The sequence below is a fragment of the Flagellimonas onchidii genome, assembly GCF_004804315.1.
GTDB classification, from domain to species: Bacteria; Bacteroidota; Bacteroidia; order Flavobacteriales; family Flavobacteriaceae; genus Flagellimonas; species Flagellimonas onchidii.
The window spans coordinates 1-56,076 of sequence record NZ_SRXX01000002.1 but is presented as its reverse complement, the minus strand read 5'-3'; the positions used below and the strand labels follow the sequence as shown (position 1 = coordinate 56,076).

61 protein-coding genes and 1 pseudogene (1 of these 62 only partly in view) are annotated in these 56,076 nt (G+C 39.0%); 28 read left to right on the top strand and 34 right to left on the bottom strand.

Going from position 1 to position 56,076, the window contains the following annotated elements; all coding sequences use genetic code 11:
• The 8 genes from E4661_RS02280 to E4661_RS02245 form a co-directional block, all read left to right on the top strand.
• On the top strand, nt 1-205 hold the 3' portion of the coding sequence (locus E4661_RS02280) for a hypothetical protein (RefSeq protein WP_136465198.1). Its footprint begins 5 nt before the window's first position; only the last 205 of its 210 coding nucleotides appear in the window; the start codon falls outside the window, past its left edge; it ends in the stop codon at nt 203-205.
• Nucleotides 192-671 carry a YcbK family protein gene (locus E4661_RS02275; RefSeq protein ID WP_136465197.1) on the top strand — a complete coding sequence of 160 codons (480 nt, stop codon included), beginning with the start codon at nt 192-194 and terminating at the stop codon, nt 669-671. The genes E4661_RS02280 and E4661_RS02275 overlap by 14 nt, the downstream gene beginning before the upstream one ends.
• Before the next feature lie 179 nt (nt 672-850).
• Entirely contained in the window at nt 851-1,051 is a 201-nt protein-coding gene (locus E4661_RS02270; protein ID WP_136465196.1) for a hypothetical protein, read from the top strand.
• A 243-nt stretch (nt 1,052-1,294) separates the two neighbouring features.
• Complete coding sequence (locus E4661_RS02265; RefSeq protein ID WP_136465195.1) at nt 1,295-1,714, top strand: 3TM-type holin; 420 nt, start codon at nt 1,295-1,297, stop codon at nt 1,712-1,714.
• Nucleotides 1,714-2,466, top strand: coding sequence for a hypothetical protein (locus E4661_RS02260; RefSeq protein WP_136465194.1), 753 nt, complete (start codon nt 1,714-1,716; stop codon nt 2,464-2,466). Before E4661_RS02265 ends, E4661_RS02260 begins: the two co-directional genes overlap by 1 nt.
• Before the next feature lies 1 nt (nt 2,467).
• On the top strand, nt 2,468-3,700 hold the full coding sequence (locus E4661_RS02255; protein ID WP_136465193.1) for a hypothetical protein: 1,233 nt from the start codon (nt 2,468-2,470) through the stop codon (nt 3,698-3,700).
• On the top strand, nt 3,700-5,169 hold the full coding sequence (locus E4661_RS02250) for a hypothetical protein (protein ID WP_136465192.1): 1,470 nt from the start codon (nt 3,700-3,702) through the stop codon (nt 5,167-5,169). The genes E4661_RS02255 and E4661_RS02250 overlap by 1 nt, the downstream gene beginning before the upstream one ends.
• Before the next feature lie 213 nt (nt 5,170-5,382).
• Nucleotides 5,383-5,715: a hypothetical protein gene (locus E4661_RS02245; protein WP_136465191.1), complete on the top strand. Its 333-nt coding sequence runs from the start codon at nt 5,383-5,385 to the stop codon at nt 5,713-5,715.
• A gap of 60 nt (nt 5,716-5,775) precedes the next feature.
• Here the strand turns inward: E4661_RS02245 and E4661_RS02240 are convergent, their stop codons facing one another.
• Nucleotides 5,776-6,006 (bottom strand): hypothetical protein, encoded by a 231-nt coding sequence (locus tag E4661_RS02240; RefSeq protein WP_136465190.1) that lies wholly within the window; start codon nt 6,004-6,006, stop codon nt 5,776-5,778.
• A 208-nt stretch (nt 6,007-6,214) separates the two neighbouring features.
• On the opposite strand from E4661_RS02240, the gene E4661_RS02235 reads away from it, so the two are divergent.
• A complete protein-coding gene (locus E4661_RS02235; RefSeq protein ID WP_136465189.1) occupies nt 6,215-6,493 on the top strand; it encodes a DUF3127 domain-containing protein in 279 nt (92 codons plus the stop codon).
• Between the two features lie 315 nt (nt 6,494-6,808).
• Nucleotides 6,809-7,282 (top strand): DUF559 domain-containing protein, encoded by a 474-nt coding sequence (locus E4661_RS02230; protein ID WP_136465188.1) that lies wholly within the window; start codon nt 6,809-6,811, stop codon nt 7,280-7,282.
• 64 nt (nt 7,283-7,346) lie between these two features.
• On the opposite strand, the gene E4661_RS02225 is transcribed toward E4661_RS02230, so the two are convergent.
• On the bottom strand, nt 7,347-7,559 hold the full coding sequence (locus E4661_RS02225) for a hypothetical protein (protein ID WP_136465187.1): 213 nt from the start codon (nt 7,557-7,559) through the stop codon (nt 7,347-7,349).
• A gap of 787 nt (nt 7,560-8,346) precedes the next feature.
• On the opposite strand from E4661_RS02225, the gene E4661_RS02220 reads away from it, so the two are divergent.
• Nucleotides 8,347-8,763 carry a hypothetical protein gene (locus tag E4661_RS02220; RefSeq protein ID WP_136465186.1) on the top strand — a complete coding sequence of 139 codons (417 nt, stop codon included), beginning with the start codon at nt 8,347-8,349 and terminating at the stop codon, nt 8,761-8,763.
• A 511-nt stretch (nt 8,764-9,274) separates the two neighbouring features.
• Here the strand turns inward: E4661_RS02220 and E4661_RS02215 are convergent.
• Nucleotides 9,275-9,946: pseudogene (locus E4661_RS02215) on the bottom strand (PIG-L deacetylase family protein); the annotation flags it as partial.
• Nucleotides 9,947-10,147: 201 nt separating this feature from the next.
• Complete coding sequence (locus E4661_RS02210) at nt 10,148-10,939, bottom strand: hypothetical protein (protein ID WP_136465184.1); 792 nt, start codon at nt 10,937-10,939, stop codon at nt 10,148-10,150.
• 203 nt (nt 10,940-11,142) lie between these two features.
• Between E4661_RS02210 and E4661_RS02205 the strand changes: the two genes are divergently transcribed.
• Both E4661_RS02205 and E4661_RS02200 read left to right on the top strand, forming a co-directional pair.
• Nucleotides 11,143-11,613, top strand: coding sequence for a hypothetical protein (locus E4661_RS02205; protein ID WP_136465183.1), 471 nt, complete (start codon nt 11,143-11,145; stop codon nt 11,611-11,613).
• A 15-nt stretch (nt 11,614-11,628) separates the two neighbouring features.
• Entirely contained in the window at nt 11,629-12,255 is a 627-nt protein-coding gene (locus E4661_RS02200; RefSeq protein ID WP_136465182.1) for a hypothetical protein, read from the top strand.
• A gap of 5 nt (nt 12,256-12,260) precedes the next feature.
• On the opposite strand, the gene E4661_RS02195 is transcribed toward E4661_RS02200, so the two are convergent.
• Nucleotides 12,261-12,950 (bottom strand): class I SAM-dependent methyltransferase, encoded by a 690-nt coding sequence (locus tag E4661_RS02195; protein ID WP_240751392.1) that lies wholly within the window; start codon nt 12,948-12,950, stop codon nt 12,261-12,263.
• Nucleotides 12,917-16,165, bottom strand: a complete 3,249-nt coding sequence (locus E4661_RS02190; RefSeq protein WP_136465180.1) for a WD40/YVTN/BNR-like repeat-containing protein — start codon at nt 16,163-16,165, stop codon at nt 12,917-12,919. Before E4661_RS02190 ends, E4661_RS02195 begins: the two co-directional genes overlap by 34 nt.
• 407 nt (nt 16,166-16,572) lie before the next feature.
• On the opposite strand from E4661_RS02190, the gene E4661_RS02185 reads away from it, so the two are divergent.
• Together E4661_RS02185 and E4661_RS02180 are read left to right on the top strand one after the other, a co-directional pair.
• The gene (locus E4661_RS02185) at nt 16,573-17,001 is read left to right on the top strand and encodes an SRPBCC family protein (RefSeq protein WP_136465179.1); all 429 of its coding nucleotides are present in this window, start codon (nt 16,573-16,575) and stop codon (nt 16,999-17,001) included.
• The gene (locus E4661_RS02180) at nt 16,991-17,317 is read left to right on the top strand and encodes an ArsR/SmtB family transcription factor (protein ID WP_136465178.1); all 327 of its coding nucleotides are present in this window, start codon (nt 16,991-16,993) and stop codon (nt 17,315-17,317) included. Before E4661_RS02185 ends, E4661_RS02180 begins: the two co-directional genes overlap by 11 nt.
• On the opposite strand, the gene E4661_RS02175 is transcribed toward E4661_RS02180, so the two are convergent.
• On the bottom strand, nt 17,314-18,393 hold the full coding sequence (locus tag E4661_RS02175; RefSeq protein WP_136465177.1) for a DUF2652 domain-containing protein: 1,080 nt from the start codon (nt 18,391-18,393) through the stop codon (nt 17,314-17,316). The genes E4661_RS02180 and E4661_RS02175 overlap by 4 nt on opposite strands.
• 140 nt (nt 18,394-18,533) lie before the next feature.
• On the opposite strand from E4661_RS02175, the gene E4661_RS02170 reads away from it, so the two are divergent.
• Complete coding sequence (locus E4661_RS02170) at nt 18,534-19,202, top strand: GntR family transcriptional regulator (protein ID WP_240751391.1); 669 nt, start codon at nt 18,534-18,536, stop codon at nt 19,200-19,202.
• Nucleotides 19,203-19,402: 200 nt separating this feature from the next.
• On the opposite strand, the gene E4661_RS02165 is transcribed toward E4661_RS02170, so the two are convergent.
• From E4661_RS02165 to E4661_RS02120, 10 genes are all read right to left on the bottom strand, one after another.
• Complete coding sequence (locus E4661_RS02165; RefSeq protein ID WP_240751390.1) at nt 19,403-20,422, bottom strand: amidohydrolase family protein; 1,020 nt, start codon at nt 20,420-20,422, stop codon at nt 19,403-19,405.
• Between the two features lie 61 nt (nt 20,423-20,483).
• Nucleotides 20,484-21,089: a nucleotidyltransferase family protein gene (locus E4661_RS02160; protein WP_136465175.1), complete on the bottom strand. Its 606-nt coding sequence runs from the start codon at nt 21,087-21,089 to the stop codon at nt 20,484-20,486.
• Between the two features lie 3 nt (nt 21,090-21,092).
• Nucleotides 21,093-22,103, bottom strand: a complete 1,011-nt coding sequence (locus tag E4661_RS02155) for an XdhC family protein (protein ID WP_136465174.1) — start codon at nt 22,101-22,103, stop codon at nt 21,093-21,095.
• A 1-nt stretch (nt 22,104) separates the two neighbouring features.
• Nucleotides 22,105-23,301, bottom strand: coding sequence for a molybdopterin molybdotransferase MoeA (locus tag E4661_RS02150; RefSeq protein ID WP_136465173.1), 1,197 nt, complete (start codon nt 23,299-23,301; stop codon nt 22,105-22,107).
• On the bottom strand, nt 23,298-24,080 hold the full coding sequence (locus E4661_RS02145; protein ID WP_136465172.1) for a sulfite exporter TauE/SafE family protein: 783 nt from the start codon (nt 24,078-24,080) through the stop codon (nt 23,298-23,300). The genes E4661_RS02150 and E4661_RS02145 overlap by 4 nt, the downstream gene beginning before the upstream one ends.
• 72 nt (nt 24,081-24,152) lie before the next feature.
• Complete coding sequence (locus E4661_RS02140) at nt 24,153-24,755, bottom strand: NTP transferase domain-containing protein (protein ID WP_136465171.1); 603 nt, start codon at nt 24,753-24,755, stop codon at nt 24,153-24,155.
• Between the two features lie 15 nt (nt 24,756-24,770).
• Entirely contained in the window at nt 24,771-25,757 is a 987-nt protein-coding gene (moaA, locus tag E4661_RS02135; protein ID WP_136465170.1) for a GTP 3',8-cyclase MoaA, read from the bottom strand.
• Between the two features lie 45 nt (nt 25,758-25,802).
• The gene (locus E4661_RS02130; RefSeq protein WP_136465169.1) at nt 25,803-26,057 is read right to left on the bottom strand and encodes a MoaD/ThiS family protein; all 255 of its coding nucleotides are present in this window, start codon (nt 26,055-26,057) and stop codon (nt 25,803-25,805) included.
• A gap of 5 nt (nt 26,058-26,062) precedes the next feature.
• The gene (locus tag E4661_RS02125) at nt 26,063-28,297 is read right to left on the bottom strand and encodes a xanthine dehydrogenase family protein molybdopterin-binding subunit (protein ID WP_136465168.1); all 2,235 of its coding nucleotides are present in this window, start codon (nt 28,295-28,297) and stop codon (nt 26,063-26,065) included.
• A gap of 30 nt (nt 28,298-28,327) precedes the next feature.
• Complete coding sequence (locus E4661_RS02120) at nt 28,328-28,789, bottom strand: (2Fe-2S)-binding protein (protein ID WP_136465167.1); 462 nt, start codon at nt 28,787-28,789, stop codon at nt 28,328-28,330.
• Nucleotides 28,790-28,959: 170 nt separating this feature from the next.
• Between E4661_RS02120 and E4661_RS02115 the strand changes: the two genes are divergently transcribed.
• The gene (locus E4661_RS02115; RefSeq protein WP_136465166.1) at nt 28,960-30,048 is read left to right on the top strand and encodes a vWA domain-containing protein; all 1,089 of its coding nucleotides are present in this window, start codon (nt 28,960-28,962) and stop codon (nt 30,046-30,048) included.
• An 85-nt stretch (nt 30,049-30,133) separates the two neighbouring features.
• On the top strand, nt 30,134-31,075 hold the full coding sequence (locus tag E4661_RS02110) for a 3-keto-disaccharide hydrolase (protein WP_136465165.1): 942 nt from the start codon (nt 30,134-30,136) through the stop codon (nt 31,073-31,075).
• A gap of 49 nt (nt 31,076-31,124) precedes the next feature.
• Here the strand turns inward: E4661_RS02110 and E4661_RS02105 are convergent, their stop codons facing one another.
• On the bottom strand, nt 31,125-31,733 hold the full coding sequence (locus tag E4661_RS02105) for a 3-keto-disaccharide hydrolase (protein WP_136465164.1): 609 nt from the start codon (nt 31,731-31,733) through the stop codon (nt 31,125-31,127).
• Between the two features lie 171 nt (nt 31,734-31,904).
• Here E4661_RS02105 and E4661_RS18995 point away from each other — a divergent pair, with 171 nt between their 5' ends.
• Nucleotides 31,905-32,072, top strand: coding sequence for a hypothetical protein (locus tag E4661_RS18995; RefSeq protein WP_168796311.1), 168 nt, complete (start codon nt 31,905-31,907; stop codon nt 32,070-32,072).
• Here the strand turns inward: E4661_RS18995 and E4661_RS02100 are convergent.
• The 3 genes from E4661_RS02100 to E4661_RS02090 are packed head-to-tail and all read right to left on the bottom strand — an operon-like array spanning nt 32,069 to nt 35,115.
• Nucleotides 32,069-33,535 carry a M14 family zinc carboxypeptidase gene (locus tag E4661_RS02100; RefSeq protein WP_136465163.1) on the bottom strand — a complete coding sequence of 489 codons (1,467 nt, stop codon included), beginning with the start codon at nt 33,533-33,535 and terminating at the stop codon, nt 32,069-32,071. The genes E4661_RS18995 and E4661_RS02100 overlap by 4 nt on opposite strands.
• Before the next feature lie 4 nt (nt 33,536-33,539).
• Nucleotides 33,540-34,199: a peptidoglycan recognition protein family protein gene (locus tag E4661_RS02095; protein ID WP_136465162.1), complete on the bottom strand. Its 660-nt coding sequence runs from the start codon at nt 34,197-34,199 to the stop codon at nt 33,540-33,542.
• Nucleotides 34,200-34,224: 25 nt separating this feature from the next.
• A complete protein-coding gene (locus tag E4661_RS02090) occupies nt 34,225-35,115 on the bottom strand; it encodes a pirin family protein (RefSeq protein ID WP_136465161.1) in 891 nt (296 codons plus the stop codon).
• A 47-nt stretch (nt 35,116-35,162) separates the two neighbouring features.
• Between E4661_RS02090 and E4661_RS02085 the strand changes: the two genes are divergently transcribed.
• Complete coding sequence (locus E4661_RS02085) at nt 35,163-36,497, top strand: serine hydrolase domain-containing protein (RefSeq protein ID WP_136465160.1); 1,335 nt, start codon at nt 35,163-35,165, stop codon at nt 36,495-36,497.
• A 238-nt stretch (nt 36,498-36,735) separates the two neighbouring features.
• Here the strand turns inward: E4661_RS02085 and E4661_RS02080 are convergent, their stop codons facing one another.
• Both E4661_RS02080 and E4661_RS02075 read right to left on the bottom strand, forming a co-directional pair.
• Nucleotides 36,736-37,107: a hypothetical protein gene (locus tag E4661_RS02080; protein WP_136465159.1), complete on the bottom strand. Its 372-nt coding sequence runs from the start codon at nt 37,105-37,107 to the stop codon at nt 36,736-36,738.
• A gap of 42 nt (nt 37,108-37,149) precedes the next feature.
• The gene (locus E4661_RS02075; RefSeq protein WP_136465494.1) at nt 37,150-37,992 is read right to left on the bottom strand and encodes a 1,4-dihydroxy-2-naphthoyl-CoA synthase; all 843 of its coding nucleotides are present in this window, start codon (nt 37,990-37,992) and stop codon (nt 37,150-37,152) included.
• Between the two features lie 159 nt (nt 37,993-38,151).
• Between E4661_RS02075 and E4661_RS02070 the strand changes: the two genes are divergently transcribed.
• Nucleotides 38,152-39,285 carry a hypothetical protein gene (locus tag E4661_RS02070; protein WP_136465158.1) on the top strand — a complete coding sequence of 378 codons (1,134 nt, stop codon included), beginning with the start codon at nt 38,152-38,154 and terminating at the stop codon, nt 39,283-39,285.
• A gap of 35 nt (nt 39,286-39,320) precedes the next feature.
• On the opposite strand, the gene E4661_RS02065 is transcribed toward E4661_RS02070, so the two are convergent.
• The 3 genes from E4661_RS02065 to E4661_RS02055 all read right to left on the bottom strand — a co-directional run bounded on the left by E4661_RS02065 (nt 39,321) and on the right by E4661_RS02055 (nt 42,051).
• Entirely contained in the window at nt 39,321-39,626 is a 306-nt protein-coding gene (locus tag E4661_RS02065) for a hypothetical protein (RefSeq protein WP_136465157.1), read from the bottom strand.
• Nucleotides 39,586-41,577 (bottom strand): tetratricopeptide repeat protein, encoded by a 1,992-nt coding sequence (locus tag E4661_RS02060; protein WP_136465156.1) that lies wholly within the window; start codon nt 41,575-41,577, stop codon nt 39,586-39,588. Before E4661_RS02060 ends, E4661_RS02065 begins: the two co-directional genes overlap by 41 nt.
• Before the next feature lie 249 nt (nt 41,578-41,826).
• Complete coding sequence (locus E4661_RS02055; RefSeq protein WP_136465155.1) at nt 41,827-42,051, bottom strand: hypothetical protein; 225 nt, start codon at nt 42,049-42,051, stop codon at nt 41,827-41,829.
• Nucleotides 42,052-42,127: 76 nt separating this feature from the next.
• On the opposite strand from E4661_RS02055, the gene E4661_RS02050 reads away from it, so the two are divergent.
• A complete protein-coding gene (locus tag E4661_RS02050) occupies nt 42,128-42,349 on the top strand; it encodes a helix-turn-helix domain-containing protein (RefSeq protein WP_136465154.1) in 222 nt (73 codons plus the stop codon).
• Nucleotides 42,350-42,468: 119 nt separating this feature from the next.
• Here the strand turns inward: E4661_RS02050 and E4661_RS02045 are convergent, their stop codons facing one another.
• Both E4661_RS02045 and E4661_RS02040 read right to left on the bottom strand, forming a co-directional pair.
• Nucleotides 42,469-43,701, bottom strand: coding sequence for a glycosyltransferase (locus tag E4661_RS02045; protein WP_136465153.1), 1,233 nt, complete (start codon nt 43,699-43,701; stop codon nt 42,469-42,471).
• Nucleotides 43,702-43,705: 4 nt separating this feature from the next.
• Nucleotides 43,706-45,217, bottom strand: coding sequence for a DEAD/DEAH box helicase (locus E4661_RS02040; RefSeq protein WP_136465152.1), 1,512 nt, complete (start codon nt 45,215-45,217; stop codon nt 43,706-43,708).
• A gap of 240 nt (nt 45,218-45,457) precedes the next feature.
• Between E4661_RS02040 and E4661_RS02035 the strand changes: the two genes are divergently transcribed.
• Entirely contained in the window at nt 45,458-46,324 is an 867-nt protein-coding gene (locus tag E4661_RS02035; protein WP_136465151.1) for a sigma-70 family RNA polymerase sigma factor, read from the top strand.
• 457 nt (nt 46,325-46,781) lie between these two features.
• Here E4661_RS02035 and E4661_RS02030 read toward each other — a convergent pair whose 3' ends face one another.
• Both E4661_RS02030 and E4661_RS02025 read right to left on the bottom strand, forming a co-directional pair.
• Nucleotides 46,782-47,144, bottom strand: a complete 363-nt coding sequence (locus tag E4661_RS02030) for a hypothetical protein (RefSeq protein ID WP_136465150.1) — start codon at nt 47,142-47,144, stop codon at nt 46,782-46,784.
• An 18-nt stretch (nt 47,145-47,162) separates the two neighbouring features.
• On the bottom strand, nt 47,163-48,005 hold the full coding sequence (locus E4661_RS02025) for a hypothetical protein (protein WP_136465149.1): 843 nt from the start codon (nt 48,003-48,005) through the stop codon (nt 47,163-47,165).
• Between the two features lie 85 nt (nt 48,006-48,090).
• On the opposite strand from E4661_RS02025, the gene E4661_RS02020 reads away from it, so the two are divergent.
• Nucleotides 48,091-49,239 (top strand): dipeptidase, encoded by a 1,149-nt coding sequence (locus E4661_RS02020; RefSeq protein ID WP_136465148.1) that lies wholly within the window; start codon nt 48,091-48,093, stop codon nt 49,237-49,239.
• Nucleotides 49,240-49,493: 254 nt separating this feature from the next.
• The gene (locus tag E4661_RS02015; protein ID WP_136465147.1) at nt 49,494-50,345 is read left to right on the top strand and encodes a phosphatidylserine decarboxylase; all 852 of its coding nucleotides are present in this window, start codon (nt 49,494-49,496) and stop codon (nt 50,343-50,345) included.
• Here E4661_RS02015 and E4661_RS02010 read toward each other — a convergent pair.
• The gene (locus tag E4661_RS02010; RefSeq protein ID WP_136465146.1) at nt 50,342-51,241 is read right to left on the bottom strand and encodes a DUF72 domain-containing protein; all 900 of its coding nucleotides are present in this window, start codon (nt 51,239-51,241) and stop codon (nt 50,342-50,344) included. The two genes, E4661_RS02015 and E4661_RS02010, sit on opposite strands and share 4 nt — an antisense overlap.
• Nucleotides 51,242-51,367: 126 nt before the next feature.
• Between E4661_RS02010 and E4661_RS02005 the strand changes: the two genes are divergently transcribed.
• Nucleotides 51,368-51,775, top strand: coding sequence for a glyoxalase (locus E4661_RS02005; RefSeq protein ID WP_136465145.1), 408 nt, complete (start codon nt 51,368-51,370; stop codon nt 51,773-51,775).
• Here the strand turns inward: E4661_RS02005 and E4661_RS02000 are convergent.
• Complete coding sequence (locus E4661_RS02000) at nt 51,767-52,447, bottom strand: DUF2461 domain-containing protein (RefSeq protein ID WP_136465144.1); 681 nt, start codon at nt 52,445-52,447, stop codon at nt 51,767-51,769. The genes E4661_RS02005 and E4661_RS02000 overlap by 9 nt on opposite strands.
• Before the next feature lie 93 nt (nt 52,448-52,540).
• Between E4661_RS02000 and epsC the strand changes: the two genes are divergently transcribed.
• Together epsC and cysM are read left to right on the top strand one after the other, a co-directional pair.
• A complete protein-coding gene (gene epsC, locus E4661_RS01995; protein ID WP_136465493.1) occupies nt 52,541-53,332 on the top strand; it encodes a serine O-acetyltransferase EpsC in 792 nt (263 codons plus the stop codon).
• Nucleotides 53,325-54,209, top strand: a complete 885-nt coding sequence (gene cysM / locus E4661_RS01990) for a cysteine synthase CysM (protein WP_136465143.1) — start codon at nt 53,325-53,327, stop codon at nt 54,207-54,209. Before epsC ends, cysM begins: the two co-directional genes overlap by 8 nt.
• A gap of 5 nt (nt 54,210-54,214) precedes the next feature.
• Here cysM and E4661_RS01985 read toward each other — a convergent pair whose 3' ends face one another.
• On the bottom strand, nt 54,215-55,015 hold the full coding sequence (locus E4661_RS01985; protein ID WP_136465142.1) for an alpha/beta hydrolase: 801 nt from the start codon (nt 55,013-55,015) through the stop codon (nt 54,215-54,217).
• Nucleotides 55,002-55,880: an alpha/beta hydrolase gene (locus E4661_RS01980; RefSeq protein ID WP_136465141.1), complete on the bottom strand. Its 879-nt coding sequence runs from the start codon at nt 55,878-55,880 to the stop codon at nt 55,002-55,004. The genes E4661_RS01985 and E4661_RS01980 overlap by 14 nt, the downstream gene beginning before the upstream one ends.
• Nucleotides 55,881-56,076 lie beyond the last annotated feature (196 nt).

Below are 56,076 nucleotides of genomic sequence, written 5' to 3'. Positions count from 1 at the left end.
ACCAACAAAAATGATTTTGGCTACGTGGTGCATACCTTTTGTAGCTGCCTTGATTGCTGTCTTTCTGTTTTGTTCGGTAGCTGCAAGCCCGATAATCGGGCTTGTGGTCATCGTTCGCAACTGGCAGGACAACAGGATGAGAAGGGATAGGATTGTTAGGAAGTATCGTTCACTTAAAAAAAGGTTGGGCAATGGTGTTGACTGAAAACTTTGATTTATCTGAATTCCAGAGCAGGGACGGTGCAAAGATGCCTATCCATGTGATGAACAATATCATCAAGTTGGCGAAGGTATTACAGGTCATGCGCAACGAGTTTGGCAGGCCTATAACGATTACGAGCGGTTATAGGAGTCCAGAACATAATGCGACGGTTTCGGGCGCTGTTCCCAATAGCACCCATACAAAGGGAAAGGCTGCCGATTTCAAGGTGGCGGGGCTTACCGCAAAACAGATGTACGATGGAATTGAAACGATGATTTCACAGGGAAAGGTTCCCGAAGGTGGTCTGGGTCTTTATTCCAATCGTGTACATTATGACATGAGAGGGTACAAGAGCCGATGGGATGCAACAAAAAAAAAAGATGAACCTGATATAGTTGACAAGACCGCAGGTGCTATAGAAGGTACTATTATAATGGCGGTTCTCACTTGGATTGTAAACAGGTTGTAAATGGTTCGTTTAGGTTCATCTATGGAATATATAAAGGTTTACGGCGGTTATTTTTCCGCTTCTATTTGGAATCTGTCAAACTGGAACATTGTAGGGCAGATTTTGCAATGTATCCTAACTGTGGTCATGGTTATTTATATCATAGTAAAGATTAAGAATTACCCTAAAAAATAGGTTTTATGGCTTCTAGACGATACCAAAAAAGGCGTTACGGCGCAAAGGTCAAAGTAATGTGGAACAAGTACGGATATTATGTGCTTGGAAGGAATTCAAAGCGTAAGGTGTCCAAGGCTGCTGCGCAACGTTATTTCAAACGTTGGAAGGTCTTGAGAAAGTATTGGTCAAAGAGATATAACGCAAAAGTTTATCATTTAGGATAATGGCAAAGAAAAGAGCTTGGCGTAATGGAGATGTTCTCTTAAAAAGGGATTCAAAAGGTCGTAATATAGATATTGCGCTTTTTAAAAATAAAAAATGGGTGTATTCCAATTTTTATTTTTGGCGAATTGGTAGAAACCATCATAGGAAAGTACATACGTTTAAGAGCAAAGGCTTTTCTTATTCAGTGTACGTTAGAAAGTAATTAAGTTGTTGTACATAGGGAATATTTTAAATTTCTAATTATGAAAAAGCTCTTGGAATGGTTGAGGGGTGGCATTATCAAGGATGTGGGTAGCATTATTGATGATGTTGTGACGACAAAAGAGGAAAGGGACGTATTAAGGAATCGTCTTGTAAACATGATTTTGCAGCATTCCTTGGAGTCCGATAAGTTAAAGGCTGCCATAATAGAGGAGGAGGCAAAGGGCAATGGTCTACAACGTTCGTGGAGGCCTATTGTCATGTTGGCCTTTGCCTTGGTCGTTGTTTTTCAATACTTCCTTTATCCTGTTATAAAGTCCTTCAATCCAGAACTTCCAGAACTTCCCCAATTGGATAGGCCGTTCTGGGATTTGTTGATGATAGGTATAGGCGGTTATGTTGTTGGCCGTTCTGCGGAAAAGATTGTACCCCAGATTAATTTTAACAAAAATAGGAAGTAATGCAGGTATATGGCGCAAAGGGTGTTACTGGCAATTTTGTCAGGATAGGCAATGGAAGTCCCCAAGACCCATCGGTATGGTTGGGAACGGAGGCGCAACTTGCCTTGGTCAATCCCCGTGACCAACATACGTTGTACATAACCACCGATGGGGGTGTAAGCGCTGAAGGTCAGGTCTATGATTTTCTTAGCGGTGTGGTTGCCCCTGTTGTTGGTGGTGGTGGCAACGGGGATGTATGGTTGAATACCTTGACGGGCGACCTTTACAAGAAAGAAAATGATGCTTGGGGCTTGCTCATGAACATAAAGGGCGCACAGGGTGACCAAGGTGTGCAGGGTGTTCAGGGTGTTGCAGGTGTTAACGGAATAGCTGCTATTGTCACATCGGTCGAAACATTGAACATTGCTGGTGGTGTTGATTCTATAACCGCACTCCCTGCTGATGTGGATGTGAACATTACAAAATTGGATTCTTTGGTTCTTTTTGACGGCTTCATAGATGGTCTTACATGGAACGATAGCCAAGTACAGTCAAGGGCTGGAACTCTGACATTATCGGGTCTTGCGAACGCTGCGGGAAGAAATACACCTTTTCGTTGCCATGCGTACTTGAATTTTGGGAGCAGTGTAAGGTTCTTTCCAATGGTAATAGGTAATGATTTGAGTATACAGGTTCATCATGATGATGTCAATCCAGCAGGGTTGACCAATGCAGCGAAGACAATTTATTTTTCTGGACATTATATGATTTGATATGGGAATAGATTTAAAAAAACATGTTACGATTTTATTGTTCGCACTAATGTTTTTGGTGCATGGTCTTTTGAGCAGCCAAACATTGAGTGTCGGCAATAATCCGATAAGCGGGGGCGTTTCCCCTGATGGTGCTTTCGATTTGCCGAATAATGAGCTTAGTATAGGCACACAAACGACCAATGGGGATTTTGAGAACGTTCTAAATACGCTTAAATTGGTCGGTTCACATGTGGTCAATATTGCATCCGATACCAGTTATGACCATGAAATAGGTACAGTCCTATGGTTCACCAATAACGGGGATGGAGGTCTTACCATCCAACCCGATTCGGGTGTTACGGGTTTCAATGCTTTTTCCGTTGTTTCCCCTTCGACCGTTCTTTTGAGAAAGAACGGCGCTGATAGTTGGGAGGTATTGGGAACCTTTGGGGCTACATCGCAGTTGTACAAAGGCCTGTCCTATTCTTCGGTGAATTCTGATTATACCATTACTTCAAGGGATTTTGATGTTTCGGAAAAAAGGGAGATTGTTGTTAGTTCCGCATCGGATGTTACCATCACCGTTAATGATGTTGCAACGGAAGGGGAGAGTGTTATAATTTCCAACAAGGGCACTGGTACTGTTTTTGTTGTTGAAGGTACTGCGGACATCAACGCCGAGGGTGGTGATGCCTTTCAGATTGCACGATATGGTTATGTAAAGTTGGTCAGATATGTTGCTGATTATCAACCTCGTGGTACTTGGTCGGCCTATACGCCTGTACCGCCTGCCACTTATACGATAGCCAATGCGGTAAATCCAAATGATGAAGCGGATAGTACGACGGGCTTTACCGTTGGCGCAAATGCGACATTGGCAACTTCTACTGGAACCGTTGACAACGGAACATATTCGTTGCATGTTCAGATAACCAATACAAGTGCCGTCAATACTGAAATAAAGGCCTCTACTACAGGGGTGGTCAATGGTGATAATGTGACCATTACGTATAGGGTCTATCGTGGTCAGAGTGGCAATGCGGGAAACTATTTTGCTAGGCTCCAAACTGGCGATGGTTGGGTTTCATCCGACCAAGATGCAATCAGTAACGGCGATACGGGTGTTTGGAGCGATATAAGTTTGACCGCCACGGCATCACAGGACAATCCCGACATACAGATTATGCAGTCCAGTACGGTTAGTGGTGTCAACGATATGTATTTTGATAATCTGGTTATAACAAAGAATTGATGAAAAGGATTTTATATATATTTCTGTTCGTGGGTTTCCTTTCATGTGGTCAGGAAACCATTGTTCTGAATGAATTGAAGGCTTTCCCTACTGCTATTGGCGGTGGAAAGGATGCTACGGGAGGCCGTGGCGGTGATGTTTATTTTGTCACGAACCTCAATAATAGCGGTTCGGGTTCATTAAGGGAAGGTCTTGCATCTGGAAACCGTACGATAATATTTAGGGTAGGGGGTACGATTGAACTTACCAGTAATATAACGGTCAATTCCAGTAACATAACCGTTGCTGGCGAAACGGCACCGGGCGACGGGATTGCGTTGCATGGTGGAGGTTTCTACCTAATGGGGGAAAACTACATAATCCGCCATATGAGGTTCAGGGGCGGTGATGGCCTTGCATCTGATAACGATACGTTCAGGGTTCAGAGCCAGTCAAACGTTGGTACATGGGAAAATTACATTATAGACCATTGTTCCATAAGTTGGTCAAAGGATGAAAATTTAGCAATCGAGACTGGTCGTGATGGTGATGTTTCCGTTAGTGGTTTTACGGTGCAGAACAGTATCATTAGTGAGGGCTTCAACGGTAAGAACATGATTCTCTGGGGGCGTAACATTACCAATGTCTCTGTTATGCAGAACTATTTTGCGAATACTGCGGAACGGAGCATAGAATCCACGGTTGCACAGAATGTCATCTTTGAGATGGAGAACAACGTTGTCTATGGTTATTCGGCAGCTATGCGGATGGTCGTACAGAATAGGGGGGATGTCGTCGGAAATCTCTTTTACGATGGATGGGCAAACCAGTTTTTGGAGTCCATAAGGATGGAGGACTGTAATTCGGGAAACTGTCCACCTAGTGGGATAACAAGTGCTACGGGTACTTTGCTTTATAATGACGACAATATTTACAATGGTGGTGCTGCAACGGTACATACAAGGTTCAATAGTTATCTTTCAGGCTCCCACATATTGGACAACGGCTATACGCTTTTGTCATCGGCACAGGTCGAATCGGTTGTAATGTCCAATGTCGGCGCTCGTGTCGGGATAAGCGGGGTTGATGCCCTTGACCAACATATGCTAGATGATTATGATAATGGCAATACTGGCGGTTTTGTTTCGAACGAGTCCCAGACAACGGGACTCCCAACGCTTTCAAGTGGAACGCCCGATACCGATACGGACAATGACGGGTTATATGATTGGTTTGAATCGGCTCATGCAACGGATAGGAACGCTATATCTACGCAGTTTACTTTTACAAAAAAGGTTGGTGGTACAGCGTATTACGTAAGCAACGTTGGGGGTTATACCAACCTTGAGGTACAGAACCAACTAATAGCAAGTGATTTTGATTATTTGCTTGTCAAAGGAAATGATCCTGGGGACAGTTCCTATACAATAACAAATGAAGGTGTGTTGCCCGTTACAAAGAAGCGGGAGGAAATTTTGACGATTGATTGATATGAGGGATTTGGTTTTTAGTTGGTTGGTCGCCATTGTTTCTATTGAAACTGCGTTTATAGTCCTTTTCGGGTTTTTCCATGAATGGACTGAGTACGTGACCAATACAATGGTTGATGTGATGTTCGTTGTATTGCTTCTGTTGGGTACGTTCTGGCACAGGAAAATCCTTTTTTTTAAATATAGGAGGAAACCAAAAAAAAGTGTATAGATATGAATTGTAATTGCAATAAGAACATAGAGGGACTTCATCAGGTCGTGTGCTCCCTTAAAAAAAGATTTGATACTGAGGTTGCCCCTAACGAGGTTATAATGACGGGTTCTGAATTGGCTTCCTATATGGCCGATGCCAATAACAGGAAGTTCCTTTATGGTATTTTGAATTGTGGTGTCGGGACCACTATAGATTTAAAGCTGCTAGGGGGCTGTGATTTCCAGATAGTGGAGAATACGCAAATAATAGTCTTGATTGATGAAATAGAGAATATAAGTGCTCCGCAAAATGCATTTTTTAGGGGCTATGAGCTTAGCCTTGTGACAAGTTGATTACTCTTTCTTTTTACTCATTGTGTTTGATTGAAAAAGCCCCTTTATGGGGCTTTTGTTTTATGGTAGTTCCGGAATATATTTTGTGGTTATGTGGTTTATTATCGCTTGTGCGAGGTTCTTTTTGTCCGTATTGTAGAATGCTGCCAGCATCCTTAGTTTTTTAATGGTCTTGGTGTCCAAATCAATGTTTATCCTGTTCGGTTCCTCTGGTTTTTGGATAAATTTTTCAATGTCGATTTCTTTGTTGAACTCCTGCATTTTGGAAAAGAAGTTATCTTCTGTTTTCATTTGAGTCATTTAAATTTTTTGTTCGTACTAAGATATTACTTTATAATTAATGTAGCCAATATACTAGGGTTCCCACGTATTACACAAAAACCCTCGTTCAACTGTGGTTTTAATTGTTAAAGCATTGAACAAACACCGTACCATAATTTATTTTTGTATATATCATATATATAGTGTATATTGCATTAACATTAAAAAACTTTATAAAATGGTAGTAAATGTAGTAGGTGCGATTAGAACCGTATCGGATGTACAAAAATTTGATAGCGGTTTTGAAAAGCGCTTTTTGACAATTGAAACAGTTGAGCAATATCCCCAGAGATTTCAAATTGATTTTTTGGGTGACCGTATGGAAATGCTAAATAAGATTAAGGAAGGTCAATTAAAAAAGGTGACGGCCAATCTACGTGGAAACGAGGTTGTTGATGAAAATGGACAAACTCGATATTTCTTGAATTTGGTAGGTTTTAAACTAGAGGATTTTTAAAATGAGTGCTCATTTTCAAATAGACCAAGAAATTTGGTTTCTTTTAAGTGATGTCCCTGTTAAAAGGGAGGTTGTATCTATAACTAAAACAGAAGAGGGTGTTAGATATGGTTTAAAACCCTTATTTAGTACTGCATCCCCGCATATTAGGATGCATAACTTTGTTTCGGATACTAAAGAAGGGTTGAGGGAAAAGATTTTTTCTTAACTTTACCCTGTCTACATCATTCAGGGAATTTAAGCCTCGCATTATTGCGGGGCTTTTCTTGTTTATATTGTAATCTTTCTTTTAGCTTTGTTTTAAAATCATGATTTATGCATTGCGTTGAATGTGGTTGTAAAATTTCAAAAAGGGTGTATGATTTTTCAATTCTCAATTATGGATATCCATTATGTAGATTCCATCAGGATTGGATTGAAGAAAAGAAGGATTCTTCTACCAATCATGCTTTGAAATTGTATTTGGCTCTTAGAAAACGTGGTGTTAATGCGGAACTTGAAAAGTTCGATGGTCACAAGCATATAGATATTGCTGTTGTTGAAAGTAAGATAAATATTGAAGTGGATGGTAAACAGCATCGAAATAGTAAAAAGCAAGCTCTTTCGGACTTAAAGAGAACTTATCATTCATTTTTGAAGGGCTATTATACCTTAAGGGTTCCAAATGTTTTGGTAGCATCTGACTTGGAGGAAACAGCTGATTATATTTTTGAGATTGTTGAGGAGTCAAAAAAACAACAATTGAACTCCAAGCCCAAGCACCCGAAAAAAGGTTTACATCTCAAATAGTTTATCGTCCCGAAGGGCGATAAAACAAATATTTGGCCTCGCACTTGTGCGGGGCTTTTCTTGTTTATATTGTTGCTACCAATAATGTGGTTATAATTGATTTTTCCCAACTAAAATTTTCTCTAAAGTAAAATCTAGGGCAATTCTTTTCACCCCAAGATGATTTTACTATAGTCTTTGAGTATATTATTCCTTTTTCTTTTAGAATTTGTTCTATAATTTTTCCCTCATCTTTTGAAGCTGTAAAAGATTTTATGTCCATTTGAATGTATTCCATCGTAGTAGTTATTTAAATATAAGTTACTAATTTTCAGTGACTTAATCTATTTTTTTAACATTTTTTTTTGCCCGAAGCGGAGCGAAGTGGCAAAGTAATTCTTTCCTTTTGGAGCGAAGCGGAAGTCCCAAATTTTACCGTCTCGATTGGCCGTTTACGGCCATCGGGACATACTGAAAAACTTCCCGCCATTACTCGCACACTTTTTTAGCTCGAAGGAACGCCGAGCGTTAAGAAAAAGTGGAGAGGGCGGGTACACCTATCTTATGCCCAAAAAAGTCGCTGAAAGCGGCTTATTTTGGCTATATGGTGTATATCTTGTATATCTTTCTTAAAATCCATGATTGTACTTCGAATATTTCAAAAAGCCAAAAATTGCTTCTTTTGCTGCTCTTTTTTAGAACCTTGGAAATCACATTCCAGAAAATTCAAAACACGCCCTAAGTAACACGTGTTGTCGAATTGCATTTGTGCAACCTTTTTTTGATTAACCCGTTGATTTTCAGGGGAAAAGCTTTAAATGTTAAAATTGGTTTTTTTAGGGTGTGTCAAATCTCTGGGAACGCCTAAATAACAAGGTTCTTCCAGAGGATTTACACTTAACTAATTGATAGTCAATTAAATAACCTTAAACTATTGATATTCAGTATATTACATAATATACTGATTTACAGATATATACATTATACTTAATGTATTTCTTGTATATATCAGATATATGATATAATATTGTTTCAGCAAACGTTCTTTGAAACCCTGTATTTGTCCATTGGTTTAATGTTTCAAAATGATTGATACGATAACACTAAAAATTAAACCAATGTTAGTTGAAAAAATAGAAAATTTCTGTTTAACGAACAGAAAAACCGAAAAAGGAAATTTTAAAAAATCCTTTAGGGAAGGCTTTGGCGCATGCTGTAATGTCATTATTTCCATCATTGAAAATGATAAACAAAAAAAGGAAAATTCCGAAATTGGCTATGATTCCTTAACTGGACTTGGCTATGTTGAGGCTTCTAAAGAAAAATCGTTAGATAGTAACCACATTAAATCTATTCAAATTGAAGCCTTGCATTATTTGGTTAAGGAAGCTATTACCATAAAATACACTCTTAATCAACATCAGTTTGAAAAACCAGATGTTGATTTGGATAAGAAAGAGTTTGAAATTTTAATTATGAACTTTCTAAAATCTTATCGGTAATGGTCGAATTCTGCGCAGGTTTTATTGCTGGAGTTCTTTTAATGAAGGATGAAATTAACAAACTTTTGGATTCATTTGATTTTGAGTCCGAACAAAACTCTAACGATGACTAGCATTCAAAGAAAACTTTATTTGCTGAATAAAATTCAACAAATAGAAAAAGCTTTGAAATCCTGTACCAACGACAAGAAATATTTTTCTTTGTAATTTCAGTTGGATTTTTGTCAAAAAGAACTGCAAAGACTTGGCGGTTAAAAATTGGGATTATAGGCCTGACCTCTTAAGGATGCGTCTTTCCTTGGTAGGTAAACGACATTTGACAAAGGAAGAAATTGATTTTAAGTATTCCTTGACCGATGAAATACCACCAAGGATTGAGAACGACGAACCAATATTTTGACTTACCTAAAAAGTCGAAATGTTAAAATTCTTTGTCAGCAAGGAATTTAAGTTAATATTTGTACTATAATCCATATTATGTAAAATAGATTATTTTCTTCCATTTTTTCATCTATGGTTTTTTGTCAATGGCATGTTCATCAATATATTCCTTTAGTACAGAAGCTTCAGGTCCAATGTAATGAAACCGTTCTGCCCAATCCAGTCCGTATGGCTCACCAATTTCTCTGTCCGAAGGTACACCCCGTAGTCGTTGCGAATCTTTATCCAAAACAAAATGTTTGATATAGTTTCGATTGGCGGTTTCATCATCGTTTCCAAGAATGGGCAGATATTTTCCCTTATCCGCGAGACTTTTCTTTAACCTTGCACCAGCCTCTCCACCCGGCCCTTGGGTTACAATCGCAGCATTTGCTTCTATTTTACGGTCTATGGTTTGGCTAGTTTCCACTATTCTATTGACGAGTTGTGGTCCTCGGGCAAAATAATAGCGTTCTATGACCGAATGTGGCGTGAGTCCCGCTTCAAAATGTTCTGGATAATCTAAGCGCCCCCCGGACATCCATCTGGCCGATTCCACCGCCATAGCGGTAATGTAATGGTCCGGGTTTTCTTCATAATGCCCCCATGGATCATACGTAACAATGGTATCCACCTTTAGCAATCTGAACAAAAAAATGAGTCGCGCCCTTAATTCCTGAATACTGATATTGTCCATTCTATGATTTCTATACCCCAGATCATACACTTTGGACATTCCAAGAACCTTGGCCACACGTTCATTATCTTTTTCGTTGAACTCCTGAGGTGTCTTTCAGAAGGAAAAAAAACAATCCATCCATTTGAAAAACAGCATTTTCTTGATCCATAGAAGAACTTTTCGGTAATCTTTGGCAAGGCCGTTCCCGAAACTGCACTTCCCTAATGTCCAAACAAAAAAAGCACCGAATAAATCGGTGCTCAACATCTTCTTTTTCGAAAACAATTATAGCTCTATCTCCTCTGTTGTACCGTCAGGATACGTAAGGGTTGCAATATTATCACATTCACCATCACCAAAATCAACATTTACTTTTAATCCATTTTTAGCAACATCCATGCTTCCTGTGGTTACATATTCACAGCCCAATCCACTTTCAAGATCCTGTGTAGTTTCAATACTATATGTATGTCCTTCGGCCGTTATGGTCCAATTACCTGATATGCTAAAGCTGAAGTTCTCCAGATTTTCTCCAAAAGAGAAACCAAAAGTTTTTGTTCCAACTTCGGTAATCTCGCTTTCATCTTCCATCACTACGGTCATTTCGCTGGTAACTGTAAAGGACAATGTGCCTTGTTCAGCATCACTACTGATTGTAAAGGTTTTGGTTCCATTTATCTTAATACTTCCCACGTAAAAATCGGAATATGCTGCTGTAAACGCAACAGTTTCTCCTTCATTTATATATGTTACCGTTAGGCTTCCATTAATATTTTCTGTCCCATTCAGCACACAATTGTTAAATGTGGCAACAAAGCCACTTTGTGAATACTCAACGGCGTAACAATCGTTGGTTTTTTGGGTTGATTTCCCAGCAGCGGCATTCGAATAAAGTTCTGCCAAAACGGTATCAGCCGCTCCGGTAACATCATCGGTTTCCAATATGGTCTTAAGCTCGGCCTGCGTCAACTTCTGGTCAACATCCAAAGAATTGGCATCTTCACTACATCCTTCTATAAACAATAAGGCAAATCCTAAAAAGGCAAGTATCGAGGTTGTTCTAACAAGTTTATACATTCAACTTTAGTTTTGGGGTTATGCAACGCTAACGGAAACTGATTGTATTTAGTGTCCAAAAAACCGATTTATCGATGAATTACTCTTTTTGAGAAAGCCTCCAGTTTTGGCCAACCCTCATATTTTTATTAACATTTCTGATTATTTGCTTTCGTGAAAATTGTTTTATTTTACCTAAAAAATAGTTGGAAAAAGATTGCATTATGAAAATTTTAAAGTATCCTACCCTCCTTCTCCTTGTATTATGTTTGTTTTCCTGTAGTTCTGATGATGACGGAGAAACGTCACAATTGAATTCAGAAGTTATCGGAATATGGGATTTGATCGAAGTCAATGTAAGTTCGCCCCAAGATATAGACAATGATGGCAACTCTTCTACTAATTTAATGGACGAACTGGACTGTGTTATGGGAGCTTTGCTTATTGATGGTGACCTTGTGTGGACTCTGGAACAATCCATTGTTAGAATCACAACAATTACTGGTGGTCAGTTTGTAGCGGAATGTGGAGGATCCAATAATTTTACGGGAACTTGGAATGCAAATGAAACTTCGGTTTCCTTCAGGGGCGACAATGCTCCAAGTCCATTTCAAATTGTGAACGGAAGATTGGTTGACCAGATTGGGGAAGATTTACCGGGTATACAAAGCTTTGTCTATGAACTAAGGCAGTAATTTTTCATAAACAATATGATCTATCGAATTCTATATATTTTTGTTTGCCTTGGTCTTACCCAAGTATTCGCCCAAGTCCACCCCATAAAGATTGAGGAAAAAAAGGGTAAAAACCGCATTACCTTTTATGCCGTAAACGAATCGTACACACCGTATGATGTTCTTTTTGAGGTAAAGGGAAAAAATTTCAGACAGAGCGCTGCCAAACCTAGATGGGTTCATGTACCAGCTACAGCTAAGGTCAACCTAAAAACCATCATTCTTTTTAGGGACAAGCAACCCGTTTATACTAAAAGTATAAAGGTCAATGACAGTCTTTCGCGAAGGGCCCTGAAAAAAGAATACGAGAAACTTGATATTCCTCCTCCTAAAATTAAACCGAAGAAACAGATTACCATTTATACCAGTTCCAAATGCCCATCCTGCGACAGTATCGTTTCCAAGCTTGTACGCGATAATTATCTGTTCAGAAACGTTTCACTTCATGAGCAACCCGAAGTAAAAGAGCAACTGGGTAAATTTTTGGCCAAGTCTCCAATACAAATGGACTCCGTTTCCAATCCTATTATCAGTTTGGGTGGGAAACTGTATAGCTGGATTACTTCTTATGATCAGTTGCAAGAAGAATTAAACAAGGAATAGAAATTCTACTGCTTTTTTTCAGCAATGATAATCCACATTTGTTTATCATCTTCACGTTCCCATTTTCCATAATTTGGTGTCTCTGAGATTATGGTGAACCCTGCTTGTTTCAGTTCCTTTCGAACGTATTCAGGGCTCAATGAATGCGCTCTGACGTGTTCTTCTCTAGATTTGCCCCTAACCCGTTCTTTTAGTTTTTCCAAAACCATCACCCTTCCATTAGGTTTAAGTGATTTTTTAATATGTCGAAGTATTTTTTCATGAGAATCCATTTCATGATAAGTGTCTATCAAGAACACCATATCCAGCTCTCGTTCAGGCAACTTGGGATCATCATAATCTCCTAAAATGGTAATGATATTTTTGATATCACGTTTATTGGCATTTTCTCTTAAGGTCATTAAACGGTCCTCCCTAACATCTACAGCGTAAACTCTTCCGCTTTTTACTTTTTTAGCCAAGTGAATACTCAAATATCCTTCATGGCAACCAATATCAGCTACCTTGTCCCTTTCCTCCAAACCTGCCATTTGCAACAGATTTTCCGTTTGCATCCAAGCATCGCGATCCTTCCAATCTTCCTCACTGTACTGGGCGTTTAGGCCGAACAATGATATCAAACTGGAAAAAAGGAAGGAACGAAATGTTTTCTTGTACATTATCAATCTAGGATAAGCCCTTGTCCCTCTATCCATGGAGCACCAGCTGCTTTAAGTTCTGTCTCAAGAGCTGGCAAAGTTGTTTTGACCATGGCGTTCAGCTCTTTTTTAATAGTATTCAACTGGTCTTGCGCCCGTTTCATTGCAGCTTTATGGTTTCCTGTTGGCCCATATGTGTTCCCAAGAGCTACCTGACCGATAAAACTTCCATCTTGTGGTGAAGGTGGGGTCTTCTCCCCTACTTCATTCCTTGCTGGACTGCCGTTCATTTGCTTATTAAGCTGTTGTAATTGTGTTTTGGCAGCATGGATTTTGGAAGAAAGCGAAGCACTTGGTCTTTCCGCTTGATCCATGGCACGTTTCATAGCATCTACTTTTTCCAAGCCTCTGCTCAAAACGGTGTTCGTTGATAGTAAATCTTGCTGGAAATCCTGGTACATTTCTCTGAAACCATCTATTTCAGAGGTAGGTTTGGCCGGTAGGGCACCTTTTGCCAACGGTTTGACTTCGAAAGTCTGGCTTTGCGAAAGTTGCTTTAATTCACCATTGACACGTTGGTACAGTTCAACCGAATATGTACCCGGAGTAGCACGATAAGGGGAGCCAAAAAAGTCATCATCGTCATCACTTTTCGGATTTTTTAGCTTAATTCCTGTTCTATCTGCATAGGTAAGGTTCCAAGAGGCTCTATTGAATCCTTTTTTATTGATTCCTTTTACGGTATTGACCACATTGCCCTTACTGTCTTTCACCAAAAGGATAATTGCAGGTTTCTCCTGATTTTTCTCATCCTCCAATGCTTCCCATCCCGGGAAACCTACGTTGCTTTTTTGCTTATTTAAGTTTTTCTCTTTCTCCTTTCTAATATCCTTCTTCGATTTTATTTTTTCAGGTAAATAATACGTGAACGTTGCACCATAATCTGGGTTTTTGGCCGCATATTCTGAATTTCCTTGTCCATAAACTTCATCTTTTTCAATATACCAATATGCTGGTCTTACCTTAAAAAGTTTGGCTTGACTCATGGTTGAAGCATCAAAGTCTCTCAAGGCGGAAATATCATCCAACACATAAAATCCACGTCCGAAAGAGGCTGCTACCAGATCATTCTCCCTACGCTGAATGGTAATATCCCTAAAAGATATTGTTGGAACACCACCTTCCAATTGCATCCAAGAAGTTCCTCCGTTATTGGAGAAATAAATCCCATATTCGGTCGCCACAAACAGTAGCTCTGGTTTCACATGGTCTTGAACAATTCTCCAGGTAATCAGTTTTCTGGGAAGATTTCCATTGATAAAGGTCCAGGTTCTTCCCTTATCGGTACTTTTTAATAGATATGGTTTAAAATCTCCTTCTTTATGATTGTCCAATACTAAATAAACAGTGTTTGCATCGTAGAGATCAGCCCTAACATCGTTTACAAAAGCCCGGTTTGGAACTCCTTTAATGTTGCCCAGCATTACCTTTCTCCAGTTGTTACCTCCATCTTCGGTAACCTGTAGAATACCATCATCTGTTCCGGCATAAATCAATCCTTCTTGAATCGGTGATTCCGCTAGGGATGTTATAGTGTTATAATTGGACATGGCCAAAACATCCCAAGGATTGTCCCAGCTTTGTTGACGACCCATGATTGGCAAGGCCAATCGTTCTTCATTTCTAGTCAAATCTCCAGAGATGGCGGTCCAATCGTCTCCCCTATTGTCAGATTTCCAAACTCTGTACGATGCAAAATACAGTCTTTTGGGATTGTGCGGACTAACGAGTATTGGAGCATCCCAATTAAAGCGCTCATGAGGCTCACCTGCAGATGGCTGTGGCTGGATAAATACTGTTTCACCGGTGGTCTGGTCTATTCTCCAAAGCCAACCTTGCTGAAACTCACCATAGGTGATATCTGGATTGCCTGGCTCGGTTGCAGATTGATGCCCATCCGCCCCAAGGGTTACCCACCAGTCTGAATTGAGAATTCCTGCCTTGCTTCGGGTCCTGGAAGGTCCTCCATGTGAGCCGTTATCCTGCGTTCCTCCATAGATATTGTAAAACGGCGCTGAATCATCAACCGCTACTTTGTAATATTGAGTGATGGGCAAATTTCTAAAATAACGCCATGTTTTGGTCAAATCGTAAGATTCATAAAGACCACCATCGGTTCCAAACAAAACGTAGTTTGGGTCAGATTCTTTAAAGGCCATTGCATGACTGTCCACATGCTTTTTATCCTCATTCATTTGAACAAAATGCTTTCCGTGATCATCTGAAACTTGGACGTAATTGCTCATTAAATAAAGCTTCCCTTCTTGATGGGGCGACGCATAAAGTTCTTGATAGTAATGTGGACCTGTTCCACCGCCAACTGCATCGGATTGTTTTGTCCAAGACGCCCCTTGGTTTTTGGAGATATAAACTCCACCTTTTCGACGATCCAATTCTATAGCCGCATAAATAACTTCATTATTGAAAGGTGAAATGGCCAACCCTATTTTTCCAAGGTTAGATTTTGGGATTCCAGTAGTCAATTTTGACCATGTATCTCCGCCATCAGTGCTTTTATAAATTCCTGTACCTGGTCCTCCTCCAACGTAGGCCGCCACAGTTCTGTGTCTATCCCATGTTGCGGCATAAAGTACATTAGGGTCGGTATGGTCCAAAACAATATCAGTAACCCCAGTCCATTCATTGTCACCCAATGTTTTCTTCCAGGTTTTACCTCCATCCGTGGATTTATAAAACCCTCTTTGGCCGCCTTTGCTCCAAAGCGGACCTTGTACCGCCACCCAAATGATATTTGAATCCCCAGGGTGAACAATAATCTTGGAAATATGCTCGGATGCCTTGAGGCCCATATTTTTCCATGTTTTTCCTTCATCATGGCTTACATAGATTCCATCTCCGAAACCAACATGGCGTCCACCAACATTCTCACCGGTACCTACCCAAATAGTACTTGGATTATTTGGATCGATGGTAACACAACCAATGGAGTAACTTGATTGCTTATCAAATATTGGTTTCCATATAGTTCCCGCATTTATGGTTTTCCAAACTCCACCCGAGCCAACGGCCACGTACCAAACGCTTTCATTCTTGGGATGAATGGCAATATCTGCTATTCGACCCGAAGTCAACGCCGGACCAAGATTTCTAAATTCCAGCCCTTTAAATGTGGTTGAATCTGGCTTTTGAGAGAATAACTGTAGGGAAAAAACAAAGATTAGGACAAAGCTACATTTAGTGTAGAATTTCATAGGTTTTAGCTTTAGTTGAATTAGCATTGAAAGATAACCAAAACCCTAAGCCCCAACTCTAAAAAAAATGTGAAAATAATGCTGAAAAGCTACTTTCCATCCTTTAGCCTGTACACAAATTCCAGACCACTCCAGTCCTCATCCACCGCGGCCACTTTAACATCTACCAGACCTATGGAGAGCAAATGTTCGCGTATAGAATCGCGCTTTTAATCGGTTTCTATTTTTGAGGAGCCTTTAGGCCAGCTTACCCAGAGCATTCCATTTTTTCTTCATGGTTTGGATTGGTACGTTCAAATATAACAAACGGTTTTTCGATAAAAAGCAACCAAAAAGTTGCATTTTAAAATTCCTTTTGTATATTAGCAACAAATTAGTTGCATATAATAATTCAAAAAACGAACATTATGAAAGATGTAATCATCAAAGAGCATGTATTTGCCCATCCTATCCAAAAAGTTTGGAACGCCATTTCAATTGCGGAAGAAATCTCTACATGGTTTATAAAGGCAGACTTTAAAGCTGAAAAAGGTTATAAGTATACCTTTACCTCAAGTGAAGAACATGGTTGCACAAACATCACGGGAAAAGTAAAAAGTGCTCAACCTTACACATTAATCTACACATGGGTGGTGGAAAACACCACCACCGAAACTGTTGTAAAGTGGGATTTGCAAGAAACCAAGGAAGGAACCAAATTGTTTTTGGAGCATTCAGGTATCTCGAATTATCCTGGTGATTCTGCCATTACTTATTTCAATAATTATGGTGGCGGTTGGGACAATTGTATTAAAGAATTAACTGCATTTTTAACTCAAGAAGTCCATGCAAGATAGTATTACAAGAACATTGAAAGCTATTGCAGATCCTAAAAGGCGTGAAATTTTTCACGCCTTGATTGTTGCCTCCTCTGCCCTATCGATCACACAAATTTCAGGGCAATTCGATATAAGCCGTCAAGGCGTTACCAAACACATAAAGACTCTGGAACAAGCAGGATTGGTAGAAATCACATCCAAAGGCCGGGAACGTTTCTGTATGGCCGATGCCAAACCACTAAAACAAATTACAGAATGGGTTAGCTTTTATGAGAAATTCTGGGATACCGCATTGGGCAATTTGGGCAATTTTTTGGATTCAAAGGAAGCTTAAACATTTTTTTCTGTAAAATGTAAAAGCCCAGTCATCGCTTTTTCTATGTTCTTACGGAACAAGTTTTTTCCCACTAACAGAACAAATAATTTCTGGATTAAAGAGGTTGCTTTCCAATATGCCTCTATTTCCATTTCACAACTGTTTTCTCCCGTTGGTTTAAAATGGTAAAACTGATAATAGCCATTCAATACGGGTGCATCCTCTGTAAATTCACCATATATTAGACTCTCGGTGCGACCTTCTTTGGTAACAGTGATAAAGTTTAGGTGTTTTCCATTAACGACACAAGCGTGTTCCGTCCCTAATCTTGTGACCTCATTTTTATTGTAATCCAAATGGTCCAGGCCTTCCGTCCAATAATGTCTTAAAGTATAATTGGTAACATATTCCAAAAGTTCCGTTGCTGATACGGGGTATTCTTTTTTTACTACAATATTTGCCGGCCTATTAAAAGAAACTTTTTTTGGTTGGGAGAAACTTCTCAGTTTCAATTCTTTAGGATCTATTACGGAATAAATATATTCTACTTCCTTGTCATCATAAGAGTCGGAACCTTGCCTAAATCTATAGATTTTGCTTGAATAATAAGGTGATAGCATGATATCCAATGCCAACGTTCTGCTTATTAAAACATAATTATCGCTTTCCACCGAATTTTTAAGCAATCTATGTGCTTCTATAACCTGTTGCCCAAAAGGCTTACGAGTACCCTTTACTTCAATATGCTGTAAATGACCACTATGAGCAATTATCTTCAACTCGAGATTTGGTGCTGTCGCGCAGGCATTACATGGACAAATTCTGTTTTTCTCCAGCATTTTTAAATGGCTATAAAATGCGGTGAACATCGCCTCTATCTGGGCTAAAAGGTTTTCTTGTGAAGGTATTTCATTCTCCTTATAAAAGAAAAGCGCATCTCCTTCTATTTCCGCCAACTCTAACTCTTGCGTATTTGCGTTGAGCAACACCTCCAACAGCTCTGAAATCACATGTTGGCTGTGTTCAACTTCAGTTGTTTGAATAAATTTTGTATAGCCAGAAATATCTGGAATGAACAAAAGAGATTTAGACATTTATAGATCGATGATTATATCATTATTGGTCTTGAAACACACTTTAAACTTACCAACTTATCTTGAATGTTAGCGTTAGGTGGCCATATTTTATAGAAACCATACAATCGACATCATTTTTTGGGCGTTTATCTTATTAATTGACAAAAATCGTATACGATTTGTATTTTAAAGCCATGCATCAACAGATTTTACGAAATCAGGTCAAATCCCACTTGCTACATCAAATTCAGATAGGAGCATTGGAAATTGGAAAAACCATCAACCTGGCAGCTCTTTCAAGAAATATAGGTATCAGCGTAACCCCAATTCGTGAGGCATTAAGTCAGCTTGAACACGCGAGAATTATAAAAGCTATACCAAATAAGGGGTTTGTAGTAACCAGATTAACTCAACGCGAAGCCAAAAATCTATACGAAACCGTAGCCCAACTAGAAACTATGGCACTTGAATCCTCTTCGTTTTCAGAAGAGGACATTGAACCCCTCAAAACACAGCAGACCGAAGTACATCTGGCCCATTCTGCCTTGGATCGATTAAAAGCTCGATTTCGGTTTCATGACCTTCTAGTGAATAACTGTTCGAATACCATTCTTCTTCAGGTTTTAGAAGACCTAAAGGCAAGACTACTGTTTTACGAATATGGTTTTGCCAATGATACTGAATTTTATGCCAATCTTGATCGTCAAAATGAGTCGATAATCCATGCTATAATTGAAGACAACTTACCAACTGCTGCTTTAATTCTTAAAATGCATTGGATGTCAGTTTTAGAGTATATTGAGAAAAGAATAGAAAGCACCGTTTAAGCAATAAAATATGAAAGAGAAATTTTCGTTTAGTTAATCAAAATCAGTTCCTATGCAATTTTTAAATCGGGAAATCGAAGCTCTGGTAAAAAACAAAAAATCCAAATCTTTGGTCAAAAGGCAAATTTCTTGTGGGATTTTCCAAGAGTTGGACAACAGAGAGCCTTTGAAAAGGAAATCATCTAAAACTCTCAAATAAGCTATTTTTTGAACAAGGATTTATCCAATCCTGGAATCAAGTTCAGTGCATTTTTATAATATACCTTTTCTAAAACTTCATCTGGTAAATCCAAGCCGTACATGGCCCAAAATGCATGATATTTTTTATAATATGGAAAGTATTCATCTGCGGTTTCCAAAACCCTAAAATATGTAGGGAATTCTTTAGGCTTCCAACTGTCTTTGCCAAATAAAATGCGGTCTTGATATTTGATGAAAAATTGTCTGGCCCGTCGAGGCTGTCGACCTAATTCAGCAATGATTGCTCCAATTCCAACAGACATATTGGGAATTTCTTCCATCAACTCCCCTAGCCTATCCAAATTGTTGGCATACCACCCCATATGGGCATTGATAAATTTGGTTTTTGGGTGTTTTTTGAACATCCTGTGCTGCTCATCGATAATTTGTTGCCACGGTGCTGGATTTGTGTCAGAACGTTTTCTTCTTGGTCTTGTTTTAAGTTCCAACCATCTTTCATTGTCCTCGTCCATGGAGTCCCAAAATGACTTGGGGTCAGCAGCATGAATCAGAACGGGAATTCCGAGTTCTCCACATTTCTTCCAAACAGGGTCTAATCTTGGGTCGTCAATAGCGATTCGATTGCCATTAATATCCTTATTTCGAAGTCCAAGGCTTTTGTATATTTTCAAGCCTTTTGCGCCACTTTTCACATCCAATTCCAACTGTGCCGCGGCCAACTCCCCCCAATTTGGATTACCTACATTGCTAAAATCCACGTTGGCGAAAACCACAAATCGATTTGGATAGTGTTCGTTTACGTTTTTCAGCATAGCACGAAGTCCTTGCCCTGATCCTCCGCTTAAATTTACCATGACTCCCATATTGAGTTTGTCCATATCTGCCACTAATTGGGATAAATCTTGGGTGGCCATCCTAAATTGATGACTATGGACATCTATAAAAGTAAATTTTGCTTTGTCAACCGGATTCTGTGGTACAACTAGGGTCGATTTTGGGTTGTATTCCTCAAAACTCATTTCTTGAGCATTAAGATTTGAAGCTATAGCGCAGCAACAAAATATTAAAGTAAAAATATATTTAATCATATTTAAAATTATGTATATCAGATAGTTGAATATATTTTTTCTTTGTATCTATATCGATTTCCTTTCCATTGGAAGCAACCAAATTTGTAAAGTCTTTATACTTTTCAATGATTTTTCTAGCTCCAAAATCTTCATGTAACTCTAACAGTTCAGAAAACAAGGAATTATCAAAGATTGCGGGTACCCCCGCCCTATTTTGATATTCTGTCGCTGTGATTTTTAGACCACCCTTATCAAATTTTTGAATTAATTCCAGTAAAAAATCTGAATCCACAAGTGGCTGGTCTACTACCATGATTAAAAGCGCTTGGGGGCTTTCCTTTTTCAGGATATAAGACAAACCACATGAAATTGAACTTCCCATTCCAGATTTCCAGCCATTATTTTGAACCAACTCGGCATCAATTGTTACGGAATCCAAAATTTTTTCAGCATTTGCACCTAATACCATGTACACATTTTTGGTAATGGCCTTTGCCTGTGTAATGGCATTTTCCAAAAGCGTTTTATTGCCCCATGGTAATAATTGCTTGATTTCCCCATCCATTCTGGTAGAGGCTCCAGCTGCCAAAATTAAAATAGAAATGGATTTGGACATAACTCAGCTATGGATATTTCCCACTTTATGCTTTAGTAGCATTGGTTCTTTTTTGTTTACTACCGAAAGGATTTCACTTAAAATTGAAATAGCAATTTCCTGAGGTGTTTCTGCACCTATATCAATGCCTGCGGGTCCATGGAGTTGCTCAATGAACTCCTCTGAAACATTGGGATGCCTTTCCATGAGTTCATCAAACAATTTCTCTCTACGCCTAAAAGGTCCCAAAAGTCCCATATATGCTCCTTTTTCTTCTTTTAGTGCAATCAAAAACTGTAAATCTTTCACAAAACTGTGTGTCATTACAATTACTGCGGTTTGATCGTCCAAAGTCATGTCAAAAGCTTCTGGCTCTACGTTTATCAGTTTTTGCGCACCAGGAAAATCGTTCATTGTTTTTTCTTCCCTAGGATTGGCAACCACAGTAACTTCCCAACCGGTCAGAGTGGCAAATTTGCAAAGTTGTACCGCATCATGTTCAGCACCAATAATCACTAATTGAAAGCATGGATTCATTTCTTGCTTAAACTGTAATAAACCCGTATTTGGAGATTTTGCTTTTTTATTGACTGGAATCATTTCGTCTTCGAGTCGAAAGCAGGTAAAATAATCCTTGGAATCTCCTTGCTTTTTTTCAAATGAAGATGTTATGGTGAAGGTTTTTCTGTCCTGAACTACTTTCCAAAAACGAGTTAATAAAATCTCACTCGGGTTAAAGGTTTCCAACAAGATATACAAGACACCTTCGCAGCCAAGACGATATCTACCATCATACACCATGACCCTTGATATACCATTCCCAAATACGGTTTGAGCTTGCCGAAGCACCTCTTTCTCTACACATCCCCCACTTACAGCTCCAATCATATCCCCGTTTTCGAAAATCAGCATGCGAACCCCAGGACGTCTATAAGACGAGCCATCCAAAGCCACAACGGTTGCCAATACGGTTTTCTCACCCGTTGGCTGCCTTTTTTCATAGTTTTGGATAATGGCTTTTAATTCATGCGTCATGCTATACTATCCTTCTTACTGGAATAAATGAAACGGAACCGCCTTCCGACAAAGACTCTTTAGGCTTTAGTTTAATAAAACCACTAGCTTTTGATAGAGCCACCAAATCTCCAGAACCCGTTGTGGCCACCCTTTTTGCCAGCAGCTTTCCATCCATCCAGCTAATATCTACACCTATAAATAATGTCAAATCCGTTGTATTGGATATAGGTTCACTTAAAAATACAGTAAAATCAGGTGTGGTGACTCCCAAAGTTTTGTTAAGCCAAGGAAGGAAATACACATGATAATTAGCAAAGGTGGAAACAGGATTTCCTGGAAACGAAAAGATAATCGTTTTATGAGATTCATGCTTTCCAAACCAAAAGGGTTTGCCCGGACGCTGAAGTACTTTATGAAAGATTTTTTGCACACCCAATTCATCAAAAACTTCGGGTAAAAAATCGAATTTCCCTTTGGAAACTCCGCCACTAAGCATCAATATGTCATATTCTTGCAGAAGCGATTCAATTTTATTCTTAATGCTGACAGGTTCATCTGGTAAATGATAAAGGTCTGCATCGATTTGCTCATTCTTCAGAAGAGCACCCAATGTGTGTGAATTCGATTTTCGTATTTGATGAAGAAGAGGGTTCTGGTCTACTTCCACCAATTCGTTTCCCGTGGAAATCACAGCAATTTTGGGTAGTTTTTTAACTAAAACCTTCGATTTCCCAACAGACGCAAGCACGCCTATTTCCGAAGGGGCAACCAATGTTTCAGAATCCAGTAGGATATCGTTTTTTAATCTGTCACTACCTTTATAATTAATATTTTGTCCCTTCAAAACCGGTTTGGTGATAATAAAACCATCTTTTTCTTTTTGAAGGTGCTCGTACATCACTACAGTATTGGCATCTTTTGGCACTATCGCCCCTGTCATCACTTCAATGCACGTAGACCCATCCTCCAAGGTCAATTGTGGGTTGCCAGCTTGTGCGATACCGGCTATATTGAACCGTTTGTTTGTATCGACACCTTCACCATATTCAATAGCAATACCATCTTTTGTTGATCTATCAAAAGGTGGAAAATCCCTGTCCGCAACAATGGTTTCACTTAAAATACGACCTAAGGCCGATTGTAATTTAACTGATTCATTGCCATAATTTTGGGATTCTTCCAAAACCTTTTGCAATGCATTTTCAAAAGAAATCATGAAAATAAATTTAGTTCAAATCCATTTTTAACAAGTACTCTAACACCCACAAAAAGTACCAATATGGCAGTAAGCAGCCTAATTCTTTTGGCCGAAAGTTTGCTCATACTCATTCTTACCCCGAGTTGACCTCCGAGCAAAACAGCGAACATCAACCCTAGGGTTTCTGGCCAAAATATTTGAAAAGAATTGCTCCAAACCAATCCTCCCAATCCGGAAATGGAGTTGACCAGAATAAAAAAACTTGCCAAAGCAGCAATGGTCATGGGTTTTTCCCATTTCATATGGTTAAGTACTGGTGCTAGGAAAATGCCTCCTCCGATACCGACCAATCCTGATATAAAACCGATTGCACCACCCAATAAATATGACAAATATGCTGGGTAGCTTTTTGGTTCAAAATTGGATTTGAGCAATAGAGTTTGATAAATTAAAGCAATAGCCGAAATTATTAGGGCCAAAGCGAGAATAATAAAAAAAATATGCTCTTCAAGTCGAAATGATGCTCCCAAAAAAGCCAATGGAATGCTCGTGACAATAAACGGCAAGAACTTTTTGATTTGCAGATACCCATTTCTATAGAACAGGACGCAACTTCCCCCGACAACAATAAGATTGCATAATAAAGCCGTGGTCCTTATGGCAAAAAAACTTGTGATGACCAACGCTAGTATGGCCAAGTAACTTGACCCTCCCCCAAAACCTACTGCAGAATATAGTGTAGCCACTACAAAGAAAGACAAGAGCAGTAAAATAAAATTGTCCGGAGCTATGGACATAAAATCAAGTTTTGGTTTTCTATTCCTAAAATATGTGAAGCTTGGATGGTAATATTCTGTTAGATTCTATGCCTACCGAACAGTTTCTATTTTGGATTTGGCAAATTCGTACTCTGTAAGTGAATTAGCATTGTAAAGTACTTCATCCTGTTCAGGGTTAATCAGTTTTACATCTGAGTTGATTAAGAATTTTCTAGGACAGCTGCTTTCCACTGACTTCAAATGAGAAATTGCCGCTTCCAGTCCTTTCGGTTCCCATATGGTGACCAATGGTTCTGGCAATCCAGATTCATTCGTGGCATATGAAGTCGCCAACTTTTCGGTATTTCTGTTTTCAACCAATTTCGTTAAGGAGGATAAATCCATCAAAGGAAGGTCACAGGCCAATACCAACCAAGCAGCTGTTGGATGTTCTTTATGGGCACTCAACATTCCATTGAAAGGGCCGCGATATTCATCTTGATCTACAATACTATTGAACCCTTTTGGTAAATCACTTACTTGATCCTTGCGGATGCTCAGATAAACTGAATCACAAACCTCTCCCATCAAATTGTAAAGATGTTCTTGCTGGGGAATGGAATGGTATTTCAGCAAACCTTTATCAGACCCCATACGGGTACTTTTTCCCCCGGCCAAGACCAGTCCATATAGTTTTGGGACATCTTTCTTCATTTTGTTCTGGATTTATCAACCTCCTATCGAGGTCATTGAATTTTCGAATATCGTTTGAGCATGTTCTTCTTGAGCTTCAAACCCCGTTTTAGCACGATTTCCAACTGCTTTTAGAATTGCACTTTGCACTTCTTCTGTTATGTTTTTTCCTCTCACAATATCTCTAAGATTGGCTTTGGGTTTTCCATATAAACACGTGATTACATCGCCTGTTGCGGTTATCCGAAGCCTATTGCAACTTCCACAAAACGTTCTGCTAAAAGAAGGTATTATGCCAAAAGTCCCTTTATGTCCTTCAATTTTATAGTTGATGGATGTGGAGGTAGAAGGTGATTCAAGCTTTTGGAAATTGGGGTATGCCATTGAAATATGTTCTAGAATTTCCTTGTAATTCCATTTAATGGTCGCGAAATTCTTCCCTCCTCCATTAAAGGGCATTTCCTCCAAAAATCTAACGGAAACATTGTAATGTTTCATCAGTTCCAGAATAGGGACAATATCCTGTTGGTTCTGACCTTCCAATACTATAAAATTGATTCTAACATTGAATCCTTCTGTAATCAATCGGATAAGGTTATTGTGCACGGTATCAAACTGATCACGACGGGTGATCCGTTCAAAAGTTTTCCGGTTGATGGCGTCCAAACTAACATTGATATTCTTGATACCCAATGTTTTCAGCTCATCAATATATGGGCCTATTAAAGTAGCATTGGTAGTTACAGAAATATCATTGAGGTTTTTCATTAGCCTCAACTTTCGCAATAAGACCATCAAGTCCTTTCGCACGAATGGTTCTCCCCCGGTAATGCGAATCTTATCTATTCCCTGTTTTACCAAAATTTCGCTAAGAAGCAAGAGCTCATCAATGGTGAGGAGCTTGTCTTTTTTTACAAAATCAATACCCTCGGAAGGCATGCAATAATTGCAGCGAAGGTTGCATCTATCTGTAACAGCGAGCCTTAGATAGTTTATTTTTCTATTGTGATTATCAACCAACATACGTTATCTCCAAACTACCATTAAAGATACCACTTCTGCCCTTAATTACCCACCACTGACCGGTGGAATAAGGGCAATTTCGTCATAGGAATCAATACTTTCTTCATCGGTAGCGTAATTGTTGTTCACGGCTACAGCCAATGAAGTTAACTTATTAAGTTCTGGATACGTTTCACCCAAAAACTCCTTTAATTCCCTTACCGTTCTTGGAATTTTCCGACCTGTGGCACTCGAGGTTGGGACAGATAGTGTAGAACTCCCCACAATATCCTTAGTGACCCCAAACAATAATATCGTCATAAAAATCAACCTATAATTTCCTTTTCAGGAACTTTCAATAATTCTGGTGTTTTGGTGAATGGTTGTTTGTAAAGCCTGTTTCCAGTAGCAGCTTTGAACGCATTGGCAATCGCTCCTCCTGCCGGTGGAAGCGTAGGCTCCCCTAAACCAGTTGGCGACAAATCATTCTGTATGAAATATGTTTCCACAACTGGAGCTTCCTTCATTCGAATCAATCGATACCTATCAAAATTGTTAGCTGTTGGCTTGCCATCTTTAAATTGGAGTTCGCCGTACATGGAATGCCCAACACCATCGATTACTCCACCTTCAATTTGGTTTAATGCACCCATTGGGTTTACCACTATTCCACAATCCACGACGCAGGTGATTTTCTTTACAACAGGCTCTCCATTTTCAATTTCCACATCAGCTACTTGGGCAACATGGGAGTTGTGGCAATAATAGTTCACAAAACCTTGATATACATTTTTAGGCTTGGTCCCCCAGCCTGATTTCTCTACGGCAGTTTTGATAACTTCTTTCATTCTGTCAGGAGAATATTGAATGCGTTCATCCTCCTCTGGTTTTACTTTGTCCAGTAAATCGAGGCGTAACTGAATTTTATCCACATCCATCAATTCTGCCAATTCATCAAAGAAACTTTGCTCGGCATATGCCAAGAAATTGGTATAAGGGGCTCTCCAAGCTCCTGTAGTGATATTGCTGTCATAGCTGGCCGCATCCACTTGATAGTTTTCAATAGCGCCAGCAGGAAAGAAGTTTGGAATAAGCCCGTACATATTATCATTTACAGCAGCTTCTTTTAAATGATAGGCCGTGACCTTACCATCTTTAACACCTGCTTTAATACGATATTTGATAGCCATACGGTAAATACCATCTTCCATGTCATCTTCACGGGAGTAAACCACCTTAACCGGTTTCCTGATTTTATCAGAAATCTCTGCGGCTTCAATCACGAAGTCTCCGTACAACCTTCTTCCGAAACCTCCGCCCATTCGGGTCATTTCAAGAAGAATATCTTTTTCCTCCCTTCCCAACATCTTTGAAACCAGTCCAGCTTTCCATGCTGGAGTTTGAATCGGACCTACAAGATGCACCTTTTCATCCGTCACACTTGCGAAGAAATTCATTGGCTCCATACAATTATGGGGCAAAAAAGGAGATTCATATGTTCTTTCCAATATTTCATCAGCCTCAGCAAAGGCTTTTTTGATATTTCCATCGGAACGCATGGTGTTGAACTTATTGCCATCGAGCAAATCGTCCAAAATTTTATTGTGTTCCTCGGTACTTTCAACTTTTGAGTCTTCTTCCCAAACTGCTTTGATAGCTTCCTTGGCTTTTAGGGCCTGCCAAGTGGTTTCGGCAATAACTACAACTTTGTCACTTGAGGAAATTTTGCTGCCAAAACTTGGGTCCTCTGCCAAAAGTCCTCTAACTTTTTCTCCTATTGTCACTATATCTATTACACCGGGCATAGCTCGTGCTTCGGAATCGTCAAATGAAACCAATTTTTGCCCAAAGGCAGGAGGACGAACCACGGCCGCATAAACCATTCCATCTGCTTTGTAATCCAACCCGAAAAGGGGCTCTCCAGTAACAATTTTACCTATATCTACATTGGAGGCATTTTTCCCCATGATTTTATAATCCTTGGGATCCTTTAAAGGAACTTCCTCTGGAACTTCCAGAAGTGCCGCTTCGTTGACCACGTCTCCATAACTTAAAGTTTCTCCTGCAGCATTGGTAATCACACCTTCATTTACGGTACATTCAGAGGGGTCTACCCCCCATCGAGCTGCCGCAGCACTGACCAACATATGTTTTGCCTTGGCGCCTGTTTGTCTGAGCGCATCCCAGCCGTGTCTTATGGATTGACTACCTCCAGCAACCTGTCTTGTATAATTTTCTGTGTCCAAGATGCCCTGCTCCACATAAACATCTTTCCAAGCCACATCCAATTCTTCGGCTATGATCATGGGCATAGAGGTCTTGACTCCTTGACCAATTTCTGGGTTAGGCGAAAATATAGTTACAGCACCATTGTCTGCAATTTTTATAAAGGCGTTAAAATCGTTATAATCCAAACTGGCCAAATCGATGGCTGGCTCAGCAATGACTTTTGGCTTACAGGCTTGAAAAAGGTTAAACCCTATCACCATACCTCCTCCTGCCAAAGAAGAATTACGGATAAAAGCCCTTCTACTTAAGGTGTTGGTTTTATTTTTTGACATCTTTTTGTTTTTAGGAATAAAAAAGGAACATTAATCCATATTCTCGGCAGCAGTCATTACTGCTTCTCGAATTCGGGTATACGACGAGCATCGGCAAATATTACCGTGCATAGCATTTTTCACATCTTCTTCTGACGGATTTGGGTTGTTTTCCAAAAATGCAGACGCCGTCATAATCTGCCCTGCTTGGCAATAGCCGCACTGTGGCACATCGACCTCCTTCCAAGCTTCCTGAACTGGATGAGTGCCATCTTCCGAAAGTCCTTCAATGGTAGTAATGGATTTTCCATCTATTTGAGGCAAGGTCAAGGAGCAGCTTCGCATAGCGGTTCCGTCCACATGAATGGTGCAGGCCCCGCACTGTCCAATTCCACAGCCATATTTTGTGCCTACAAGGTCTAAATGATCCCGTAGCACCCATAAAACAGGCGTATCCGCAGTCACATCGACAGTCTTGGACACACCATTTACATTGATTTGATACGTTGGCATAGTTTTTCAATTGAGTTGTTGCTGCTTGAAGTTACCAATAATTTGGCCCGACCACTTTTTTTTTAACAACAACCCTCTTTTTTTAACTTTTCTTTAAATCTATTGTTGACTCTAAAAATAATTTTCAGCTCAATTGTTCGTTTTTCAAGCAGAACCTCAACTTCTAGAAAATGAAAAAAACACTTAAATATTTCGCAATCTTCCTTTTTTCCATCCTTTTAGTTTCGTGTGGTAACGCCGATGATGATGTAAATTTTGACATCAATTTAGGGGAATTAGGAAAAGGAAAGGAACCCGACGATTGTCTTGGTTTCGGGGATAATGATCTATTACTTTCTATTCAAGATGAATTTACCGCCTTGCCTGGCAAGGTCTCGATTCTTTTTAAAGTTTCTGATAAATCAGGAAGTCCAATTTCTGGACTCACAGCAAGTCAATTTGCCATTTACGAACAAGGTAGAAATGATGATTGTTTCAATACCATCTCCTCTTCTGAATCATTGGCTCGAATTTCCCCAAATTCAAAAGTTTTTAGCAACAATACCCTGTTGATACTTGACTTGAGCAATAGTGTCTTGGAAAGCAGCTTGGAAGAATTGAAAGCCGCATCCACCAGTTTTATCAATAATGTAATGCCATCGCCAGAAACAAATTCCTTTAAAATGGCCATATATTGGTTTGATGGAGAAGATGAGCTTCACCTGTTAAATGATCTTACTTCGTCAACTACAGAGCTTACAACTGCAATCGAAGGAATTACCGAAGATATTAGCAACGATCCTTCTACAGATTTATATGGTGCGGTAATTAAATCGGCGGATGTTGCAGATAACCTATTGCGAAAAAACACGCAAGAAGATATCATTGGAGCGGCCAGTATTGTTTTATTCACAGATGGAACAGACCAGGCCTCTCGATTTACAAAAGATGCAGCTTTGAAGGCAGTTGAGCAAGCTGACCGTAACATTTCTTTTTTCACCATCGGACTCGGAGCAGAAATTGACACTCAAATTCTGGAGCAGATAGGAAAAACTGCCAGCGTTTTTGCCAATAACAAAGAAGAACTTGAAGCTACATTTACACAAATTTCTCAGCGTGTTTCAGAGCAGGCCAATAGTTTCTATTTGTTTGAATACTGCACTCCCAAACGCGACGGTAGTGGCGAAAACAACTTGGTCATTCAACTCACTGATGGAGGCTTACAAGGGGCAGTACAAACCAAGTTTGATGCCAAGGATTTTATTGGAGGTTGTGAGTAAACAATAGCCTTTTCATAAAGTAAATATACTGATTGGAGTCTTTTATAAATTATTATCTTGGGCACTTAATTTAATTTGACCCATTATGATATCTGGCAGAAAACCGTTCCATTTAGCAATTCTGAGTATTGCAATTTTGATTTCATTCCAAACCATTGCCCAAAAACAACACCCACTTGAAGGAAGATGGGATTTGGAAATGGAATTTGAGGGTAAAACTGTGCCTTCGTGGTTGGAGGTGCGTCATTCGGGTTACGGGACTTTAGTGGGACGATTTGTTTTCGCCATGGGAAGTGCAAGACCCGTAGCAGAAGTTAAAGTGCATGGGGATAAATTCAATTTTGAAATCCCGCGCCAATGGGAACCAGAAGGAAATGACATGATATTCCATGGTGAATTGGTTGATGATAATTTAAAGGGCACAATGGTTTACACAGACGGAAGCATTGTAACCTGGGAAGGCTCACGAGCCCCTAAGTTGGAAGCTGTTGAAAATCCGAAATGGGGAAAACCCATTGCGCTTTTTAATGGTAAAAACTTAGATGGGTGGCATTTAGACTCTGAAAAAAGTCAATGGTCCGTTGAAAATGGAATTCTTAAAAATGCTGAAGGCGGCGCCAACCTTATCAGTAATCAAAAATTCACTGATTTTAAATTAAAAGTTGAATTTCGCTACCCAAAAGGAAGTAATAGCGGAATCTATTTGCGAGGTCGTTATGAAGTTCAGATTGCAGACAACAAGGGATTAGATCCATCAGATATTTATTTTAGTGGAGTTTACGGTTTTTTGGAGCCGAATGAAAATACCGCTAAAAATCCAGGTGAATGGCAAACCTACGATATCACCTTAATTGGAAGAAGAGTAACCATTATTGCCAACGGTAAAACCGTAATATCTGACCAAACCATTCCAGGAATAACAGGTGGCGCTTTGGACAGCAAGGAAGGAGAACCTGGGCCATTCTTAATCCAAGGAGACCACGGGGCCGTAGAGTTCAGAAAATTTGAGGTAACTCCAATTAAATAAAAAAGGCGCACTATAAAGTGCGCCCATTTTCCTTTTTTACCGTTCTATCTTAATCCTGATAAATAGGCTTAAGCTTTATATTTCTCCATTTTACCTTGATTCCACCACCATCGTGAATTTGAAGTGCAATAGCTCCTTTCCCTTCACCTATTTTGTCATCTACCAAATGAACCATTTTAGTTCCATTCAACCAACTGGTTACGGTGGGGCCGTTTACTAGGATCTTCATGGTATTCCACTCTCCCATTTTTAAAGCTTTATCTTTTTCCGCATCCGGTTTGATCAACCATCCACGACCGTAAGATTCGTAGATTCCACCTGTCGCATGTCCAGGAGGTGCCACTTCTACCTGCCACCCTGAAACTTTTGTTCCATCAACCGTAGAGCGGATAAACACCCCACTGTTACCATTATTCTCCTGTTTAAACTCTAGGGTAAGTTCAAAATTATCGTAGAATTCTTTTGTGCTAAGGTACCCGTAGCCAGCTTTTGGGCCACTTTCACAGATTAATTCACCCTTGTCAACATACCATTTTTCATCGCCATGGTTTACCCAACCATCCAAATTTTTTCCATTGAACAAGTTGATGGTCTTTTGTGCAAATGTGAATTGACCAAGGCACAACATTAAAACAATTAAGGTAGATTTTGTCTTCATTTTTGATTTTATCATGATTTTACAAGCACTCAAGGTAATAATTAACTCCGAAACAGAACGAATCCATACGCCTTATGGTAGGGTTTTTAGACGAACGATTGTTTTTCTAATACAGACAACAACTAATTGCATCCCAAATACTAAAACAAAAATTAACCCAAAAAAAATGTTATGGATGTAGTAAAAGAAATAATTCAGAATAGTGCAATTGGCCCATTATCAAGAGGGTATAAAGGATTGGTATTGTCCCTATTTGCTTCAATTGTTGGGACGCTGTTAATGATGTTGGTCGTTTTAATCATAAAAGGACCCGAAATGAGTATTCAATTTGGCTATTAATGGTAAATTAAAGCATTACCGAATTTTTGCGTTTCGATAGATTTACCCAAATCAATAATGAATCCATTGATAATGGCATGGGTCAATTTTCCATCCTTTTCCAAAAAGAAGGTCGGGTTGTGCCCAATTTTAATCTTAAATTTTTGACCTATATCAATATTCTTTTTTAAAATATGCATTGGTCCCTTGGTATATTCTCCGTCATTTCCTTTACCGTTATAATAAAGAAAAGCATACCCTAACTTTAGTTTGCTGGTAATATTAGTTTCTATTTCACCTTCTGGATTATCATATGGATCCATGCCTTTTGGTTTAACGATTGCATATCCACTTGCATCAAATGTCTCATAGCCGTAATAGGTGGACAAGTCACCCTGGTCAACAATGGTGCTTTTATAATAAAAATCTTCGTGATCTTCATTATCCACTTCTTGACGATAGATTCCCAAATCAAGAATATAATCTTTTCCTAAAAGTTCGTAGGTGACGTTTTCAATTTTTAAATCGAATAGTTTTCTATCGTTACGAGGAATTTTTTCATATGCTTCAATTGGAATATCCAAATAGCTTTCCCTCGCAATGGTATACAAAGCTGACAAGATGGAAACATAGTTCAGTTTTCGAATCTCCTGTTTCTCCACATCATTGGTGTATCCTCCTGATTCAATCAAGATAAGACTTGTACCCCATTTGGCTATGTTATCTCCAAAAGCCCTTGGTTCAAAATCATCACTGTAACGTCCAACTTGCCCAGGAGCGTATTTTTGGATGATGTTGTTCATATAAACAATCACCTTCATCGCGTTGGAACGTACTTCATTTATATCTTTCTCATAATTGTATGCTGTGGCCAAATATGAAATGGTCGCAGGTTTATTGGTTAGTTCTGCATTGTAGTAAGTACTTTGATCGTGCAAGTTGAAACCAAATTTTGCATCCAGACTGTCTCGAATTCTTTTGAGCGTACGTCCTTCAGGGGATTGTAATCTGAGCGCATCTCTGTTTATATCAATTCCCAGAGCATTTCTACGTTGATATACCTCTGCCCCATCTGGGTTGACCATGGGTAAAAAATGAAGTTTCAATTTGGACAGGATTTCTCTTTTCTCTTTTTCAAACTTTGGAGCATTCAAAAAATTAAGGATATCAAAAATAGCTTGGGTCGCCGTAGGTTCATCACCATGCATTTGTGACCACAGAAATATATTTATGGGCCCGGAACCAATACTTATCAAGCTTAAATCCCTTCCTTCAATGGACTCTCCTACTTTTTGAACCTCAAACTTCGGATTGGCATCAAATTTTTGAATCAAAGGTTGAATTTGATGATGCTTAATTCGCCGTTTTTGCAAGGAAGGCTCCTTAAATTGATCATACGAATCGTAAAGCTCAGTAGTAATGGTCTCCTGTGCGTTTGATAAAAAGCAGAAGCATCCAAATAGTAGAAAGATTTTTTTATGCATATTCTTATTTTGAAGGTACAGGCTTAAAATTAAACTTTTTGGTTGCTTTCCTGACCTTTTCCATGAAATCAACTCCTGGATCGGTTTTTTTGGTGCGATATCCTTCGTCTACTTCAAGCCACAAAGGGTGTCCTTCAAAATTTGTGTACTCATAATGTCCTATTAAATAGTCTATATCATATTTTTTTGCCAAATAATTTACCAACCAAATATTGGATTTTAACTGTTCTTCGGTCAATGGCCATTGTTCTGTACCACCCACATTTTCTATCCCAATGGAACAATGGTTCAATCCGATAACATGCCTTCCCATAAAGGTTTCGGGCATTAACCGGTAAATGGTCCCATCTCTGTCCACCAAAAATTGCGTGGAAACATTCAAGCCGCTAACATTTTTGATATCTGGCCGCCAATTGGGGAGCTTTGTGTTATTAAAAGCATCGAAAGACCCCTCTAAAGTAGGTATGGCTGTCCAGTGCAGCACAATCATTTGGGGCTCAATTTGTGGAGAGTCTTGATTTAAATCATAACGCTGCAAGAGATATTCTTTTGTCAAGGCTATCCGTTCACCATCAAAAATAATGGGCTTATCAACAATTTGTTTTTGAACACTACAGGAAATAAGGGCGCAAGCCATCAGCAAAGCCAATATTGTTTTTTTCATATTTCTAAATCTTAAAACTGGTTAATCATTTTTTTCCTTGAAAAGGTTTGGGAAGGGGCACGTAAGAACTGTCATTTTCCATCATTGGGAACGTTTTGTTTTCCCAATCTTTTTTAGCCTTAGCAATCTTCTCCTTACTAGTGGAGACAAAATTCCAGTCGATATACCTTTCTTCGGGTAAAACTTCCCCTCCAAATAACAATAAATGGGAGTTTGGACTTACCACTATATCACAACTGTCCTCCACCTTGCTTACCAAAATGTTTCCTTTTTCTATAACTTCTCCACATGTATTTATGCTGCCTGTATCAATACAAATGCCAATTTCACCTTTTAACTTTCCATTGATATTAAGCCTACAGGTATTACTGGTTTTTATTTCAACCATGAACAAAGGGGAATATACGGGCACAGGAGATTTTTTACCATAACCTTCTCCTGCAACCAAGGTAAAGGTTGCATCCCCATCTTTCCATCTTGGAAGGTCTTTGGCTTCAATGTGGTAGAAGTTTGGTTCCATATCCTCTAATGCCTGGGGCAATGCTACCCAAATTTGATATCCTTGGGCTACAAACGTATTACCATTTCTAAGGTGTTCTGGTGTTCGCTCCGTATGGGAAACACCCTTCCCTGCGGTCATCCAATTTACAGACCCCGGCTTGATCAATTGTTTGGTACCCAAACTATCCTCATGCATAATTTCCCCATCAAACAAATACGTTAATGTAGATAGTCCAATGTGTGGATGTTGGTCCACATCCATATACTTATCTGGGCCCAATTGTGTTGGTGCCATATGATCAATGAATACGAAAGGGCCTATCATCCTTTTCTTCCGAAAGGGAATAAGCCTTCCCACCAAAAAATCACCAATATCCCTGCTGCGTTCCTCGATGATCATTCCTGTGTTGGACATGTTATAATTGTTTATTTTTAGTTCCTGAAAGTTACAAATCTTAATTCATGAAAATACTTAAACGCTTACTTATCTTACTACTGTTGGCTATTGGGATTGTGGTCTACTTGAATTACCCGAAATTGACCATAATTTCAGGTTATGCCTCAAAAAATATGGCCTCCGGGGTTTTTGTTGCACACCGATCCGCAGCTTCAATGGCTCAAAATGACAATAATGTTCCACTAATTGAGCTTGCGGAAACTGAAGTCAACAAGGTGAATAAATGGGCTTCTGCTTCGGTTTATGGTCTTATGAACCGTAAAGCCATATACAGAGAAGGTTTGGGCACGGTGTTAATCAATGATGACTATGATAAGAGTAAACCTGTTCCCGCTCCCAATCGAATACAAACCAAGGATACAATACCATATCCATACGGACAAGCGAATCCCAAGGATTCCATTTTTGAAAATGTAGATAGAAATCAATTGGACAAAGCCGTTGCCACGGCTTTTGGTAATCCAGAGATTCAAAAGACAAGAACACTTCTTATTTTATATAAAGGACATCTTCTTGCAGAGAAGTATGTTGATGGTTTTACCAAGGACACCCCAATTTTAGGATGGTCCATGACAAAGAGTGTTTTGGCCACATGTTACGGAATATTGGAACAGCAAGGAAAGTTGGATATGACTTGGCGCGCTCCAATCACGGAATGGGAACAAGATGAGCGCAAAAACATTACTCTTGACAATTTATTACGTATGCAGAGTGGTCTAGAGTGGGATGAAGATTACTCCAAAATTTCAGATGTTACAAAAATGTTGTTCTTAGAATCTGATATGGCCAAGGCCCAGCGAAACAAAAAGAGTATTGCCAAGCCCACTGATGTTTGGAACTATTCCTCTGGCACAACGAATCTACTTTCAGGTATTTTGAGACAGCAGTTTAGATCCCATCAAGAATATCTTGATTTTCCGTATTCGGCCCTAATTGATAAAATTGGAATGCATTCTATGGTTTTGGAAGCCGATATTGCGGGAAATTACGTAGGATCTTCATATAGCTGGGCGAGTACTCGGGATTGGGCTAGATTTGGACAACTTTACTTGGATAGGGGGTTATGGAACGGAGAACAGATTTTTAATCCTCGATGGGTTGATTATATCACCAAACCTACAATTCACTCAGATGGTACTTATGGTGCACATTTTTGGTTGAATGCCAATGGCAAATATCCCGACGTGCCTAAAGACCTATTTTCGTGCAACGGTTATCAAGGACAATACGTTTTTGTAATTCCTTCCAAAGATTTAGTGGTTGTACGCACTGGATTGGCCGAAAATCCCGATTTTGATGTAAATACGTTTTTGTCGGAGGTCGTTAAATCTGTACCATAGGTCGATGATTCTCTAAATATGGATTGCTAAACCACAATAAAAAGGCAGTTCACAACAATAATTTCGATTACGGGAACACTGGTGGTACTTTTACCATGTAATAATAACGAAAGTAAATTTTTTCATTTTCATATAGTGTTCTCGTAAAAGAGTCTTGACCCAAGCGGCAAGGCTCTTTTTGATTATAGGAAGTTTGATTTACCCGAAGTTCTTATATGTTGAGTATAAGTTGTTATATTTAAACAAAGAGCTTGTTGAACTTATTTTCTAGAAATTCGAATATTTCACTTGGAAGTTTGTTCAAATCTGAATCCTTTTCCAAGCAAATAGAAATATGTCCTTTGGATATAGACTTTATCAGCTGATAAAAATTTCCATACCCGATAATCAAATAATTGAGCCCTCCACAATCAATATTTCCTCTTTGGGTTGCCAAGGTCAACAAGGTTGGATTGACCAAAAGTTCTTCAAATTCATCTGTTTTGCCCGAAGAACTATTAGTTACTTGTCCTTTTTGCTTAAACACCAAGTTATTGTTCACATATAAGGCAACATATCTAATATCTGTGAAATATTCAAAAAGAGTAGTAATAATTAATTCACTTTTCATTTTATAGAATATTAGATTATAGTTAAATCTTTAGAATATTTTTTAGGGGATCCACTTGTTCTTCCCGAAGTTTGGCTTCCGTTTTTCCAAAAACGCATTTCTTCCTTCTTGGGCTTCGTCGGTCATATAGGCCAATCGGGTAGCCTCACCTGCAAACACCTGTTGTCCTACCATTCCGTCATCGGTAAGATTCATAGCGAACTTCAACATTTTGATAGATGTTGGTGATTTGGCCAAAACCTCTTGCGCCCATTGGTATGCAGTATCCTCCAATTCTTCATGCGGCACTACGGCATTGACCATTCCCATTTCGTATGCTTCCTGAGCAGAATAATTTCTCCCTAAAAAGAATATTTCCCTAGCTTTTTTCTGCCCGACCATTTTGGCAAGATACGCAGAGCCATATCCGCCATCAAAGCTGGTAACATCCGCATCGGTCTGTTTAAAAATGGCATGTTCTTTACTGGCCAAAGTCATATCGCATACCACATGGAGGCTGTGTCCTCCCCCAACGGCCCAACCCGGAACAACCGCAATAACCACCTTTGGCATGAATCGTATAAGACGCTGCACCTCTAGAATATTCAACCGATGGTACCCATCGTCACCGACATAACCTTGATGTCCCCTAGCCTTTTGGTCACCTCCACTACAAAATGCCCATTTTCCATCTTTTGTGGAAGGCCCTTCGGCCGACAACAAAATCACACCTATTGAAGTATCCTCTTGTGCGTCATAAAATGCTCTGTAGAGCTCGCTTGTTGTTTTTGGGCGAAAAGCATTTCTAACATTAGGTCGGTTAAATGCAATTCGGGCCACCCCATCATATTTTTTATAGGTAATATCTTCAAATTCGATGGCAGTTTGCCAATTGGGTGTATTCATCATTTAAAAGAATTTGCCCAAAGATAACCAGATTGAAAGAACACAAAATCCAAGTTCCTGCAAAAACTCAGAAAAGCCATACTGGCATTTCATCGAAATATTGGTGTTAATAAAAATATGTTGGTTTGAAATTCGTTGGGTTAACAAATATGAACACTTATGCGCAACCTCAAATCCTACCTAGTCCTTACGCTGTCTTTTTTGTTTTCGGTATTGATTCTATCCTGTAGTACCGAGGAGATAGGCACCCCTGAAACGAATTCAGAAAATGAAATGTCCGAATCAGAAGATCAGAACCCTGATGAATCGGATGATAATAACAATACTGAAGATACTAATGATTCGGACGCACCAGATGCCCTGGAGTTAGAAGCTGGTTTTATGATTGATGAGGAACACCAATCCACCAACTTAATACTTCCTGAAAGCGATTACAATAAATTTCTAGCTGGAGAGGGCGACATGCAAATGGTTGCTAACAAAGTGTATGAACACTTTAACGATGATTTTGATTTTATCATTATTCTGAATGTTGAAGCTTCGCAACCAGATGATCTGTATTATGGATTATCCACTTCTGCCCAAAGTGACATTGAAGGGCTTGGTGGTAATGTCTGGGACAACACTTCAGCTTTTGGGTCTTCTGGTAAACTTAAAACGGTCATCCACATGCCACGTACGGAATATATAAGGAACGGTCCTTTCTTGCATGAAATTCAACATTATTGGACCAATCATGGGTTGATTCCTACTACCGTAGGTGGACATTGGGGGTATTCCAGTGCAGGCGGACAGCTTGGAGGTTTTGATGAGATTGAAGATTTGGGTGACAACACCTATCGAGGGAGTTTAGATGGTGAAACCGGATTTGGAACTTTTGCCAATGGAGGGAATTCCGTCCCATATTCTAATATAGAATTGTATGCAATGGGATTGATTGGCCCTAATGAGCTCGAGCCTATAATAGTAGCGGAAAATCCTAACGCTACCCAGAATTTTGGGGTTTTTACCGCAGATGGGCTAACAACCCTTACGGCCGCTAATCTCATCGCTGAAAATGGAGACCGCGTGCCTTCACATGAAAATGCACAAACAGAGTTTAGCGCCCTAGTCGTTGTGATCTCTACCGAATCTGTTCCTCAAGAAAAGTGGGACACCCTTAATTCCCATCTTGAAGATTTCGCAAAAAAAGGAGAACCCAGTGGTTCTTGGGGAGGTCTCTACAATTTTTGGACAGCTACCGGCGGAAAAGCTTCGTTTAACTTTACCATAACCAGCCAAAACCTTAAATAGTTAGGTTCTTTATCGTCCCATTACAGATTGGGAAACTAGTAAAACTCCATGCCCCAATTGGTAATATTCATCACCTTGTATTTAACGCCTTTCTGTCGCAATGTTATTAGCTTTGCACTTTCTTTACCAGAATTGTTATCTATAAGTGTGAATTTAAGATAGGCAGGTAAATTAATATGGTTGCCCAAATAGCTGATGTTCACCAGCCAGTTACTCTGTTGCAGCTCTTCAATGTCAAAAACTTCTGAAAGATTTCCCTCAACACTTTCGTCGTAGCTAAGCTCTGTGGTATTGTTCCAGTTAAAATAGAGGCCTTGAGGGGCTGACAAACTGAAGCTCAAACTGGGCATTAGAATCGTTCCATTCGACCACCAAGCTCAAGTTACTAAGTTTCTCCCCATCAAATTTGGACTTGTCTATTCCTATTTCGTCGCCAAAATTTTGGATAAATACCAACATTTCTTTTTTAACAAGCCTATCTAGTCCCTTATCGTTCAAACTACCCTTTCTGCTTATATAGTCCTTGTAATATTTCCAGGCCTCTTTATAGTTTTCTAATTTCACATGTGCTTTTGCCAGATCTCTTTTGGCTTGGAGGTTTTGTTTTAACCTATAAATATGTCTATAAATCGAGGCTGCTTCTTCTAGCATATTTTCTTCTTCATATGAATAGGCTAAAATCTTAAGGGCCGAAATATCTTCAGGGAACAACTCCATCAGATTTGACATTATCTGCCTGGAAATCGTTGTATCCTTCCAATAATCTCCAAAAATCTTGCTAGTCTCTAGATAGAAACTAGGCAACCCACCATATGCTTTTCTCTCCAAAATATATTGCCGATAAGCTTTATTGACGGATTCTGCTTGTGCAATACGCTGCACGAATATCGGTTTTGAATGGATTGGGGAAGTCAATTCAACAGCATCATTTTTGTATCTGTTTTTGGGGCCTTTGTCTTTTCTTGCTGATTCTGAATCATCAAAAGTTGCACTGATTGTTCTAACAATAATTACTCCTCCCCTTCCCATGAAACCATACCTTGCACCAGCCCAACCTGCAGGCATTATGGTAATATCCCTCACATTTTGCACATTAATGTGTAAAGGAGGTCTATCGGGAGGGTAGATCATTCCGTCAATATCCCACGATGCGAAAAAGCCTGTGTATTTACCATCTCTCAACGCCACCATCTCATAATCTTCCGGATATTTTCTAACAACTTCCACACCCGAAAATTTTCCTTCAATAGCATCCATAATAGTTTGTGACGCCGGATTTATTTCTGAGCCATCTAGTTGTTTTGCCCCAAAACCTATCCGTTCCATATCAATTTTACCCCATCTTGTTGAGATATCTTTATTCGTTGGACTTCGCTCTGTTGATTTATGATTTTCCTCAATAACCACTTCATCAAGAACGGTAAGACCGACGGGCATGATAATCTTGAGCATTTTAGAACCTCTTTGCACTATGGAAGAGGCATTTTCCCTTCCTGGATAAGAAAAGTCAAGGACCTCACCATCAAAAACTTTAATGGAAAAATCTCCATTGTTATCCGAAGTGGTTTTTCGGTCGGTATTTCGTACCTGGACAGTTACATTTGATAATGGTTCTTGCAAATCACCAACATTACCTTTAATTAAAAAGTGTTTTTGTAAATCCAGATTGGCGTTGTAATCCAAATTATCTTTCCGATAAAATCGGATAAAATCCATCGCCATGTTCGAGTTGGCCATCTTTTCCAAATTCAGGTAGTTTCCCCTATGATCTTCTGCCAATTCTTTTAATAACTTGTGATTGGCATTTCGGTTTCCATTCACCGTAAACACCTCCCCATTCCAGTCCTTTCCAAGATTTTCTGGGAAGTACTTGCCATCTGTAAACAATAATGTATGGTCGCTTATCATCATTTCTTTCCAAAGTGACTGTGTTCCTCCACCATCATAAATGCAGGATTCCAGTTCCTTTTTTAAATTGGCCCATTGCCCTTCATTAACTTCAAATATTTTAGTTATGCCCAATCGATTGCTATAAGGTTGATAATGTACCGTAACGTTTTTTAGCTCTTCGAAATATGCATCCAGGAACTTTAGCTCTTTATCCAAAGCCCTGTTTTCCATTGAACGGGAAGTGTCCCATAAAATGGTTACTATTTTAGGCTTGGTTCTTTTTTGAATGTTTTTGAGGACTGATCTGTCTGAATATTGCTTGCTAATTTCATCTTTTAGCATGACCTGAGAATTGACCGCAAAACCAAACAGAAACATAAAGAATACTAAAATACCTCTCATATTTTCCAGAATTTATTTATGGTAAGGTACGAAATGATTGTCAAAATGACATAGACGAAATGATGGTCAATTTCATTATTATGTTAGCAGAAAATGGAAGTTAACGGTGTTGGGGAATCAATGGGTTTATATATGAAAGTTGGCTAGATATTGTTTCGCTCTGTGGTTTTAATTCCATGTTCTGATAATACTTCCGAAAGCTGATCATAACATAATTCTGCTAAACTTCGTAGTGATTCAGAGGTGGTTTCAATTTTGTAAGTACCAGCTTTTCGCAGAAAGTCTGGTATATATCAAGCCCCATGTAAATGCTGGCTTGCCCTGAGGAACTTTCATTAAATCCAAAACAACATCCAGTAGTCCGAGACTGTGAAATTGATCAGCGTCCAAACCCAAATGATTCAATCCTTCAACAAGCTGACTATGCTTCAAATCCTCTTGAATAATCCGGATAATCAACTCTTTGGTATTCATTTTACTCTGAAATTCAAATTCGAATATAACAAAGTTGTTATAAGACTCAAAACATTTTAATAACAACTTTGTAGTGATGCACAAAGTCAGAAATCAAAAGGTGATGTCAATGTTTGGGCAAAATGTGCGGCGTATCCGTGTTAAGAACAGTATTACTCAAGAACAACTTGCAGAAGATGCTGGAATTTCGCAAGTTCAGGTTGCCCGGATTGAATCAGGTAAGATCAACACTTCCATTTCGACAGTTGTAGCATTGGCCCAAGCTCTAAATGTAGAGGCAGGCTCTTTTTTTAGTTAGACCTCGTTGGATATTGTACTCGTGCATTATCAATAATATGAACGCCCAGTGGATTGAATCTTTGCGTTCATAAAACGTTTTGGACCAATGTTAACCTCTCGTCATTGAAAGATTGGTCTTTACTTATTTTTCTCTTCAATCCATTTAGCCATATACTTGGTACTGGCCATAGTTTGATGTAGTAGCATTTGACCGATAAAATTCTGGCTTCGATGGTTTGATAAGTTGGTTTCCAACGTTTTTAATCCAGCTATTAGTTTTTCCTGATGCGCCTCTTTGGAATATAACCTGTTGATGATCTCTAAACCTTTTCGCTGCGCCTGTTTCCATGACTCTTTTTTTTGATACAAAGCAACAGCTGCTTTAGTAAACCTTGCAGGGTCATCTTCAACAATGCCACTCCATGACAATTCATCGTGCATGCCTTCAGCTCCTATTTTTGTGGTTATTGAAGGGGTTCCGTTCCTCATGGCATCTATTAACTTCCCTTTTATTCCTGCTCCAAACCTTAATGGTGCTAGACACACTCTTGATTGTTGAATTTCAGCATCTAAATTTTCAACCCATCCCATAACATGAAAACCTTCCTTTGGGTTATGCAACTGCTTTATATGCTGCGGCAAATAGGCTCCGTATATTTTTAAAGTAATCGCGGGTAACTCCTTACGAATCAAAGGCCATATCGTCTCTTTGAGGTATTTAATGGAATCCACGTTCGGTGCATGTTTTCCGTTACCGTAGGAAATAAAATCTTGTCGAGTTTCAAAATCCAGCCACTCTTTTTTCTCCTCCTCTCCTATTCCATCCAACATAAATGGAAGATGCATCAACGTACTTTTTGATATGTTCAATTTTGTTGTCAATAAATCCATTTCAAAACTTGAAACCAGCAGTGTAAGGTCACTTCTATAGATGCTGGCAATCTCTCTCTTGGTATTGTCATTTTGGAACCAGAGCTCCTCTGAAAATCCAAGGTCTTTTTTAAGACATTCTTTTCTTATACTTCTTAAAGAGTGTAAATCTTCGGTATTCAAGATTCGTATCGCATTTGGAACAAATTCCGCCACGCGCCATCCAAATTGTTCCTCGACCATAAATCGGTCAAATATTACAATTTCCGGATTCAGTTGTTTAATGAAAGTATCAAAGCTGTGATGATTTAATTTAATGGGAACACAATCAATTCGTAGAACATCCAAATTTTCACTATACTCCGTTCTAACTGCAGTAGAACAAAAAGTTATTTGGTATCCAAAGGTTTTAAAAGTATGTATCAGTTGAAGCATCCGATGCCCCGCTGCTGTGGTTCCGGGCTCAGGCCAGACATAACCGATAATCAGCAGCTTTTTCATCTGATTACATTAAGGCTGCGAACTTTTTAGAGATGCTGGAACGTAATTTACGTTCATAATCTTCTTCCAACCACTCTTTGTAGTTTTTGGTGTTGTTCATTATGCAATAGGAATACTGGCGTACCCGATAGGTTATTTCTTCTTTGAGTTCCTTGGCCAGAATTCGGGCATCGAAAACGTCTTCGCTATTTTCGACACAGATTTGGGCGTGTTGTTCAATGCTCATTTCCAACACTTGTTTAGACTTGCCTCCTTTGGCAAATACTTTTTTGTATTCTTCTTTGATATCGAAAGTAATGTTCTCAGATTTCCCAAACTTGGTTCTAAGTTCATCCGGCATCACGTAAACAAACTCACGTTCGATTTCTTCATCATTTTTAATGTTCTCCAAATAAAAATCAGGAAAATGGAAAATCTCTTGCCAATCAACCGGTGCATTCCATGGACCAAATCGAGCAATGTTATTTCCAAGATCTATTACCGAAAATTCATCTTTCCCGTTTAAAATTCGAGAACCGCGACCAATCATTTGAAAATACAAGGTCAGGGATCTTGTGGCCCTATTCAAAATAATCGTCTGTACACTAGGTTCATCAAACCCTGTGGTAAGTATGCTTACTGATGTAAGGATAGCATTGGGCGTGTTGGCAAACCAATCCAAAATCTCGCGTCTTTCAGAAGCCGTATTTTTATTGTCTAAATGACGTATATCGTACCCCGCCTTTTTAAAGATCTCATAAACATACAGCGAAGTGTTTATACCGTTATTGAAGATGAGTGTTTTAGTGCCTTTTCCAATTTCCTGATAAGCAGAGAGCAATTTCCCTAGCATGCTGTGGTTACCATAAAACTCGTCAGATGATTTGACAGTATAATCTCCATTAATTCCCAACTTAAGAGTTCGAAGGCTCACATCATAATTATACAAATTGGCTTTGGCCAAAAAACGTTTTTCTATCAATGATTTGATTGACTCTCCAATAATCAGATGCTTATAATTATCTTTCATTGGCAACTTAATATTGGAGCTTAAAGGAGTGGCCGTAACCCCCAATATGGTTGAGTCTTCGAAATATTTGAACAATTTTCGAAAGGAATTGTAATGCGCTTCATCTATAATAACGAGTCCAATATTATTTATGGTCACTTTTTCCTCCTGAAGTCTATTGTTCAAGGTTTCGACCATGGCTACAAAACACATGTATTCATCCTGGTCGTAAAGTTCTTTGACCTCGCTGTTGATGATTTTGTTGCTTACCCCAAAACCGTGCAACATTTTTGAGGTCTGTGAACTCAATTCGATTCTATGTGTAAGTACAATTACTTTTTTACCTGTATCCTGGATGTATTTTCGGGTTATTTCCGAAAATACTACCGTTTTCCCTCCTCCAGTGGGTAATTGGTATAAAATATTTGTTCCTTGTGGAAGTTCGTTTATATGCTCAAAGATTTTTTTTAAATCTTCAAGTTGGTAATCATACAGTTCTTTTCGCCTTACGGTTCTTTCTATCTCCAAAGAAATAACGTGTTAATTGTTGGAAACTAATAAACCTTACAAAATTAGGAGTTTTTATTCGAGGGATTGGTCCAGTATTCTTTTTTCTATTAACCTGCTATCAACAAATGCGTGGTTGAAGCTAAAAGTCAATATTTTGACATTGCTCATAACATTTTGATAACTATATAATTTGCGACTTGGAAAATTAGCTTTATTGTAGTATCATGTATGCTAAACCACCTGAAATAGAATAGTTACATGCGGCAACTCAAAATTATCAAACAAGTCACGAATCGTGAATCCAAATCCCTTGATAAGTACCTACAGGACATTAGTAAAATAGATTTGATCACCGCTCAAGAAGAGGTTGAGTTAGCTCAGCGGATTCGAGAGGGGGACCAATTGGCCCTGGAAAAATTGACCAATGCCAATCTAAGATTTGTTGTTTCCGTTGCTAAGCAATATCAAAATCAAGGGCTAACATTACCTGATTTAATCAATGAAGGTAATTTGGGCTTGGTAAAGGCGGCACGCCGTTTTGATGAAACACGCGGATTCAAGTTCATCTCGTATGCAGTTTGGTGGATCAGGCAGTCCATTCTCCAGGCCTTGGCGGAGCAATCGCGGGTAGTGCGTCTACCTCTGAACAAAATAGGTTCCATCAATAAGATAAAAAAGACGTTTTCTTATTTGGAACAAGCCCATGAGAGGCCTCCTTCGGCAGAAGAAATCGCCAAGGAATTGGAAATGACGGTAGATGAGGTAAAACAATCCTTGAAAAATACAGGGAGACACGTTTCCATGGATGCTCCCTTAAAAGAAGGGGAAACTTCTAGTTTATATGACGTTTTGAACTCCGCCGAATCTCCAAAACCTGATAATGCCCTGATGCATCAATCGCTAAATACCGAAGTAAATAGAGCTTTGGAAACCTTATCACCTCGTGAAGCGGATGTAGTACGTTTGTATTATGGTATTGGCGACCAACAATCCATGACATTGGAAGAAATCGGAAGTACTTTTGACCTTACTCGAGAACGGGTGAGGCAAATAAGAGAAAAGGCCATTCGAAAATTAAGACATACTTCAAAAAGCAAAATCCTAAAATCATATTTAGGGGGATAGCTATTTCAAATAAAAAAGGGATGCCCAAAGAACATCCCTTTTCTACGATTGTTACTTAAACTATCACGGACGGCTCAACTGACCAATATTAAAATCGGTCAAGATGTTATTCAAATCTCTTATAAAATTTAAATAAGCCGTGTTTTCTTGATTCTGATTTTGCATAGGATATAGAGTTTGGGGCTTATACTATAAGTAATCCAGTTCAATAAGCTCATTCGAGCTTAATATTTCGTTCAATTCCTGTAAAAAGGCTAGGTATTCTTCTCCGTAAGTGTCGTATAACATAGTATAAGCGGTTTATTATTTGGGTTACACTTATAACGTAAACCTAACCGAAACATTATGTTTTAACAATAATTTGTGGTAAAATGGCCTATTTAGGTTGTGAAATCATTAAAAACATATTTTGTAGGAAAAATATGCGTTTCCATGGCGCTGCAAAATCCATCAACCCCTAATCCATTTCATAAATATCTGGGGATATTTCAAAATCGATAGCTGAATCTGGTTTAAAGTTAGCCGGTCTTATATTGAACTCATCATACAAGAAACACAAGCTCATAGGCAGCCTTTTTCTTTCCCCTGGCTTGGATGGACCATAAAGTTTAAGATGCAATTGATGCCTTATCCGAGTGGCTTTCTTACAAACAATGGGATAATCACTATTTTTTAATTTATCCAATAATGGAAATTCCCGCTCATCACCAATTTCTAAAATTTGGTCTAGTAAAATAAGTTGGCAATCTTGGTCAGAAGCGTGTTCAAACAACTGATGAAAGATGCTCTGATGATGCTCAGGAAGGCTTTTATCTTTCATACTATGTTGGTTTTATTTTTACATATTGCGCAATACTTCAACTTCAAAATCAACCAACTCATCAATTTTTGGATATTCTACCAAGAACTGGTTATAGAGGAAGTTAAGGTATTTTAAATCATTATCCGTTTTGCATACGGTAACCATTTGTTCGGTAATCTCCAGAAGACTTACCGTTTTCATCATTCTTAGACAGGGTTGTATTTTTTGACAAGCAAAATCCACTCCCCTATAGTTTTCAGTCTGCAAATGTACCTTCAAGGTACCTATAAATTCTAAAATATTTTGTTTGTACAATCTTATAAGCTCTTCCAACAACTCCATTTGCCCCATACATTCCCGTAGTACAGGTTTAAGGTTTACCCTTTCGGTTTGCAAAAAAGAGCCCACATTTTTTTCTATACGTTGTATTTTATCGGAAGATTTTGAACCAGTTTTTGAAATTTCATTGGAGTCCATAATTCGCTCCCCGACCACTTTAAGTGCTTTTACGACTTCTTGCTGCTTTGGTGTCAAATCAGTTTTTTGCAGTATTGATAAAAGTGAGATGAATACATCTGAATCGCTTGTTTCGGTTCCATGATTACCTTTGGTAGGAGTTTTAACCTTTTTGTTGGGATTCTCTATTCCCACTTGATCATAAATCACATCCAATTGGTGCATTTCTGAACCTCCAAAAATATTATCTTCCAACCCATTCTTAAATTGATCAAAAGACCTTTTCAGCTTTCCTGCTTCGGCGGTTCCCAATTCTTCATAGGAAAAACTGCTCAAACCAATTTCCAATTTTTCCAAGTACGTGAGTAAATCCCTAGTTCCCAAATTTCCTATTCTTAAGTTATTAAATTTAAAAATGTGCATTTAGCATAGGGTTTCCAATTAATTGTTATATAGTGCATTTATTTTGTTGTCAAATTGCTTTATTTGTAGGTGTAAACCAGCCATCATGAAACACCTATCAATTTTAATGGGCACCTTATTGCTGTTTTCATGTGCCAAAAAAGCAGAAACTTTGGAGGAAAAAGCAAAACGAATCCATGAGAAAGTCATCACCATAGATACTCATGATGATATCAATGTGAAAAATTTTACTGACAGTATCAACTACACACAAAACTTGGATACTCAAATAAATCTTCCAAAAATGGAAGCCGGTGGTTTGGATGTGGCTTGGCTCATTGTATATACTGGACAAGATTCCCTTAATGCCGATGGATATGCCAGTGCCTCTGACAATGCCATTACAAAATTTGAGGCTATTCTCAGACTTTGTGACACCTACGCTCCTGATAAAATGGAGCTCGCGCTCACATCAGATGATGTAAGACGTATTGTTGGGTCTGGTAAAAAAGTGGCGATGATAGGTGTTGAGAATGCCTATCCTATCGGTGAGGATATTTCAAAATTTGAAGAGTATTATAAGCGAGGGGCCCGGTATATTTCACTTTCGCACAATGGTCATAGTCAATTTTGTGATTCCAATACAGGGGAAAGTGACGATATATGGTTGCATGATGGTTTAAGTGAGTTGGGCAAAGAAGCTGTAAAAGAGATGAATAAACTTGGAATAATGATTGACATCTCCCATCCTTCAAAAGAATCTAGTATGCAAATATTCGAGCTTTCCAAAGCGCCAATAATTGCTTCCCACTCCTCAGCAAGGGCTTTATGTGACCACAGTAGAAACTTGGATGATGAACAACTATTGGCCCTGAAAGAAAATGGTGGAGTCGTCCAAACTGTTGCTTTTAGCGCATATCTAAATACTGAGAAGCATCAAAAATATAGCTCATATCTGAAAAATCCAGAGAAAGACAGCATTTCTGATGCTGAAATCCCTGAACCTGTGAATGTTTCGGATTTTGTAGACCATATTGATTATATGGTAAAGCTTATTGGAATTGATCATGTAGGTATAAGCTCTGATTTTGATGGTGGAGGTGGTATCGACGGCTGGTCAGACGCTTCAGAGACCTTTAATGTTACCCTTGAACTAGTAAAAAGAGGATATACGGAAGGTGAAATAGCAAAGCTTTGGGGAGAAAACCTATTACGGGTCTTGGATGAGGTCCAAGCAATAGCCTCCAAGCCTTAATTCTAGTTTTTTGATTGTTCTTTCTTCTATTGCCCACAAGTCATATAATACTTTAGATGGGCGCCGCTTCATCCATTCACGCTAGTAGTTTACCTTCGAACAAAGTACTCGCAGGCCTTCAAATCTTTTGGTTTAACAGAAAGTTTTCTTATTTATAAATTTTGTTAATCAAAAAATAAATTTTTCTTAATTCCATGGTTTATAAAATATTATAACCATAAATTAAGACATCAATCACAATCAAACGAACATTTATGGAAACTATCTCACAGTACTATTCAGACCCTAGTTTTAGGGTTTTTAAAGTGCCAAAATGGCGCGCAAGACTTTATCGGTTTTTATCTATTGATGTTTGGGGCAATATCCCAAGTAATTTGCAAAGAGCCTGTTCTGCATGGTATAGTTCTTTTTATCAAAAACCTATTTCCAAAAGTCTAATCGAACCTTATATTCGGGTCAATTATACCGATAAGGATTATTTGGAGAAATTCAAGCCTCCAAACGGCAAAAAAGAGTTCGAATCTTTTCAAGATTTTTTTATTCGAGAGTTTAAACACCTTCCAGAAACCGAAAGCCCTTTTGTTTGGCCTTGCGAAGGATTGCTATGCGATGAGGATCGAGTAGATGATTTGGGTTTAGTCTGTGTAAAGTCTGACATTAGAACGGTTGCAACCGTATTTGGAATTGACCGTCGTCAACTCCCTACGGACTATACCTTTACCAATGTGTTTCTGCACAACAAAAACTACCATCGAATTCACTCACCAATAGATGGAACAATCACAAGAATTCAACATGTCCCTGGTGATTTGGTCGTACTCCGGCCTTGGATTTACAAGGATAATCCCTCTTTACCTGCTTTTCGAAATGAGCGATACAATATTGATATCACTGATACTTCGGGAAGGGTTTGGTATTTGTCCATTGTTGGAGGCCCGGCAGTTGGGACCATTGAACTGGCCAGAGATATAGCCGTGGGACATAAGGTATCCAAGTTACAAGAGGTTTCACTTTTCTATTTAGGCTCTACTTGCTGCATGGCTTCTCCAATTTCGCCAAGATTTCATACGAAAAATACTTTCGTGGAAGTGGGCATGCCCTATTAAAACAGGGTATTGGGCTTGGGTTTGACCAAAGTATGGGGAATGGTAAGCCTACTGTTCAAATGGGCATTCAGCTTTTCAATAAAATAGGCGGATAAAAGGGGAGACTCCAGTTCAAGATTTTGATGCACAAAAAAATGGATGTTTTTTAGGCCTTTGGCTTTCCATGAATCCAAGCGCTCAATCCAGTCATCCAGTCTGGGATAGTCTGTGGCATGATTAGCTCCCACATACCTTATAAAGGCTTCATTTTTGGTCAACCTCATGTGCATCAAATCTCGTCTGCCTGCAGTGTCGACTAATACATTGGCAATGTTGTTCTCTTCTAATAAATGATAGAGTTCTTGAGCCACCCCTTCATCATTGAACCAATCGGTGTGCCTAAACTCCATGGCTAAGGAAAACTCTTTGGGCCAATATTCAACAAAGCGTACTACCCTATCCCAATTTTTAGGCCCAAAATTGCTGTGCATCTGTAAAAAGATAGTCCCTAACTTTTCTTTGAGTTGGGAGGTCACTTCCAAATAATGATCGGCAATATCGTAGACTTTATCATTTAACCGACGTAAATGACTCACGTCTTGTGTCATTTTGGGAAAGAACTTAAATCCCTCAGGAGTCTTATCGTACCATTTTTGGTATTGTTCTGCCGGAAAAATTCTATAAAAAGTGGCATTGAGTTCAATGCTGTTAAATTGAGAGGAATAATACCCCAATTCATCTTTGGTTCCCCTGGGATAGAAATTTTTAAGATCTTGACGGTTCCATTTGGCGCAACCTACATATATATTAGAATCACCTTCAATCTTGTCTTTTGCCAATACGACAGCGGTATCTGGATGATCCACTGGAATTGTAAAATCTATAAGTTCAGGGTTTTCGATCTTTCCAAATTTCATATAAGTGGTTTTATCAGAAACGAATTTATGAATTATTATCACCTGTTCATAAGATGGTTAAAAACTTAAATTACTCCTTCATTCCTCGGTTTTAGTATTATGTAATTTTAAGAGAAACTTACAGTCATGGATTCGAGATCTGGTCACCTAAAGGGTATTCGTCCCGACATCAGACAAAGTCTTTTGAATGATAATATGAGCTCAGATGAGCGTTTTCAAAACGAAATTTTACGCCCCATAATTAAATTTCAAAACCCATTATTGCTAGAAGTTTTTAAAAATTACATCAGAAAGCACAAAGGAGCTTTTTACGAACTCTCTGCGGAAAGACGCTTAGAGTATATTGAAAACGCAATTCAAAAAGATATCAAGTTTCGAAATTCCCTAAAGGGAATGGTCATAGGGCAATTCACTATTGAGGAATACAAAATGTATATTCAAAATTCATCGGCATTGAACAAGCGAATGATGAACATTGTCATTGAACGCCTCAAAGATCAGGTGCTACTTCTCGAAGAAGAGGTGCTAGTCTAATATTGATTCTCCATTCAAGTTGGTGGTGAGGACATCGCTCATTAAATCAAAGTAAGGTCTTACGGCCTTAAAGGATTTGTCCACTTCCTTTATAAAGTCAGCTGAATGAACCTGTTTATCACTAAACTTTCGAACAAAGATGAATTGTTTTTTTCGAATGAGGTCGATGTCTGGGTGTTCCTTATCAAATCCTTTGGGCGCAGTTTTTACTCCTTCCCCTACCAAATCACCCCAAACTTGTTTAAATGATTTGTCGTTGATTACCTTTCGAAATTCACCGGCATCCATTTCAAGTTCTTTTCGAATCCTGAACAAATCTTCTTTATTGGGCTCCCAAAAACCTACCGCGGCAAAACTATCTCCCGGTTTAAGGTGCAAGTAATAACCTCCACGTAAACGAGCACCAAGTCTCGAAAAAGAACCTCCAAAATGGGTTTTGTAAGGTGTTTTGTCTTTGGAAAATCGAACATCGCGATATATTCGGAACAACTTCATTTTTTCAATCTCATCATGAATGTTCAGATGTTCTTGCAAACCAGCATAAAAGGATTTTACACTAGACTCGTGTTGTTTAAAAATAGGTTTGTTTTTTTCGAACCATTCCTTGTTGTTGTTTTTGGCCAACGCTTTCAGAAAGTCGAAGATGTCTTGGGTAATTTTAGGATTTTGCACGGTAAAGCTATGATGTGTTATTTTTAAGCTAAAGTTAGCTAATTCTATAAGCGCTTGGTAATGATTTGGCTATTTTTAGACTTTATTTCTGATATGGATAAGGAAAAAATCATTGCCGAATTAAATAGGCATAAAAAACAACCCTATTTAGACTATAGGATAAAACAAGAAACAGAAGAATTTACCAATACACTGTTCCATACCCTGTTCGATGTGAATACTCCGGTTGACAAAAATTTGGAGCTATTGGAAGAGCAGTTCAATCGGCTGGTAGACATGGCATGTTGGGAACTTAAAAAACCATGTGCCAAGGTCTGGGAAAACTATGTTTCCCAGCTTCCGGAGATACTAGAGAAATTGAATCTTGATGCCGAGGCTATATTGGAGTGTGACCCAGCTTCCCTGTCCATCCAAGAAATATACATGGCCTATCCTGGCTTTTATGCCATTGCCATATACAGATTGGCCCACGAGTTACATACCAGAGGGTTTCCCTTGGTACCTAGGTTAATGACGGAGTATGCACACAGACAAACTGGAGTGGACATCAATCCAGGAGCTCAAATAGGCAAGTCTTTCTTTATTGATCATGCCACTGGTGTGGTTATCGGGGAAACAGCAGTGATACACGACAATGTTAAGATGTACCAAGGGGTGACCTTAGGGGCTTTATATGTCGCCAAAAGCCTGCAGAAAACCAAAAGACATCCCACCATCATGTCCAATGTCACTATTTATGCCAATGCTACTATTTTAGGTGGTGAGACGGTTATTGGTGAAAACTCGGTTATTGGGGGTAATGCATGGTTAACATCTTCGGTCCCAGCAAATTCTACGGTATTCCATACACCAGAAATCAAAATCAAAACCACCTCGAATGTCTAAATCTATTCTTGACCTTATCGGGAATACACCTTTGGTGGAATCCCGAGTGCTTAATACCAATCCTAATGTGAAATTGTACTTTAAGTTGGAAGGGCAAAACCCAGGAGGTAGTGTAAAGGATCGCCCCGCTCATAATATGATAAAGAGCGGATTGGAACGTGGGGATTTTACCAAAAATGCCAAACTTATTGAAGCGACCAGTGGAAATACAGGTATCGCGCTGGCCATGATAGCTGGGATTTATGGGTTGGATATTGAACTGGTAATGCCGGAAAACTCCACAAAAGAAAGGGTCCAGACCATGCGGGCTTATGGTGCCAAAGTTACATTGACCCCATCGGATATTGGAATTGAAGGAGCTAGGGACTATGCTGAAGACAAGGTTGAAAACCATGGGTTTCAAATGTTGAATCAATTTGCCAACAACGATAACTGGCAGGCACATTACAAAACAACTGGACCTGAAATTTGGAAGGACACGGATGGAAAAATTACCCATTTTGTTTCGAGTATGGGCACTACAGGAACCATAATGGGCACCTCGACTTTTCTAAAAGAACAAAATCAAGAGGTTCAAATTGTCGGTGTTCAACCAACGGACGATTCTAGGATTCCAGGTATTCGAAAATGGCCTGAGGAATACCTGCCAAAAATATTTAATCCCCAAAAAGTCGATACGGTAATGGAGGTAAGTCAAACAGAAGCCGAAGATATGGCAAGAAGACTGGCCACGGAAGAAGGGATTTTTGCTGGGGTCAGTAGTGGAGGTGCTGCTGCCGTTGCACTACGGCTGGCCGATACTTTGGAAAGCGGTACCATCGTTTCCATTGTTTGTGATAGAGGCGACCGATATTTGTCTTCCGATCTTTTTGACTGATTAGTCTAGTCTTCTAGCTCTGTTTTTATCGCTTGCCAATACGAAGGAAAAGTGGCCAAATCGTTATGCTTACCTTTTTCAATTGTATAAAACCTCTTGGATTCATTCGGAATGGAATCATAAAGCTTACGTCCCGATTCATAAGAGACAACTTCATCCTCAGTTCCATGTAAAATTCGCACTGGAGCAGTAACCTTTTTTATAAAATCAGATGAATTAAAGGTGTATTTCAGCATTAATTTAATTGGAAGAAAGGGGAAACGCTCCTTAGCGACATCCTTTAAATTATAAAATGGGGTTTCCAAAATAAGTTTTTTGGGATGGTTATTGGAAGCCACTTTGGTTGCAATACTGGCACCGAGGGAACGGCCGAAGACAATAATTTCATCCTCATTAAATTTCCTTAATGCATAGTCATAAAAGAGTTGCGCATCCTTATGAAGAGCCTCTTCACTTAACTTTCCTGTACTTTTCCCGTAGGTTCTATAATCCATAACCAAAACCTCGTAGCCTAACTCGGTGAACGGAGCCACAATCTCCCCCCAACGGGAAAGATCTCCTGCATTACCATGGAAATAAAGAATCAACCCTTTAGGATTCTTAACTTTAAAGTGAAGTGCATTCAATCTTGCCCCATCGGCAGCATTAATAAAAACTTCTTCAAAGTCACCATCAAAGGAATAGGTGTAGTCTTGTGGAAGGGTCGTGGGCAAAAAAATCAGTTTTTCTTGAAAGAAATAAAACATAGTGATGAGTAAGGCTAAAAGGGACAACCCAAAGGCAACAATCCTTTTAAACTTTTGCATTGGCCTTGCGTTTTGAAGAATGAATCACATCGATGCTCGAACCTTCCAAATCAACCTTTGCAGGACGCGAATGGATAATTTCAGATAACATTTTATGATAAGATTCAAAATTGTTCAAGTTTTTATGTCCTCCGCCAATTACCGTATAGAGTTTGGTCAGTTCTGGTTTTATTTTTGAAAGTTTTACGCTCGTTTTATATGGAATAAGCTTATCATCAGTTCCATGGATTATGTGTATGGGACAATTAACATATTTAAGCCATTTGTAGGTAGGCATAGGAAATTTTATCAATAAGGATAAGGGTATAAATGGGATGTATTTTTTGGCAACCTTGTTCAAACTGTAATACGGTGCGTCCAAAATTAGCATTCTTGGATTGTTCATGGAGGCTAACTTGGTAGCGAAACCAGAACCTAACGATCTACCATAAAGGATAATGTATTTTTCTGCAACCTTTTCCTTAATCTTGTTGTAGATGACTTGCATATCTCGTTTTACGGCTTTTTGGGTTCTTCGGCCGGTGCTCTTTCCAAAACCTCTATAATCCACCATAATAACATCATAACCATGACGAGTAAAGTCTACTGCAAATTTACCCCAGCCTTTGACGCTTTTGGAATTTCCTTTTAGATAAAATACCACCCCTTTTGGGTCTTGGGCCTTAAACCGGACACCATTAATGACAGCTCCGTCCCTAGTCGCAACGTTATATTCTTCAATCTCCTGATTGGCATAATGAAACTGAAAATCCTCTGGTAATTTCTCGGGTTTGAAAAGAAAATAATCTTGAAATATATATAACAATACGCTCACTAGTATATACACTGTGAATACAATCAGAAGCATATAGAGCCAATCTTGCATATCGAAAGGTTTTACACAAAATACAAAAAAATCACATTTGACTTTTAGAAGGTTTGAGTTTCGTTCATTTGTACTAGCCACTACTTAACCTGACAGTTGTGGTTAATCTGACACTTGAAAAGAACCTTTAAGCTCATTGTATTCGATGAGCTTTTCTTTTGCTAAAAGTATGGAATCCTCAAAAGTCTGCAAAGGG

What these genes read in the sequence shown, in the direction of transcription:
- E4661_RS02210 (WP_136465184.1), bottom strand. Translation starts at nt 10,939, where the DNA reads ATGTATAAACTTGTTAGAACAACCTCGATACTTGCCTTTTTAGGATTT.
- E4661_RS02050 (WP_136465154.1), top strand. Translation starts at nt 42,128, where the DNA reads ATGCACAAAGTCAGAAATCAAAAGGTGATGTCAATGTTTGGGCAAAAT.
- E4661_RS02195 (WP_240751392.1), bottom strand. Translation starts at nt 12,950, where the DNA reads ATGGATAGAGGGACAAGGGCTTATCCTAGATTGATAATGTACAAGAAA.
- E4661_RS02180 (WP_136465178.1), top strand. Translation starts at nt 16,991, where the DNA reads ATGCAAGATAGTATTACAAGAACATTGAAAGCTATTGCAGATCCTAAA.
- E4661_RS02190 (WP_136465180.1), bottom strand. Translation starts at nt 16,165, where the DNA reads ATGAAATTCTACACTAAATGTAGCTTTGTCCTAATCTTTGTTTTTTCC.
- E4661_RS02055 (WP_136465155.1), bottom strand. Translation starts at nt 42,051, where the DNA reads ATGAATACCAAAGAGTTGATTATCCGGATTATTCAAGAGGATTTGAAG.
- E4661_RS02265 (WP_136465195.1), top strand. Translation starts at nt 1,295, where the DNA reads ATGAAAAAGCTCTTGGAATGGTTGAGGGGTGGCATTATCAAGGATGTG.
- E4661_RS02030 (WP_136465150.1), bottom strand. Translation starts at nt 47,144, where the DNA reads ATGAAAGATAAAAGCCTTCCTGAGCATCATCAGAGCATCTTTCATCAG.
- E4661_RS02240 (WP_136465190.1), bottom strand. Translation starts at nt 6,006, where the DNA reads ATGAAAACAGAAGATAACTTCTTTTCCAAAATGCAGGAGTTCAACAAA.
- E4661_RS02255 (WP_136465193.1), top strand. Translation starts at nt 2,468, where the DNA reads ATGGGAATAGATTTAAAAAAACATGTTACGATTTTATTGTTCGCACTA.
- E4661_RS02005 (WP_136465145.1), top strand. Translation starts at nt 51,368, where the DNA reads ATGGATTCGAGATCTGGTCACCTAAAGGGTATTCGTCCCGACATCAGA.
- E4661_RS02090 (WP_136465161.1), bottom strand. Translation starts at nt 35,115, where the DNA reads ATGTCCAACACAGGAATGATCATCGAGGAACGCAGCAGGGATATTGGT.
- E4661_RS02230 (WP_136465188.1), top strand. Translation starts at nt 6,809, where the DNA reads ATGCATTGCGTTGAATGTGGTTGTAAAATTTCAAAAAGGGTGTATGAT.
- E4661_RS02015 (WP_136465147.1), top strand. Translation starts at nt 49,494, where the DNA reads ATGGAAACTATCTCACAGTACTATTCAGACCCTAGTTTTAGGGTTTTT.
- E4661_RS02100 (WP_136465163.1), bottom strand. Translation starts at nt 33,535, where the DNA reads ATGCATAAAAAAATCTTTCTACTATTTGGATGCTTCTGCTTTTTATCA.
- E4661_RS02035 (WP_136465151.1), top strand. Translation starts at nt 45,458, where the DNA reads ATGCGGCAACTCAAAATTATCAAACAAGTCACGAATCGTGAATCCAAA.
- E4661_RS02205 (WP_136465183.1), top strand. Translation starts at nt 11,143, where the DNA reads ATGAAAATTTTAAAGTATCCTACCCTCCTTCTCCTTGTATTATGTTTG.
- E4661_RS02085 (WP_136465160.1), top strand. Translation starts at nt 35,163, where the DNA reads ATGAAAATACTTAAACGCTTACTTATCTTACTACTGTTGGCTATTGGG.
- E4661_RS02010 (WP_136465146.1), bottom strand. Translation starts at nt 51,241, where the DNA reads ATGAAATTTGGAAAGATCGAAAACCCTGAACTTATAGATTTTACAATT.
- cysM (WP_136465143.1), top strand. Translation starts at nt 53,325, where the DNA reads ATGTCTAAATCTATTCTTGACCTTATCGGGAATACACCTTTGGTGGAA.
- E4661_RS02125 (WP_136465168.1), bottom strand. Translation starts at nt 28,297, where the DNA reads ATGTCAAAAAATAAAACCAACACCTTAAGTAGAAGGGCTTTTATCCGT.
- E4661_RS02260 (WP_136465194.1), top strand. Translation starts at nt 1,714, where the DNA reads ATGCAGGTATATGGCGCAAAGGGTGTTACTGGCAATTTTGTCAGGATA.
- E4661_RS02080 (WP_136465159.1), bottom strand. Translation starts at nt 37,107, where the DNA reads ATGAAAAGTGAATTAATTATTACTACTCTTTTTGAATATTTCACAGAT.
- E4661_RS02120 (WP_136465167.1), bottom strand. Translation starts at nt 28,789, where the DNA reads ATGCCAACGTATCAAATCAATGTAAATGGTGTGTCCAAGACTGTCGAT.
- E4661_RS02155 (WP_136465174.1), bottom strand. Translation starts at nt 22,103, where the DNA reads ATGACGCATGAATTAAAAGCCATTATCCAAAACTATGAAAAAAGGCAG.
- E4661_RS02270 (WP_136465196.1), top strand. Translation starts at nt 851, where the DNA reads ATGGCTTCTAGACGATACCAAAAAAGGCGTTACGGCGCAAAGGTCAAA.
- E4661_RS02095 (WP_136465162.1), bottom strand. Translation starts at nt 34,199, where the DNA reads ATGAAAAAAACAATATTGGCTTTGCTGATGGCTTGCGCCCTTATTTCC.
- E4661_RS02235 (WP_136465189.1), top strand. Translation starts at nt 6,215, where the DNA reads ATGGTAGTAAATGTAGTAGGTGCGATTAGAACCGTATCGGATGTACAA.
- E4661_RS02165 (WP_240751390.1), bottom strand. Translation starts at nt 20,422, where the DNA reads ATGAGTTTTGAGGAATACAACCCAAAATCGACCCTAGTTGTACCACAG.
- E4661_RS02225 (WP_136465187.1), bottom strand. Translation starts at nt 7,559, where the DNA reads ATGGAATACATTCAAATGGACATAAAATCTTTTACAGCTTCAAAAGAT.
- E4661_RS01980 (WP_136465141.1), bottom strand. Translation starts at nt 55,880, where the DNA reads ATGCAAGATTGGCTCTATATGCTTCTGATTGTATTCACAGTGTATATA.
- E4661_RS02115 (WP_136465166.1), top strand. Translation starts at nt 28,960, where the DNA reads ATGAAAAAAACACTTAAATATTTCGCAATCTTCCTTTTTTCCATCCTT.
- E4661_RS02145 (WP_136465172.1), bottom strand. Translation starts at nt 24,080, where the DNA reads ATGTCCATAGCTCCGGACAATTTTATTTTACTGCTCTTGTCTTTCTTT.
- E4661_RS02105 (WP_136465164.1), bottom strand. Translation starts at nt 31,733, where the DNA reads ATGAAGACAAAATCTACCTTAATTGTTTTAATGTTGTGCCTTGGTCAA.
- E4661_RS02160 (WP_136465175.1), bottom strand. Translation starts at nt 21,089, where the DNA reads ATGTCCAAATCCATTTCTATTTTAATTTTGGCAGCTGGAGCCTCTACC.
- moaA (WP_136465170.1), bottom strand. Translation starts at nt 25,757, where the DNA reads ATGTTGGTTGATAATCACAATAGAAAAATAAACTATCTAAGGCTCGCT.
- E4661_RS02200 (WP_136465182.1), top strand. Translation starts at nt 11,629, where the DNA reads ATGATCTATCGAATTCTATATATTTTTGTTTGCCTTGGTCTTACCCAA.
- epsC (WP_136465493.1), top strand. Translation starts at nt 52,541, where the DNA reads ATGGATAAGGAAAAAATCATTGCCGAATTAAATAGGCATAAAAAACAA.
- E4661_RS02060 (WP_136465156.1), bottom strand. Translation starts at nt 41,577, where the DNA reads ATGAGAGGTATTTTAGTATTCTTTATGTTTCTGTTTGGTTTTGCGGTC.
- E4661_RS02020 (WP_136465148.1), top strand. Translation starts at nt 48,091, where the DNA reads ATGAAACACCTATCAATTTTAATGGGCACCTTATTGCTGTTTTCATGT.
- E4661_RS01985 (WP_136465142.1), bottom strand. Translation starts at nt 55,015, where the DNA reads ATGCAAAAGTTTAAAAGGATTGTTGCCTTTGGGTTGTCCCTTTTAGCC.
- E4661_RS02110 (WP_136465165.1), top strand. Translation starts at nt 30,134, where the DNA reads ATGATATCTGGCAGAAAACCGTTCCATTTAGCAATTCTGAGTATTGCA.
- E4661_RS02250 (WP_136465192.1), top strand. Translation starts at nt 3,700, where the DNA reads ATGAAAAGGATTTTATATATATTTCTGTTCGTGGGTTTCCTTTCATGT.
- E4661_RS18995 (WP_168796311.1), top strand. Translation starts at nt 31,905, where the DNA reads ATGGATGTAGTAAAAGAAATAATTCAGAATAGTGCAATTGGCCCATTA.
- E4661_RS02150 (WP_136465173.1), bottom strand. Translation starts at nt 23,301, where the DNA reads ATGATTTCTTTTGAAAATGCATTGCAAAAGGTTTTGGAAGAATCCCAA.
- E4661_RS02185 (WP_136465179.1), top strand. Translation starts at nt 16,573, where the DNA reads ATGAAAGATGTAATCATCAAAGAGCATGTATTTGCCCATCCTATCCAA.
- E4661_RS02045 (WP_136465153.1), bottom strand. Translation starts at nt 43,701, where the DNA reads ATGAAAAAGCTGCTGATTATCGGTTATGTCTGGCCTGAGCCCGGAACC.
- E4661_RS02245 (WP_136465191.1), top strand. Translation starts at nt 5,383, where the DNA reads ATGAATTGTAATTGCAATAAGAACATAGAGGGACTTCATCAGGTCGTG.
- E4661_RS02075 (WP_136465494.1), bottom strand. Translation starts at nt 37,992, where the DNA reads ATGAATACACCCAATTGGCAAACTGCCATCGAATTTGAAGATATTACC.
- E4661_RS02175 (WP_136465177.1), bottom strand. Translation starts at nt 18,393, where the DNA reads ATGTCTAAATCTCTTTTGTTCATTCCAGATATTTCTGGCTATACAAAA.
- E4661_RS02140 (WP_136465171.1), bottom strand. Translation starts at nt 24,755, where the DNA reads ATGAAGAAAGATGTCCCAAAACTATATGGACTGGTCTTGGCCGGGGGA.
- E4661_RS02220 (WP_136465186.1), top strand. Translation starts at nt 8,347, where the DNA reads ATGATTGATACGATAACACTAAAAATTAAACCAATGTTAGTTGAAAAA.
- E4661_RS02025 (WP_136465149.1), bottom strand. Translation starts at nt 48,005, where the DNA reads ATGCACATTTTTAAATTTAATAACTTAAGAATAGGAAATTTGGGAACT.
- E4661_RS02275 (WP_136465197.1), top strand. Translation starts at nt 192, where the DNA reads ATGGTGTTGACTGAAAACTTTGATTTATCTGAATTCCAGAGCAGGGAC.
- E4661_RS02130 (WP_136465169.1), bottom strand. Translation starts at nt 26,057, where the DNA reads ATGACGATATTATTGTTTGGGGTCACTAAGGATATTGTGGGGAGTTCT.
- E4661_RS02070 (WP_136465158.1), top strand. Translation starts at nt 38,152, where the DNA reads ATGCGCAACCTCAAATCCTACCTAGTCCTTACGCTGTCTTTTTTGTTT.